Here is a 57,671-nt window from a genome sequence, read left to right on the forward strand (position 1 = left end):
ACCGACCGGTTAAGCTTCACTCGCTGCAGCAAGTGATGAGTCATGGCTGCAATAGCTGGGGATAGAATAGCCATATTCAACAGATTCACGCCAAGCGCAGTTATGCCTCCATCCTGGAACAGGAGAGCCTGAATCATGACGACGGTCGTCATGATCAGCGTAGCCGGCCAGAATCCGAATAGAATAGCGGCGAGCGCGCCTCCCATGAGATGTCCCGAGGCTGCAGCTCCTAGTATAGGGAAGTTAATCATCTGCGCGGCAAAAATAAAAGCAGCCATAACGCCCATCACCGGTACAGCACGATGCTCAAGCTGTGCGGTCGTATGCTTGACGCTTCGAGCCAGCACAGCAGCGCTTAGCGCAGCGGCAGGGAGCCATACCTTGGCATCGAGAATGCCATCAGGAATATGCATGTTGTTCTCGTCCTCTTTTCTACATATAAGATATGTAAGCTTAATTCACATCTTATCATTGTGCTACGAATGTGTAAATAAGTAGCACGAACTAACAGGACTAAAAGAGGGGAGGATTCAGATGACGAATCTATTACAGCTTGAACAAGTGATGAAGCGGAAGAAGGACAGTGATGAGCAGCTGTTCGCTGGGGTGACAGCAGTCCTTCAGCAGAAGGAGAGAGTAGCGCTCCTAGGCGCATCGGGGCAAGGGAAGAGTACGCTTCTTCGCCTCATAGCACGGCTCATTCCGCTGGACAGCGGAACCATCTCGCTTCATGGCAAGCCCATGAATGAATGGAGGCCGAATGACTGGCGCCGCAAGGTGGCTTATGTGGCTCAGCAGCCTGTTATGCTGCAAGGTACGGTGGAGGCTAATCTAAGAATGGCCAGTGTGCTGCATGGCATCCCCTACAATGAAGAACGGGCACAATCGCTTATCGCTGCAGCAGGCTTAGGCAAGCTTGACCTCAGCAAGCCAGCCAGCGAGCTGTCGGGAGGAGAGAAGCAGCGGGTGGCGCTTATCCGCACCTTAATGCTGGAGCCTGAGGTGCTGCTGCTCGATGAGGTGACCTCTTCACTGGATCCCGGCTCCAAGACAGCCGTGGAGAGCTGCTTGAACGATTGGCTCAAGGAGCATCAAGCTTCCGCGATCTGGATTACGCATGATCTTGAGCAGGCACGCACGGTGAGCGAACAGGTCTGGTTCCTTGGCGAAGGGGCGCTGCTGGAGCAGACAGCTTCGAGCGATTTTTTCCAAGGGCCGAGGTCCGAAGCAGGAAGAGCATTCCTACACAATCTGCACAGGGAAGGGGGAGGGGCAGCATCTCCAATCTCGCCTTAGCGTGTACTCTTATATTCGTAGCCGTCACTGCCGTGCTGTCGCTTAAGCAGAAGCTTGGGCTGGAGAAGGAGATTGCCATTGGAACCGTCCGCTCCGCCGTGCAGCTGCTATTCATCGGCTACGTCTTGCATGCCGTATTCTCAGCGCAGAAGCCGATCATTATTGTACTAATCGTGGCATGCATGATTGCTGTAGCTGCTTGGAATGCAGGCGGTAAGGCTAGACAGCTGAGGGGCATTCGAGTTCGGATCGCTGCTGCGCTGTTATGCACCGAAGCGATTACGATGGCTCTGCTTCTGGGACTTCGAATGATTGAGCCGGAAGCCCAGCATATTATCCCGATCAGCGGAATCATTATTGGCAGCTCGATGATTGTATGCGGACTGTATCTGAATCAGATGAGGCGGGAGATGGATACCGCACGCGGGGAGATTGAGGCGCTGCTAGCTCTGGGAGCTACTGCGAAGCAGGCGATGAAGAGATCGATTAGAAGAGGCGTTCGAGGAAGTATGATCCCGACCTTGGATGCGATGAAGACTGTCGGACTCGTCCAGCTTCCAGGGATGATGACGGGGATGATCGTAGCAGGTGCAGACCCGATCGAAGCGGTCAGGTACCAGATGCTCATCATGTTCCTGCTCGCTTCGTCAGCTGCCCTTACAGCGATGCTGCTTAGCTCCATCAGCTATAAGCTGTGGTTCAATGAGGAGCTTCAGCTCATCGAGCTGCCCGATAAGGATTGATGTTATTTCCTTCCTTTTGTCATACAACGACACATGTTATTCTGTACTTAGATTGTAGTAACGCCCGGAGGAGCCCAAGCCATTGATACGTACATTAGCGATAACGACTGACTTGATACTTAAGCAGGACCTGCCTCTGGAGCAGCTGACTGGACCGGATATCGATTGGTACTGGGTAGACTTCAATGCTCCTACTGAGGAGGAGGCTAAGCTGCTCAGCAGCCACTTCCACTTCCATCCGCTTGCGATTGAGGACTGTCTCCATGTGCTGCAGCGTCCCAAGGTCGATCATTATGAAGATATGCACTTCTTCGTGCTGCATGCAATCTCAGAGTCGACGCTGAAGGCCGCAGAGGTTGATATGTTCGTTGGTCCGAGCTATGTCGTCACATTCCACTATAATGAGCTGCAGGAGATGGATGAAGCATGGTCGCGCATCTGTGACAATGAGATTCTTCGCATTAACGGGCCCATCTACTGTGCTTACTTGGTCATGGACAAGCTGGTGGACCAATACTTCCCGAGCGTGCATTACCTGGAGGACCAGCTGAGCGAGATTGACAGCAATGAAGCGAATCTGCCGATCGAGGAGCTCATGAACCAAGTGTTCGAGATTAGGTCGAAGCTGCTCAAGCTGCGCCGAACGATTGTGCCGATGAGAGATCTGCTCTACCGAGTCGTCAACTCTCAGAGAATCGAAGGCTTGAAGGAGCATCATCTCTACTACACCGATATCTATGACCACCTGCTGAAGCTATCCGAGATGATTGAGCAGAACCGGGACATGACATCAGACATGCGCGACAGCTACCTGTCCATTAACTCCAATCGAATGAATCGCATTATGAAAACCTTAACCGTCATCACAACCATCTTCATGCCGCTAACCTTCATAGCCGGAATATACGGCATGAACTTCGTCTACATGCCTGAACTGACTTGGAAGGGGGGTTACTTCATCGTCATTGGAATTATGGCCATGATTGGTCTCATCATGTTCCTACTGTTCCGCAAGAAGGGCTGGTTCAAGTAGAACTAGAAGAATGAGGCATAGAATAGGGAAGACTCGAATAACCCCTTCTCATCATAGTCCGTTGTCCACGGAGGTTGATGTGCAGGGGTTACGATATGAGATAAAGCTTGGTCATAGAGCTGCCATTGCAGCTCGTGCCTGCATTCACAGTTCAGAGAATGCTCAGGCACACAGCCATACACACCTATCCCCTTCATTAAGCATCCACACCACATCATCCAGTCTCCTGGTCTGTCTTGATGAAGAACAGGAAGCTCACTCCAGCAGGTTCCTTCAGTGGTGGTCACCTTCAGAACAGCTCGGAAGCCTTGGTTGTTTAAGCAATGAGAAGGAACGACATAGCATTCAATGTGCGTAATGCGCAGTGGTTCATAACGAGAGTCAGGGACAGGCAGGGGTTCTGGTGAGGGCATAGCTAATCTGAACGTCATAACATCATCTCTCCTTTAGGGGTTCATCGCTTACGAGGTTAGCTGTCGGATTCGGGCCAGAGAGTCGCCCTACTGGAGACTAGCTCCAGATTCACCCCATGAACGATTACATCTCTATCGTTCGAGTTGGTTCCCCCGCTTCATTTGGTAAGAATTCAGCGATTTCAATTTCGTATGGACTTCGCCGTATATCATACTGCTGACCGCTAGGTTTGTCTAACCTCCCAATAACGGCCTTACCCGCTGTGAAGCCATATTTTTGGAATGATGCCTTTGGCAAGAAGCTAACGCAGCTAATTCTCAAAATAACTCGTTTATGCTCCGATTTTCTATGAATTCGAGAAGTCTGATTTCTCACTATTTTTTTGAACCTGCCTATTTTTATATTACTTATGAAATCGAGAGAAAAACCTATGAATTAGTAAGCATTCTAGAGTTTAAGAGTAGTGTAAGCGCTAGTTATGGACGGATTCAGCTGAAAATATGGCTAATATCCCCTCTATTCCTCCTAGACAGGTGAATCGCTTCAGGAGTAAGATTCGATTCATGGTTGACTCGGCTGGAACGATGTGAGAGTCGAACTAGTCTAGGCTGGAGTGTTCGTTCCGATTGGACACCATGGAGTCCGGTTGGAAGCAGGGTGTCTCTCACCACCCGAATTCGCAGGCTAACCTATTTTACGAATTTGCTAACAAAGTCTTTATCGCTTAATCCTGCAGGTTCAGTGCAGGAGCGGGGGAACCAACGAGCAGCAATCTTGTCATGAGATGCTGTTCATGGGGTGAATCGCTTGGCTTGCCGCCAAGCGTAGGGCGACTCTCACGCCCGAATCCGTCAGCTAACCTCGTAAGCGTACTCGGGAGAGGCAACATACATCGCGATTCTTCGCCGCAGCAGCTTTGCTGTGCCTTGAAGAAGCCGCGGGAGATGTTCCTCTATTCTCCTGCGGCTTCTTTTGTGTTGCCTTCTAACCATAGGAGGAATATCCGTTGGAGAGAGAATCCATCGTTGTAGCCGGATTCAATGAAGCCTGCAAGTATATCTTCGAGAGCAGCCTCGCCTTGAGCTGCAGATATATTCAATGCTGCAGGTCATGGACGTCGAAGCCCATTTATGTCATTACAGAGAGCTTTAATCCTAGAGCCATCTATCGGGGGCTTGGAGCAGATCATATTATTTTCACACGAACGGGCGAGGTTGGATTCTTGCTGAATGAATCTGAATCGGAATAACCCATAGAATAGGGAGGTCATTCTTATGATGGATGTGTACATGATAGGAACCTTGATCGTTAGCTTCATCCTAGTAGCAGGATTCCTGCATTGGTGCGGCAAGGTGGTAGAGGATGGAGGGGACACGCGATGATCTTCGTACTTGTAGTGACGGGATTGCTGTTCATCTACCTCGTCTACGCCTTAATTCATCCAGAGAAGTTCTAGAGCATAGGAACACTTGCGAAGCGGCCTTCAAGGCTTGTCATTACGATTAGGAGGAATATAGAATGGATGTCCTGCAGATTGCGATTGTTATCGCGATAATTATACTGCTGGTGAAGCCGGTGGGAACCTACGTGTATCACGTGTTCTCCAATGAGCAGAGCAAGCAAGATCGAGTATTCGGAGGAACGGAGAGAGTCATCTATCGCCTGCTTGGACTGAAGAGCAGAGCGGGGATGGGATGGAAGAAGTACGCGCTCAGCTTCGTCATAACCAACATTGTGCTGACCGCTGTCAGTTACTTGATTCTAAGGCTGCAGAACGCATTGCCTTACAACCCGAATGATATCGGTAATATGGAATCAACGTTGACCTTCAATACAGTCATCTCCTTCATGACGAACACGAACCTGCAGCATTACAGCGGTGAATCTGCGCTGACTTACTTCTCGCAGATGGCGGTCATCATGATGATGATGTTCACCTCCGCAGCAACCGGGTTCTCGGTAGCTATAGCCTTCGTAAGGGGAATTACGAGCAAGGGCAAGACAATCGGCAACTTCTTCGAGGACTTCGTGAAGGCACATACACGAATCTTCCTGCCGATCTCCTTCATCCTTACACTTGTCCTCGTGGCGCTGCAAGTTCCACAGACGCTAGATCCGACGCTTACGGTCAAGACGCTTGAGGGAGCGGTGCAGCAGATCGCAATAGGTCCCGTCGCCTCGCTTGAATCCATTAAGCATCTAGGGACGAATGGCGGCGGCTTCTTCGGAGTGAACTCCGCGCATCCATTCGAGAACCCAAGTCCGCTGACGAACGTGCTGGAGATTCTAGCGATGTGGACGCTGCCGGCAGCTCTCCCCTATACGTTCGGCTTGTTCGCTAAGAATAAGAAGCAGGGCTGGGTTATTTTCTCCGCGATGATGATCTTGTTCCTGGTGTTCCTGACTACGGTCTACACGGCTGAGAAGGCGGGCAGCCCGGTCATGAACGCTCTTGGCGTGGACGCTTCCCAGGGCAGTATGGAAGGCAAGGAAGTCCGATTCGGCATTGCACAGTCATCATTGTTCACAGCGGTCACGACCGCAGCGACGACGGGAACGGTTAACAATATGCATGATACCTTGACCCCTCTAGGCGGGATGGTTCCGATGGCGGAGATGATGCTGAACGTCGTGTTCGGCGGCAAGGGTGTCGGATTAATCAATATGCTCATGTATGCCATCCTCGGCGTGTTCATCTGCGGATTGATGGTGGGGCGAACCCCTGAATTCTTAGGACGCAAGATTGAGCCCCGAGAGATGAAGCTGATCGCCATCGCGATACTGGCTCATCCGTTCATTATCCTGGCGCCGACCGCGCTTGCCTTAATGACGGATGTGGGCACGGCGGCCATTACGAATCCAGGCTATCATGGCATCTCGCAGGTACTGTACGAGTATACGTCCTCCGCAGCCAATAATGGATCCGGCTTCGAGGGACTTGGAGACAATACGCCGTTCTGGAATATTACGACGGGACTAGTAATGCTCTTCGGCCGTTATATCTCCATGATTGCCATGCTCGGTGTAGCGGGCTCGCTCGCTTCGAAGCAATGGGTGCCTGAGACGATCGGTACGTTCCGCACGGACAATAAGCTGTTCACTGGTCTCCTGATCGGTACAGTACTCTTAATTGGCGCATTAACATTCTTGCCGGCGATTGTGCTTGGCCCAATTGCTGAACATTTGACACTCCGATAACGGACGGATGAGGTGAAGGATCAATGAGTTCTCCTAGACATAAGAAAAGCATGCTCTCCTCTGATCTGGTGGGCAGTGCGTTAAAAGATAGCTTCATAAAATTAAATCCAATCACGATGATGAAAAACCCGGTTATGTTCGTCGTTGAAGTAGGCACGGTAATCGTGCTGTTCATGACGATCTTCCCTGGATACTTCGATTCGGAGGACCGAATCGGCTTCAACCTGACGGTCTTCCTCATCCTGCTCTTCACCGTCCTCTTCGCTAACTTCGCTGAAGCATTGGCCGAGGGGCGCGGGAAGGCGCAGGCGGATTCCCTGAAGCAATCGAAGAAGGACATGAGCGCGAATAAAGTAACAAGCGCAGGAATTAAGGTCGTCTCCTCCACTGAGCTGCGCAAGGGTGACGTCGTTGTTGTGGCTGCTGGTGAGATGATTCCTGGGGACGGCGAAGTCATCGAAGGACTCGCTTCCGTAGACGAATCCGCTATTACCGGAGAATCCGCACCGGTCATTAAGGAAGCTGGAGGAGACTTCAGCTCAGTAACCGGTGGGACGAAGGTTGTCAGCGACCTCATCAAGGTGAAGATTACGAGTGAGCCGGGCGAGTCGTTCATTGATCGGATGATCTCGCTGGTCGAAGGGGCTAAGCGTCAGAAGACACCGAATGAGCTGGCCTTGAATACGCTGCTCACTTCCTTAACGCTAATCTTCGTTATCGTCGTCGTGACGCTCGGGCCGATTGCCGGCTTCGTGAACGTAGAGCTCGAGATTCCAGTGCTCATCGCTCTGCTCGTCTGTCTAATTCCTACAACGATTGGCGGATTGCTGTCCGCGATTGGAATTGCCGGGATGGACCGTGTCACCCAGTTCAACGTGCTGGCGATGTCCGGTAAGGCTGTTGAAGCCGCTGGTGATATTAACACGATGATATTGGATAAGACAGGTACGATTACATTCGGTAACCGGATGGCCAGCTATATGATTCCTGTCGGAGCAAGCGGACGCGAGACATTAGCCGCTTGGGCTGCGGTCAGCTCTCAGAAGGATGAGACGCCGGAAGGCCGCTCCGTGCTGGAATGGCTGAAGAAGAACAGTCTGAGCTATGATACGGCCCTCGGCGAGGGAGGGGAATTCATTCCCTTCCAAGCAGAGACTAGAATGAGCGGTATTGATCTAGCCGATGGTCGCAAGGTGCGCAAGGGCGCCGTCGATGCGGTACGCAAGTGGGTACAGGAGCAGGGCGGCAGCGTTCCGGGGGATCTGGAGCAGAAGTCGAACACGATTGCGACAGAGGGAGGTACTCCTCTAGCTGTTGCTGTAGATAAGGAGATCTTCGGGCTTATCTACCTGAAGGACACCGTTAAGCCAGGTATGCCGGAGCGATTCGAGCAGCTTCGCCGGATGGGTATCAAGACCATCATGTGTACTGGCGATAATCCGCTGACGGCAGCGACAATCGCCAAGGAAGCAGGAGTCGATGAATTCGTAGCGGAGAGCAAGCCGGAAGACAAGATTGCTCTTATACGCAGAGAGCAAGCGGAAGGCAAGCTGGTCGCTATGACCGGTGACGGCACGAATGATGCGCCGGCACTCGCACAAGCGGACGTAGGGCTCGCGATGAACAGCGGGACGATTGCAGCGAAGGAAGCGGCCAATATGGTCGATCTGGATTCGGATCCGTCGAAGATTATCGAGGTGGTCGCGATCGGGAAGCAGCTGCTCATGACGCGTGGAGCACTGACGACCTTCTCCATCGCCAATGACATTGCGAAGTACTTCGCGATTATCCCGGCCATGTTCATGATTGCCATTCCTGAGATGGATGCCTTGAACATTATGAATCTGGGATCGCCATTGTCGGCGGTGCTGTCGGCTCTGATCTTCAACGCCATCATTATCCCGCTGCTCATTCCGCTGGCGATGAAGGGCGTAGCCTACAAGCCGATGAGCGCGAATCGGCTCCTGAGCCGGAACTTGCTCCTATATGGCCTTGGGGGTGTCATCGCTCCATTCATCGGGATTAAGGTAATTGATCTCGCCGTCCACTTATGGATCTGATGCCATTCCATACGGATTCGATGATAGGAAGCGAATAGGAATCTAATGAACCGTAACTAACGAAGGGAAGAGATACGATGAATTCTACGTATGAGGATAAGGAGCCGTCAGGCTTATCAATATTATGGGTAGCAGTCCGGGCAAGTCTCGTCTTCATCATTGTGTGCGGCCTTATCTATCCCCTGGTCTCTACCGGAGCAGCTCAGCTGCTCTTCCCGAGCCAGGCGAACGGAAGCTTGCTGGAGAATGCAGCTGGTGAAGTGACAGGATCTGAGCTGATTGGGCAGCCGTTCACTTCACAGGAGTACTTCCAAGGGCGGGTATCCAGTATCGAGTACAACGGTGCGGGCTCGGGATCGAATAACTTCGCTCCCTCTAATCCGGCGCTGCTAGAGAGAACGAAGGCTTCTATTGACGAGTGGAAGAAGAACAATCCGGATGTTGTTATTGACAAGCTGCCGCTGGCACTCATTACGAACTCGGGATCAGGTCTAGATCCGCATATTACACCGGAATCGGCCGCCGTTCAGATTCCCCGTATCAGCAAGCTGACGGGAGTTGCGCAGGAGCAGCTTGAAGCGCTGGTTACTAAGCATACGGAAGGCCGGGATCTTGGTCTGTTCGGGGATAAGCGAGTGAACGTATTGAAGCTGAACCTTGCTCTTACCGAGCTGAGAGCGAAGTAAGACGGTTACCCTGCGTGTCTCGTGCACGCAGGGTATTATGCTGTTCAGGTTGCCTTGAGGGGGAGGAGGAGCTAGGATGGACATCCCTTATCGGCGTAAGTCGCCGGAAGAGATTCTACTGACGATATCTAAGCTGCACCTGGGCAAGCTTAAGGTGCTCATTGGCGCGGTCAGCGGCTCAGGTAAGACCTATCATATGCTGCAGGAAGGGCAGCAGCTGAAGCAGCAAGGCATAGATGTTGTCCTATGCGCAGTAACTACACTGCAGCGGCCCGAGACGGTGCGACAGGCTTCGGAGCTGGAGCGGGTTCCGATCATTCACTGGATGAAGGACGGAGCGGAGCAGAAGGATCTCAATCTGGAGGCTCTGCTGCTTCGCGATCCTGAAGTGGTGCTTGTTGACGGTCTTGCCCACCGCAACCGTCCAGGAGCGCAGCATGCGACGAGGCTGGAAGATATCCGCTTCCTCATGGCGCGGGGAATCTCCATCATCACGACCATTAACGTCTATGAGCTGGAAGGCGCTGATGAGATGGCTCAGCGATTGACAGGCATTCATGCTGACCAGACGGTTCCAGCTGACACGCTTGAACTTGCGGATGAAGTCAGATTAATTGACGTATCTCCAGAGACGATGCTGAAGAGACTGGAGGAGGGGGTGCTTGGCAGCGAGATGAATCCGGCTCTATCGAGGCGAGGTAATCTGGGAGTGCTGAGGGAGATCGCCTTAAGGCTCGTCGCCGAGGGAGTGAACGACTCCTTGGAGAAGCTGAGGGAAGAGCAAGGCCTCTCGGGGCCAGCAGGGGTTGCAGAGAGAATCCTCGTCTCTGCACAATACCACTGGAACGGCTCCCTGTATGTACGCAGAGGCCAGCAGATTGCCAGGAGATTGAATGGTGATATTGTTGTGCTTACCTTCGTGCATCCGAAGAAGCCGCTAAGCCGCGAACAGTTAACCTTCAAGCGCTCCATCGTGAAGCTCACTCAGAAGGTCGGGGCTGAGTTCGCAGAGGTTCCGCTTGCGAGGCGCAGAGCGATTCCATCACTGCTGGCGAAGTACGCCGCAGAGGAGCAGATTACCCGTGTGGTCATGGGGCACTCCAAGCAGAGCTGGCTGCAGCAGCTGCGCCAAGGCTCTATTGTGGATAGCTTGCTGCACAAGCTTCATGGGGTGGACCTATTCCTAATGGCTGACCGGGCGGAGCATGAGGGCGAGCGAATCCTGCCGGTGATGCAGAGGGAGCTTAACGAGCCTGGACAGTTCCGCCGGCTAAGCTCCGAGGAGCTGGCGGAGAAGGTGGACACGCTTCGCAGAGGCACCTTCAAGGTATACATAGGTGCTTCGCCTGGCGTAGGCAAGACTTACACGATGCTGCGTGAAGGTAATGTGCTGCTTCGCAAGGGCGTCGATGTAGTCATTGGATTATTGGAGACGCATGGACGCAAGGAGACGGCAGAGCAGGTAGGGAGCCTGCCCCTGATTGCGAGGAAGCAGATTGATTATATGGGGACGAAGCTCGAGGAGATGGATACGGATGCGATACTGGCACGTAATCCCGATGTTGTCCTTGTAGATGAGCTGGCCCATACCAATGTGCCCACGAGTGATCGAAGGAAGAGGTACGAGGATGTTATTCGTATATTAGAGAGCGGAATCTCTGTCATCTCTACTATTAATGTGCAGCATCTTGAGAGCTTGAATGATGCGGTCGAGCAGCTGACGGGAGTGCGCGTGAGAGAGACGGTGCCGGATGCCATCCTCAAGCTGGCAGATGAAGTCGAGCTCATAGACGTGACCCCGCAGATGCTGCAAGAGCGTATGCGTGACGGGAAGATCTACGCGATGGATAAGGTGGAGCAAGCACTCGGTGCCTTCTTCACCACAGGTAATCTCATCGCTCTTCGTGAGCTGGCGCTGCGCGAGATCGCTGACGATGTTGACGAGCGGCTGGAGGCGTGGGATCGCAACCACTCTCTGCGAGGTCCGCTTCGCAGGCGGGAGGTCATCTATGTTGCGGTTGCTCTGCAGTCCGACGGAGACCGGCTCATCCGGCGCGGGTTCCGCATTGCTCATCGGCTCAAGGCCGATTGGCATGTCTGTTATGTTCATTATGGAGGGCAGCTGACCGATCAGGAGAAGGTGAGCTTGGCTGCCTTAACCTCGCTAACTGAGCGGCTGGGGGGCATCTTCGAGTGCCGGGATGCGAACAATCGCAAGGGGATGCACAGAGCGCTGCTGGCCGGGGCTAATGCGGTGAAGGCGACACAGCTCATTATCGGCCACTCGCGCCGCTCCCTCTGGTATACGCTGCTCAAGGGAGACTTGACGCGCAAGCTGCTTCGTTCAGGCAGACACATGGATGTACTCGTCGTTGCAGACCGAGTGTTGAACAAGCAATGACGAACCATATCGTGAATGGCCAATGGTGAAGAGCACCCTCGCGGGTGCTCTGATCGTCATGCAGGCGCCTCTCTTTTTCATATGGGGTTCGGATTTAAGTGATGAACCCATACTTTTCATTTTTCGCTTGCATAAGCTATGGTGTGCATGAATCCTCTTTATGAAGACCCCTGTCTAGGACTGTCCAGGAGGTCTTTTTTTTTTCATGGGGGAATCTTATTAGAATAACCACGCGACCCAGTAGGATAGGACAACCAGGGTGAAGATAACCGTAACCGGGATGACGAAGAAGGTCACTCTCACATACTGGCCAAGCGTAATCTTGACGCCGCCCTTCCTCACAATGTGAATCCACATGAGGGTTGCCAGCGTTCCTATAGGAAGTAAGAGCGAGCCGATGTCACTGCCTATGACACTGGCTAGGTAAGAGATCTTCAGCGTTAGAGGATCTAGTCCCATATTCATTAAGGCAAGTGTTCCTACCATCAGAGCGGGATGGTTGTTGAATAGATTAGATAAGACACTGAGCAGCACGCCCATCATGACGCTGGCACTCAGCAAGCTTCCTGAGACGATCGGCTGGAGCAGCTGAATAAGCCATTCCGTCAGTCCAATGTTGTTCAGTCCGTAGATAATGACATACATACTGAAGGCGAAGATGAGGATATACCATGGGGTCTTCTTCAGCATGTCGGCGGGCGATATGCGCAGATAGTACCATCGCCACCCAAGCAACAGCGCCGAGCCTATAACCGCTGTTAAGGATACAGGGAAGTGGATGTAGGATGCGACGAACAAGCTGATTCTTACGGCAAATACGAAGATGAGAATATTGCGCATGAAGGTGTGACGATGCTCCTCCGTCGCAATCTCCCGAAGAGGATGGCTTCCAGGCTTCAGGCTCCACTGCTTCACTTCGGGCAGCTTACGGGGAATCTGTCGGTAGAAAGCAAGGAATAAGAGGAAGGCCAGCAGGATAAGTCCTAGTGAAGCGGGAACGAACATCATAGCGGAATGCATATACAGGTCCATGTGGACGATTTTAAGTGCGATGAGATTAACGATGTTGCTAACGCCAATGGGTGCGCTGGATGCTGTAGCAATCAAGGCTCCGGACATGAGGTAGGGTATTTTTTGATGGTTTTTGAGTCCCATATTTTTGAGCAGAAGCAGCAGGATAGGCGTTGTAATGAGGATGCTGCCATCATTGTTCACGAACAGGGTCATGAGGAAGCAGAACAGGTTCGTCAGCCAGAACAGCCTTATGCCTGAGCCTCTTGCCTTCCTGGTAAGAAGCTCTGCGGACCATATGAAGAATCCGAAGCTCTCGAGTACAATTGCCATGACGATGGTGGCGATGATCGTGACCGCTGCGCCGCTGATCGTCTGCGTAATATCCCCAAGATCGGCTAAGGTGACACTGCCGCTGAGGAGCACTAGCACGGCGCCGATTGTTGCTGGGATAGCTTCATTAATCTGCGGTCGCCAGAAGATGAAGCCGATTGTCATGAGGAAGGAACAGATGGTGATGATTATCATAAGATCATGCATGCTTTAACCTCTTTTCAAGGAACGAAGTTTTTCTCTCTGTGATGTTGCTCTCCTTGCCCTGGTTCATGGATCTGTCTAGCTGTTAGTCTTTTATTTTCAGCCTCCTTCTCTATTATTTTTCAGTAGTTATGTAATGTATGTATACGTACAGGGCATATGGTTTGCACTGGTCTATATCCCTATTTCTATTAAAATCTGCTAGTATCAATTGATGGTGTGTGTCATGTAGTGATACCTATCGACGATGGACAATAGACTAGACTGACCGGACAAAAAAAAGCGGCTCTGCCCCTCTATGAGGAGCAAAGCCGCTTATTAATCATGATTACTCTATAGGATCCAACCACTCCGATGACCAAGTCTGAATCGCCTCAATGACCGGCCCGAGGGCATGACCCTTCTCCGTTAAGGAATACTCAATCCGGACGGGTGTCTCCGGGTAGACATGGCGGATCACAATTCCGTCAAGCTCAAGCTCCTTGAATCGCTCGGATAGCAGTCTGCCGCTGATCGGCAGTGCCGATTGCACATGGCAGAATCGCTGAGGCCCACTGAGGAGCTGGGATATAATTAAGCCGGTCCACCGCTTGCTGAGTATGTCCATCCCCCTCTGGAAGCGGGGACATAATCCGATTGGCTCCATGTTGATCACCTCTCTTACATAAGCCGATTATAGACTTAATAATCATTTAATACAAGCACACTTATTGAATGTGATGAACTTGACGTGCATATATAACAAATATATAATTAGTTACTATTAGTAAGTGTTAATTCAAAAAATGCGATTGAGGAGTGAGAGGCATGTCTCCATTATTTCTAGCTCACGGCTCACCTATGCTGGCTATCGAGCAGAATGAATATAGCTCATTTCTACAACAGACCGGGGCAGCGCTGCGACCAGATGCGATCGTTATTGTCACCGCACACTGGGAGACCGAGGAGGTTGCTATTACTTCTACGGATGGGGTGTACGAGACCATCTACGACTTCCGTGGCTTCCCAGACGAGCTCTACCAAGTGAAGTACGAGGCCAGAGGCTCGGTCCAGCTTGCCGGACAGGTAGCAGAGCTGCTGCAGGAAGCAGGAATTCCATCTACCTTAGATGGCAACCGCGGCCTTGATCATGGCTCGTGGACGCTGCTGAAGCATCTGTTCCCTATGGCTGACATTCCTGTCGTACAGATGTCTGTTAATCCGGAGCGTTCAGCTGAAGCTCATTACCTTATTGGAGCAGCGCTGCGCAGCTTAAGTGCAAGTAATATTCTCCTAATCGGCAGCGGTGTGACCGTGCACAATCTCCGTATGGTGAACTGGGGGCAGGTGGAGCCAGAGCCGTGGGCTGTTCAGTTCGATGATTGGCTGATCGATAAGCTTGCGAAGCGCAATCTATACGACTTGCTTAGCTACGAATCGCTTGCACCGCATGCCAAGGCCGCCGTTCCGCGCTCCGAGCACTTCTTGCCGTTATATGTAGCCTTAGGCGCGGGTAATCCTGAGCAGATTCCTGAGGTTATCTATCGCGGGTACGCCTTCGGTACTCTCAGCCACTTATCCCTTAAGTTCTAAGCCTTCCCTGAGGAAGCTGCATCATTACATCACCGTACTAGAGGAGGCCGCCAATATGAACAATAACCGAATAGCATCTATTATAGAGAAGAAGCTTCAAGTTGTAGCTGGACAGGAGCAGGATCTATACGTGATTGGCCCAGTTGTCTTGCCTGTCGAGCTTGATGGGGAGACGGTCGTATTCCAGTGGTACAGCTGGATGAGCAAGGATAAGAACGAAGAGCAGCTATCATCAGCGGAGGATCTGGTGAAGCAGCTGAGCCGATTCCGATACGCTGATCTTCAGCAGTCCAGCGTGCTCGTCTATGGGGACTTCCAGGGCGATGCCGAGGCGTTAATTCGCATGCACAGCATCTGCCATACTGGAGATATATTCGGGAGCGAGCGCTGCGACTGTGGATTCCAGCTGAAGCAGTCCATGCGAATGATTGCCGAGCATGGTGCGGGCGCGTTATTCTATCTTGCCAATCACGAGGGAAGAGGTATTGGGCTGTTCAGCAAGGCTATGGCTTATCTGCTGCAGGAGGAGGGGCTCGATACCGTTGATGCGAATCTGGAGCTGGGCTTCCCGGATGATTCCAGAGATTACAGCGAGGCCATTGCGGTGCTGCGGATGCTTCGTTCAGCTCCTGTTGCGCTCATTACGAACAATCCCCGCAAGGTAGAGGCCCTTAAGCATGCCGGGATGACGATCTCCAGGAGAGTTCCGCTCTGGGGCAAGGCTTCTATCTATAATGAAAAATATCTGAACACCAAAGTCGGCCGTTCCGGTCATTATGAGGCGGAGCAGAATACGGTTCTTCAGTCCTAATTGTTCCTAATATGGGAACAATCCTATTCTTAATTACGTCTAGAGGGTACAAATCATCGATAGACTAGACGAATGAGAAGGGAATGATGGGAATGAGATCTGCTAGGCGTGAAGGCAGAGGATGGACATTATTACTCCTTGTACTGACTTGCGTAACGCTGCTTGCGGCAGCGGGCTGCGGAGGAGGAAGCGGGGAGGCGGAGTCAATTGGGTCTGCGACGGAGCCTGTTGGAGCTTCAGCTTCGCCTGCTGCCTCCAAGTCTCCGGACCAGGAGACCGACTTCCTGGAGAAGTTCCGATCTGTGGCTGCTGGCGCTAAGCAGGCTTCGGAGCTCATGTCCTTCCTGGAAGATCATATTGGTGATACGAATGAGGATACAGCGGACACGATGATTCGAGAGCTGAATGCCTACTACAAGGCAGATCTGAAGAAGCTCGAAGAGGCTTATACAGATCAAGGAATACAAGATAAGCTAGTGAAGCTGAAGTGGCCAATTACCGAGGACGCAGTGGACAGCATCTCGGATGAAGCAGCGAAGAAGCTGGTGAAGGCAACGTTTGAGGGTGGGTATAAGCTGGAGATGGCGGAAGGCTATATTTTCCCAATCGTCGATTATTCACGCTTGAAGGCGTTCAGCAGTCATCTATCGGGTGCAATGAATGAATATATTGCTGTGAAGGCTGTTGAGTCCGATAAGCCTGCTGCGAAGGATGCTGCGCTTGTCATTGCTTGGGATGAGCTGGCCAGTCGCGCTCAGATTGCTGAGGCATTCGTCAAGAAGCATCCTGATTCGCCGGAGAGAGAAGAGATAGAGCTCCTCTACGTAGAACGATACCTCTCTATGTATATCTATGGTCTGAATAATACGCCAATCTTCGATTATGAGACGTTCGTACTCCTTCCAGAGGTGAAGATGAGCTATGAGAAGACGGTGCAGGCGAGTCCGGGCAGCGTGACGGGAACTATAGTGAAGGATTACCTAAGCGTGCTTGCCGGTACGAAGGAGCAGGTATACGAGAATAAGAATGGACGGCAGATCGATATTCCTGCTGTGAAGGACTTCCATGAACGGTTCCAAGCGGAAGCGAAGGAACGGCTGCAGTCCAGGTGAGGGTGCCCCAAAAAACGACAAATTTATTTTGCGTTCTGTTCCTGGATCAAGTATGATGAGTTAAAAACTGAACTCATGTTCATCTAAAGGAGCAATAACGCATGAATTCGAAGACGAGCCACTGCAAAATTGTTGACTGTACGATCCGCGACGGCGGACTAGTGAATAACTGGGACTTCAGTGTTGAATTCGTTCAGCACCTCTATAATAGCCTGAATGAAGCCGGCGTCGATTACATGGAGATTGGCTATAAGAACTCTCCTAAGCTGCTTAAGGGCGCAGATTCCGCTGGTCCTTGGCGCTTCCTGAATGACGACTTCCTGCGCAAGGTCATTCCGAACAAAGGCAATACGAAGCTGTCTGCTCTGGTGGATGTAGGCCGTGTCGACGAGAACGACATTCTGCCTCGCAGTGAGAGCATGCTCGATCTGATCCGAGTAGCTTGCTATATTCAAGATGTAGACAAGGCGCTGGAGCTCGTTCAAGTGTTCCATGACCGTGGTTACGAGACGACTATTAACATCATGGCACTGTCCAATGTCATGGAGAACCAATTGCTCGAAGCATTCGAGCTCATCAACAACAGCGTCGTTGATGTCGTGTACGTCGTGGACTCCTACGGCAGCATGAAGCCGAATGATATGGAATATCTCGTGAACAAGTTCAAGAAGCATCTGCCTAACAAGCGTCTAGGCGCTCATACACACAACAATATGCAGCTTGCCTTCGCGAACACCATTATCGCAGCTGAGCATGGCGTGGAGCTGCTTGATTCCTCCGTATACGGAATGGGCCGCGCAGCGGGCAACTGCACGACTGAACTGCTCGTCGCTCATCTTCAGAACACGAAGTACAATGTACGCCCTGTCATTGATATGATTGAGAAGTACATGATTCCTCTTCGCGAGAAGGAAGAGTGGGGCTACATTATCCCTTACATGATTACAGGTATGCTCGATGAGCATCCTCGCTCAGCGATGGCGCTGCGCGACTCCGCTGACAAGGACAACTGCGTCGAATTCTACGACAAGCTGACAACCCCTGAGGTTGCTCATAGCAAGTAATCTATCCTTACCACAAGAACGGCTCCGCTTCCCGATAATGGGATGCAGAGCCGTTTTTTTTAATCTACTCTTCGTTATAGCTCTCTAACAGATCAATCATTGGTTTATTCCCTATAAGAAGAGCTTGCTCGTACGGTGATCTGTCGTGCACGTATTCAACTTCGTGCATGTCTGCCCCAGCTTCAAGCAACAGCTTGGTTATATCAAGAGAGAGCGAGGATACCGCAGTGAACAGAATGTCGACATCTACCTCCGCTCCATATTGAAGCAATGCCTCTATCATATCAACTTGGGGAACACTTACATCTTCTTCCCCATCCTGATTAAAGTCACCGTATATCATCGTATTCGCTAATTCTAGTGCTGTGACATATCTTCCATTGTAACAAGTACATTCATTAGGATCGGCACCATACTGCAACAACAATTCGACCATTGCAGAATTTCTGAGACTATCTGAGCTTATGGTTGTAATAGCTGCGATAATCGGAGGAATGCCATCATACCGACCTGTAGAATCTGCTGAAGCACCTGCTTCCAGCAGCAGCTTAACTATTCCGAGCCTGCCCTGTTGAATAGGCTTCAGCACTAACGGTTCTATGGCTTTTTCTTCAATTTTTTGCAAGTCTGGTTTATATGTTAGTAAGGTGCTAAGTACATTGGTATCCGTCTCTTCATTTGACTTGGAATAGCCCTTGCGATTAACGAGATGGGAGTGAGTGATGAGCTCAATAATTGACCCTCTCGAACCCGTCGTATTGATATCGGCTCCATGTTGAAGGAAGAGAGAGATGATTTTAATATTTTTTGTCAACACACTGGTATAGAAGGTGGCTCCTTTGTTGAATCGTGGGTTGGCCCCTTTTTCTAACAATGATTTGACCAGAGTATCATTCTCATCAAGCACGGCTTCATGAAGTTCTCCGGCTAATTTCTTTTGACCAGACTCATAGACCGGATCTAAGATATAGACGTTACGAGCTGCTCCGTCCCAGCTTACTTTCGCTTGAAGTGCTTCACCTACGAATCGAAGCGGGACAAGTGTACGGTTATTTTTGGTCAACGATTTTTGGGCTAGTTTTACTTGCTTGCCATTGATCGTCGCTGTATCCGTGCCAATCGTATGATGAATCATTATTTTGTCTTTTGTTGCTGTAATTTGTTTGCCTTCAACCTTAAGTACGGCACCGAGACTCTCAAATATCGCTCGCAGAGGAACCATAATAGAGCCATTCAGATTGATAGGTGGTTGGTCGTATTTCTGTTGAACGTCATTGATGATAACGCCGATTACACTGGAGTCCTGTGTTGAGCTAACCGGCTCCGCAGCGGCGCTTGTTAAGCCTGGGATTGTGAAGAACATGCTGACGATGATGAGTAACACGATGTTGATTCTCAAAGGTTGATCCTCCTTATAGTGAGTCTCTAAGACTCTGATCCTAAGGAGGTTATCGGAATGGCTCAGGAAAATAATGAGAGATGTAGATTGAAAACCAAATTATAAGCCAAGCAGGACGCCGTCGCCTCGAAGGGCTGCTGCACGGTGAGCCGGATTCGGGTGGAGATAAGCTACTCCGCTCAGAATCTGACCTTGGTCGGTCTCCGAAGTGATCTCTACTCGAATATCCTCGCTATGAGCGAACTGCTCCAGCAGCTCCTTCTGTTCCACGCCATTCACATCGATGTACCATAGACGGTCGCCATACTCGGTGACGACGACGAGCTCAGCAGAAGTGAAGAGCAGAGTGGTCTGCTCATTGCGATAGGTAATAACTATAGATTGAAGCCTGAATGTATGCATGCATAAGCCTCCTGGGATTGTTAAGGAATTTGGGATATATCCATCGATTGTAAAGTTCTCCATCCGCCATTGCAACCTATCTCCGCCTATTTACGTCTTATGGTAAAAATAGACAAAGGGGTTGGTCCTGTTGATCCTGTTGAACAAGAGGAAGGCTTGTGTAGGCATAAGTATCGTGCTGGCTATCGCTCTGCTTGCCGGAGGATGTTCGTCTGGGAATGATCACGCGCAATCTAATGAAGGCACTAATTCCGCAGATAGGGCGGAGCAAGAGAGCACGGGCAGCCCGTCTTCCACAGAGAACGATCGATCATCTGAACCTATGCCTCACAACACGAACAAGAGACTTGTCATCAAGGAGCAGATTGAAGCGGGCCAATTAACGGCAGGTGAATGGAATGACCTCGCGCAGTGGGATGACTGGGAGACGATGCTGAACAACCAGCAAGCGGGGGAGTATCAGCAGGCTTGGTCTTATTATGATTTTCGCAAGATGACGGTGTCTGTAACGGGTGGAGGGCGGCCGATAGCAGATGCTGCTGTACAGGCAGTTGATGAACAAGGCAAGGTGCTGTGGAGGAGCAGGACGAATGCAGGAGGTCTGGCCTATCTGTACCCGAATCTGTTCCATACGGAGTCTGGCCAAGAGTTGCAAGGCGAAGATTATCTCATAGAAGTAACAGCAGGGCAGCAGCAGAAGCGATTCGAGAATGTGGAGTTGAATAGCGAACGAGTGCTTGCAGTGGAATTCCAGGACGCCGTGCCGATGCCGGATCAAGTGGATCTGATGTTCGTTGTCGACACGACCGGATCGATGAAGGATGAGCTGGATTACTTAGAGGCGGAGTTGAAGGATGTCGTGACGCAGATCGGCAGTCGTGCGGGAGGCCAGCTCGACATACGAGTCAGCCCTAACTTCTACCGGGATCGGCATGATGACTATATCGTGAAGCCGTATCCGTTCACGAAGGATATTGACAAGGCCGTCCGCCAGATTGCCCAGCAGGAAGCGCAGGGCGGCGGTGACTTCCCGGAAGCGGTGGATGAAGCGCTCCATAACGCCATTCATGACCATGAGTGGAGCAAGGAAGCGAGAGCCCGCCTCCTCTTCCTCGTGCTGGATGCGCCGCCTCACAAGGAAGATCAAGTACGCGAGCGGATGCAGAAGCTAACATCCGATGCAGCGGCCGAAGGCATCCGCATCATTCCCGTTGTATCCAGCGGCATCGATGAGGAGACGGAGTATCTGATGCGATTCGAAGCAATTGCGACAGGTGGAAGCTACCTCTTCCTGACCGACCACAGCGGCATCGGCAATGACCATCTGGAGCCGGATGTAGGGGAATACGAAGTGAAGCCGCTTAACGATCTGCTCGTTGATGTCATTGAGAGATATATCCAGCCTTAAGGTGCGGAGCGTACATCAGCATCAGCACCCGCAAGCCGCTCGCATCATGAGTGGAATGCGGGTGCCTGTTAATCGTCTAGGATATTAGGGTAATAAGCAGGGATAATAAGGCAAGGGTTGTCCATAAGCCATTGTCAAGCGTTATGCAATCAATGAGCATTAGGAGGTAATACAATGACTACACCATTCTTCGAAGCGGTCCAGCACAGACGATCCATCTATGGCATCAGCAAGGAAGAAGTTACCTCGCAGCAGCGTATTGTTGAATTGGTAGAGGCCGCAGTGAAGCACACACCCTCCGCCTTCAATTCCCAGAGCGCCCGCATGGTCATCCTGTTCGGAGAGCATCACGACAAGCTGTGGGATCTGACCAAGGAAGAGCTTCGCAAGCGGGTCAATGACAGCGAGAAGTTCAAGTCGACCGAGGAGAAGATGAGCTCCTTCCGAGCAGGTACAGGTACGGTGTTATTCTATGAGGATACGGCTGTTATCCAATCGCTGCAGGAGAAGTTCGCTTCCTACGCTGACAAGTTCCCGGACTGGTCCCACCATTCCTCAGGCATGCATCAGTATGTCATATGGACGGGGCTCGAGGAGGAGGGACTTGGTGCTTCGCTGCAGCATTATAATCCAATTATTGACGATGCGGTTCGCGAGGAATGGAAGCTTCCAGCAACCTGGAAGCTGATTGCACAGATGCCATTCGGCAAGCCAACCGCACCTCCAGGGGAGAAGCAATTCCAGCCGCTTGAGGCACGGATTAAGGTGTTCAAGTAATCTGCATGTGCTGTAATTATACAGGCCCACTTCTGCACCATCTGCGAAGTGGGCCTTAGTTCTGTCTATAGCATGGCAAGGGTATAATTTCCATACGGTTATGACATGATAAGATCGGATATTACGGAACAGCTGGAAGCGGGAGGGATACGAATGTCCATTATTGATTCGTTGTATCGCTTCGTGCTGAAGCAAGAGAAGAAGAGCGATCTGGCAAGTCAACTGCCTAAGACGGATTGGAACCGAGGTTCTACCTTGGAGGAGACACTCAGAGAGTTCAGCGACTGTGACGATCTCGTCCATCGGACTCTGCCAGAGCTCCAGATGGACATCGTCTATCTCATCCATCTTGTCGGCTCTGACAATCTCTATCACGAGATTACTGTTCCATTCACGGACCTGGAGCAGGATGAAGCGATTACTCGGCTTCAGTATGCCCCCTTCAAGGAAGCTTCCAGCTTGGGGAGCATTATCATGGGCATGCTGGAAGGTGATGCTGCTCTATTCGTCCGAGGCAGGGCTTACTTAATTAGTTTATCCAAGCCTCCTAATCGTTCCATCCAGCAATCGGAGACGGAGACGGTCATTACCGGTCCCCATGATGCGTTCGTAGAGACAGCTACGGTCAATCTATCTCTCATACGCAGACGGGTGAGAAGCTCCCATCTGAAGATTGTTAAGCTTCAAGTCGGAGAGGTAACGAAGACAGACGTATACATTCTGTATATTCAGGATCTGGTTAACCCTGAATACGTTAACGAGATGCGGAGTCGAATTAGCAATATAGAGATTGATGCTGTTCATGATGGCAATATGCTCGCTCAATATATCGATGACCATCCCAATGCGATCTTCCCTCTGTATCAGACAACCGAGCGTATTGATTCAACCGTGTCTAAGCTAGTTGGAGGAAGAGTGTTGGTCATCATGGACGGAAGTCCTTCGGCGATAACGGCACCATCGTCTTTTTTTGAATTCTTCACCTCACCGGATGATTATTACCAGAGATGGATGCTGGGATCGGCTATTAGATTGCTTCGGTTCCTGGCCTTCATCATTACGATATCGTTCACTGCACTCTATGTATCGCTGACGACCTTCCATTATGAGATGATACCGGAGTCTCTGCTGCTGACATTAACTCAATCAAGGAGCGAAGTGCCCTTCCCGCCGTTGTACGAAGCATTGTTCCTGGAGATTACGATTGAATTGCTTAGAGAGGCCGGCGCAAGACTACCATCCAAGATTGGTCAGACCATCGGTATCGTCGGAGGGATTGTCATTGGGCAAGCAGCTGTTCAGGCGAGCTTGACGAGCAATGTGCTCATTATCGCAGTAGCCTCCTCTGCTATAGCCTCCTTCGTCATTCCAAGCTATGTGATGAGTGCCTCCATTAGGCTGATGCGATTCGGCCTTATTCTATTAGCGGGATTACTGGGGAACTTCGGCTTAATGGCAGGTGTTGCGTTCCTTATCATTCACCTCGCTGGCCTGACCAGTCTGGGAAGTTCGTATATGACTCCCATCGCACCTCAGAACTTCCAGGATTGGAAGGATGTATTCATTCGCGCTCCCTTCTCTATGCTGAAGACGAGGGCTTCCATCACCATGACACCTAATCGTGTACGTAACAAAATGAGGAAGTAGAGGGATGTCATGAAGGAGAAGCTGTATCACACCCATGTCACTATTCTCATCTTCATGGTTCAGGTCGGCGTTGGCCTGTTCACATTGCCGAGAACGCTCGCAGATACCTTCGGCTATAACGGCTGGCTTGCTGTCCTGATTGTAAGTGCGGCAGTCTTCGTCAATATCGCGTTGATTGGCATCGTTTATAAGCTCGGACAAGGGAAGTCTGTTTTCGATATTATGGAGAGCAGCTTTCCTAAGTTTGTCACCTATCCTGTGTATATTGGTTTGATTGGGGTATGGGCATTGCTTGGCTGTATGGTCGCTAAGCTGTATACACTTATTTTTCAGACGATGGCTTACCCAACCACCCATCCCATGCTGCTTAAGCTGGTGATGGATATTCTAATCTTCCTCCTTGTCATTCAAGGCATTTATAACCTATCGAAGGCTGCGACTCTATTTTTTTGGTGTGTCATCTTCCTTGTAATGCTTTTGTTTTTTTTCACCGATGAGTTCCAAGTGTCGAATCTAACCCCGTTCATCATGCAGGACAGCAGGTCGCTCGGAGTCGGCTTTCTTAAGGCTTACAGCGCCTTCCTCGGGTATGAGATTGCGTTGTTCCTCATGCCTTATATGGATAAGGACAAGAAGCTTGGTCGTGCAATGGTCCTGTCTAATCTATGGATAACGGGATGTTACCTTGCGGTATGCATCACGGCCTTCGGAATATACAGCCTGGAGCAGCTAAGAAGAATTAATTACCCTCTGTTGGACCTCTTAGGGCTCATACAGTTCCCGTTCATTGAACGAGTAGAGAATATGCTGTTCGGTCTCTTCCTGTTCTCAATAATAGTGACAGTAGCCGGATACACATGGATGGCGCTGGATACGCTTGAGCGGATGGTTCCTCGAATGTCCCGCAAGTGGCTTGCCGCTCTGATGATCTCCTTCATGTACATCGTCGCCTATATACCGGATACATTAATCAAGGTGAATTATTGGGGGGAACTGCTGTCTGTGATAGAGACTGCTATCGCCTTCGGGTTGCCTATCTTGTTAATTACTCTTCTACTTATCCAGAGGAGGAGGGGGCGTACACATGCATAAGGCGTGGATCGGAACAATCGTGACGGCTGCTCTGCTGGCTCTGCTGCTGACTGGCTGCGGGGATCAGCGAGTGCTGGAGAAGCTGGGATTCATCCATACGGTAAGCTATGATCTAATAGAGAAGGAGGAGGGCCCAGAGGACGATGATCTCCAGGTTACCATTAGACTCAGGAAGTCAGATCCGTATACCGATCAGGTGAAAAACGAGACAATCTCCGTCTCTGCGCATACCGTCAAGCAGGCTAAGATTAAGCAGAACCAGCAGTCTGAGGGCAAGCTCGTCAGCGGTCAGATTAGGAATGTCCTGTTCGGTATAAGCATGGCGAGGAAGGGAATCTGGCCTATTATTAATACTGTATTGAGAGACCCCTATCTGTCCCCGAGAGTGAAGGTAACCGTGGTTGATGGAGATGCTCATTCGCTGACTAACAAGGAATATCCACAGCATCTGCCTACAGGGCAGTACATTGTAAGGCTGCTCGAAAAGGAAGCGAAGAGCCACACGGTTCCAAGAACGACGCTGCATGAGTTCGTGCGCGACTATCATGACGATGGTGTCGATCCGATTGCTCCAATCATTAAGGAGTCCGACAATCATATCGCGGTTACTGGAATTGCTCTGTTCCAGGATGACGTATACAAGGGTCGATTGAATGCAACGGAAGCGATGGTCTTCGCATTCCTCAAGAGCAGCTTCAGCCGGGGCGGACTGAACCTGGTTGTCTCTAGTGGAGACATGCAATCTATTACGTCTGACTATTCCAAGAGTAGGAGGACGGTACAGGTTACGCGAGGAATAGACGGACATTCGTATCATGTCTCAATATTCGTGAAGGCGGTAACTTCCATTACGGAATATACCGGAGAGAAGAGTACGGTGATTGAGAATGACAGGATTGAGAGGGAGCTGGCTGCCAGGTTAACGAAGCAGGGGGCAGAGGTCATACATAAGCTGCAGCAGTCTCAAGTAGACAGTCTTGGCATCGGCAAGTATGTACGGAATAGCATGACCTACTCGGAATGGTCAGCGCTCGATTGGAGATCCGTCTACCCGACGGTGCAGATCGATTGCAAGTTCAAGGTGACGATCAAGGATTACGGCAGGTTGCAGTAGGCGAAGTGCAAGGATAGAAGATGAGCATATCCGCACAAAAAAAACGAGCCATGCAAGATCTGGACAAAAAACGGTGAATCCTTCACACTAGATTCATGAAGATTATGGAAGCTGAAGGTGTGGATAGGTCATGGTGAATGATGGGGAAGGTGCAGGGGAACAGACTCGGCTCAGTTGGTGCAGCTATCCGTTAGGCGACTCTGCAATCGTCCTGCTGGTCGAGGGCGCTGCTAAGGAAGAGAGGTCAAGGAGGACGGCGAATCTCGCCGCTTATCTCGCTTCGGTCCGCAGAGGCTGGATGCTGGACATTGTACCCGCCTACGATACGGTTACCGTTGTCTATTCAGTAGATGAAGTTGATAGGATGATGAGTGCGTCGATTCACTTAGAAGGTGAACGAGGGACTGTTGCAGAAGAGGGTGATGGCGGAGCATCTGAAGTTGGAAGCAGATTATATGACTATGTTGAGCAGCAGCTGAATCAGCTGATTCAGGCTCATGTTGTAGAGGTAGAGCCAGCAGCTCGAACGGTCGTCATTCCGGTCCAATATGGTGGAGATAGAGGGCCTGATCTGGCTGAAGCAGCTGTGAATAGCTGCCTTACTGAGGAGCAGTTCATTGCCTTGCATACCGGAGCAGCGTATCGTGTTGCCATGATTGGATTCATGCCAGGATTCCCTTACCTGGAAGGGCTGCCGCACGAGCTGGAGCAGCCGCGCCTCTCCGAACCTAGATTGCGGGTTGCTGCAGGCTCGGTGGGCATTGCAGGAGGTCAGACCGGTGTCTATCCGCTGGACTCTCCAGGCGGCTGGCAGATTATCGGACATACTACGCTGCAGCTGTTCGACCCTGCTAGAGCAGAACCTTGCTTGCTGCGAGCAGGCGATTGTGTGAGATTCGAGCAAGTGAGCTTAGTGAGCAGCAGCGGAGCAGGGGGTGGGAACGGAGCTGGAAGTAAGCTTGTAGCAGGAGTACGGGGAGAGCTTGAGGGCGGAGGGCCGGATTGTGGAGCAGGACGAGATCGCGGAGTAGAGCCTGAGGGTGGAGCAGGGCCGGGTCGTGGAGTAGAGCTTGATAGCGTAGCAGAGCCTGATGTGGGTGGAGCAGAACGTATTAGCGGAGCAGAATGTAGTGCGGGCCTTCTCGTCACGAGGCCTGGTATGCTGACCACGGTACAGGATCGAGGCAGGAATCGAAGAGCGGATGGCGTCTCAGGCGGGGGAGCAATGGACGGTTGGGCTGCCAGTGTCGCCAACATCCTTGTGGGCAATTCCGAACATATGGCGCTGCTTGAAGTGACGCTTGCCGGCCCCGCACTCCTAGCTGAGAAGGATATGCTGATCGCCGTATCCGGCGCATATATGGCGCCTTCGCTTAATGGAGAGGAGCTGCCAATGTGGCGGCCAGTCTTAGTTAAGCGAGGAGATGTCATCGACTTCGGTCGATCACTTAGCGGATGCAGGGCTTACTTAGCCGTTGCAGGCGGCATTGATGTGCCGGCCGTGCTAGGCAGCCGGAGCACTGACCTGCGCGCCGGCCTGGGCGGCTATGAAGGCCGGCGCTTGCTTGCAGGCGACCCGTTGCCTTGCCCCGGGGCCGCCCCAGGCAGCTGGGCCGCGCGCTGGATCGCAGCGCTGGGCGAGAATGCAGGCCGCCGCCATCCGGCAACGGCGGCCTGGTATGCACCGCCGCCGAGCCATATATACGGCGGCGGCAGCGAGCAGGACGGCATCATCTCGCTCCGCGTGATGCCGGGGAGGGAGCACGGGCAATTCAGCGAAGCTGCCCGTGAGAGGCTCTGCCGGGAGCGATACAAGGTCGCTCCCGCCTCAGACCGGATGGGGTGCCGGCTGGACGGCCCCCCGCTGGCGAGATTGACCCGTGCGGAGCTGCTGTCGCACGGGGTCGTTCCAGGCGCCGTGCAGGTTCCACCCGGCGGCGCCCCGATTATACTTGCCGCCGACTGTCAGACGACCGGCGGCTACCCCATCATCGCGCATGTCGCGTCCGTCGACATGCCGCGGCTTGCACAGGCAAGACCGGGCGATACGATCCGGTTCTCCCCCGTGTCTCTGGGCACGGCGCAGCGCCTCCTCGCGGAGCGGGAGCGCGAGCTGCGGCTTCTGGCCGCAGGGGTCCGCTGCCGCCAGCCCGCCCATCATTAGAGCGGCAGGACATGTCGGATGCCGCTCCAACGCTGCGGCGGCCAGCGGCCGCCAAGCCGCTGCAGGCTGATATGCAGCCCTGCACAGCCCTTAACGCGGAGCAACGGTCGGGTCAACACACATTAGCACCTTAGTCGCATGAAGCAGAGGAGTGAGAGACTATGACGACTAGAACGATAGATTTGAACTGTGATTATGGCGAGGGGTACGGGTCGTATCGGTTCGGGCAGGAGGAGCAGCTGCTGCGGTACGTGACTAGTGTCAATATCGCCTGCGGCTTCCATGCCGGTGACCCTCATACGATGAGAGAAGCAGTAGGCATGGCGGTGGATGCAGGAGCTGCCATTGGAGCGCATCCCGGACTTCCGGATCGGATTGGCTTCGGACGAAGAGAGCTCGCTGTGACTCCTGATGAAGTGTATGATTACATGCTGTATCAGATCGGCTCGCTGGCTGCCTTTGTTCATGCGGCAGGAGCCGAGCTGCGTCATGTGAAGCCGCATGGAGCGCTCTATCATATGGCGAACAAGGACGTCAGCATTGCGGAAGCTATCGTTAGAGCGGTGCAGTCCTCGGGCAGCAACCTCCGCGTGTATGCCCAATCTGGCAGCTTGCTCCTTCGCACTGCACAAGACTTCGGTCTGCCATGCTTATCCGAGGTGTTCGCTGATCGGGCGTATGAGCGAAGCGGCAGTCTTGCTCCGCGATCTCAGCCTAACGCCGTCATTCATGAGCCTGCGCAAGCCGCTGCTCGTGCCTTGTCCCTGGCAGCAGACGGCCTCGCGCATACCGCTTCGAATGAGCCTGTTCCGGTTAAGGCGGACACCATATGCCTGCACGGTGATCAACCCCATGCTGCCGAGATCGCCGCAGCGATTAGAGAGAAGCTGACCAGTGCCGGTATGACGATTACCGCTCCGAACTAATCTATCTATATGAGGTGAGACTGATGCACACCCAGCCTGCCATTCGAGTATTCATCTACGGATCTCTGCTGCCCGGACACCACAACCATCATGTCGTATCCCCATATATTCAACACTATGAGCAAGGCCGGATTCGAGGGAGATTAGTAGACTTCGGTCCATACCCAGCAGCTGTCAGAGACGAGGCCGCGAGGAGACAAGCCTATACGATAAGAGGGTTGTGGATTACCGTTAGCCGACAAGGTCTGGCTGCTATGGATGTCCTGGAGGGCTTCCAAGGGATCGAGGAGCCTAGCGACTACGACCGAATCTGGACGGTAGATCATGACAACGCTAGTCTTAGCGGCTGGACGTATGTGTGGTCTGGCGATCGCAGCTATCCAGCCATACCTGGTGACTATTGGCCGGATTACCTCATCCAGGTGCGCCAATCCCCATAATGGGCTAGGATATGGGCTGCGTTCGCTTCTCGATATTCTTGCGGCGTAAGGCCGTAATATTTTTTTGAACAACTTATGCTTATAAGTCTGATGCTGATAACCAAGCTGTATCGAGATATTAATAATCATCAATTAAGAAGTGAATGAGTCGTACATATCGGTTGGCGGTAAATAAATGAAAAGAGAGCCCGGCATGGACAATCTGTCCGTGCCGGGCTCCTTCGTTCTAGGGTTAATGGCTGAACTTGTCATCCTTAGCCGAATCATGGGCATACGCGATTAACGTAATGGGGGTGCCAATCTGCTCCGACAGCTCCTGCTCGAGCCTGGATATTGCGCCCAAGGCTTCCTCCCTGCCATTCAGCTGAGCGATCGTGTAGCTCTCATTGTCCGTCGTCATCGTCATCGTCCTCCTTCCCTGAACCGAATTGTGCGTGCTACCTATCATGATGCTCGTTCAGCTAGGTGACTATACTAAGGGCAGCTCGGTCAGCAACTGCTCCTCTGTCAAGGGAGACACTACTCTGGAGCATCCCCGTCAGTTGTTCTTCCCCTCGGAGTCTAGTACACTTGAAGCTGAATCCTAAGTAAGGGAAGTGGAACGGTCTTGCAAGCGCATCGTATGCATAGGTCTGTCAGCTGGATGATCCTGCTGTCAGCCTTAATCCTTATGCTAGGTCTCTTAATTGTTCATCCTGCAGAGGCTTCCGCAGTACCCTTCGACCGACATGAGCAAGTAGGCCACACCGGCCATCATGCTGGCGATGAAGGAGGGTTAACGGTTCAAGCCTTCCTGATATATGCGTCAAGAGTAGTCTATTATATGGCCTTATTAATTGCATCCGGCTTCCTGTTATGGTCCGCGCTGCTTAAGACGGAACGTGCTGTCATACATGCTCTGCTTAACCGCTTCAGCCTACAAGCAGCTCGAGCCTTGCTGCTCTCATCGCTGCTCTACGTCTTCCTGCATGCTCAGGAGCTGATGCAAGGCAGACCGCTTAGTGAATGGCTGCCCATCTTCACGCAGACGAATATCGGCCTCTCCTGGTCAGCCTTGCTTGTACTGTCGCTCTCTCTCTTCCTCATCCTAAGAGGAGACAGCCTCTTCAAGGCGCTGTGGGCGATGCTGCTGCTTGCCGCCGAGAGCTGGAACGGCCACGCTATCGCTGCGAAGAATAGTGTGCCAGCCATCGTGCTGGACTATGTGCATCTGCTCGCCTCGTCCATCTGGGTAGGCGGACTCTTGCTGCTGCTCGTGCTCTGGTACCAGGATCGCAAGGAAGCAGGGCGCTTCGCGGAGACCTTCACAGGAACAGCGCTGCTGTCGATGGCTGTCCTCATCCTGTCAGGCATCGGACTGGTCCTCCTATTCCTGCCCAGCTTGTCTTACCTGACTTATACGTTATGGGGGACCTTGCTGCTTGTGAAAATATCGCTCCTCCTCCTCGTTCTCCTCACCGGCTTCCTGCTTCGGCGCCGTGTGAAGAGGAGCGACCTGCCAAACGGGAAGCTATTGAGGCTGGACGTCACCTTAATGGCTGTAATCCTGGTAATCGTCGGGGTCTTCACCTTCCTGACCCCTATACCGGCGAATGAGCCGCTCTATCATCACAAGATGGGGGATACGATGCACCTCACCTTAGAGATCTCGCCTAATCAAGCCGGACGCAACGAGGCAGACATTAGGGTATGGCTCCCGGAACAGCAGGTGCCGGTCCGTGTTGAGCTGATGCTCTATTCGGAGGATAGCGAAGGACTTGCTCCGATTGTTGTGCAGCCGAAGCTCGTTCAGGATGACAAGAGCGACCCTTACGAATCATTCCCCGGCTTCACGATGACCAGCTACGAGGCGGAAGTTCGGATACCTAGTCCTGGAAAATGGAGGGCGGAGCTCATTATCGTGGATGAAGCAGGCGTGAAGACGACGGAGACGGTTCTATTCCGCAATTATTAAGGACGTAGAGGAGGCCTGACAGTCATGCCCTATAAGTGGTTGAAGTGGCTCATCCTCTGGATTCCGACCGTCACCATCGGCCTGTGGGAGTACGTGCGGCATACGTTCCTGCTCTCCTATATCTCGATGGATCTTGGCAATGTGCTCGCGCCGCTGCTTGTCTTCCTCGTGACGATTACGCTGCTGCGGGCGCTCTTCGCCAGACTGGAGGAATCGCAGGCCGCGCTGCAGCGAGAGCGGCTGCTCAAGGCAGCGCTGGAGGAGCGGGAACAGCTCGCTCGCCAGCTGCATGACGGCATCTCGCAGTCGCTGTTCCTGCTGTCGGTTAAGCTGGACAAGCTGGACAGAGCCGAATCGAGTGAGGATGTACGCAAGACGACGGAGCATATCCGGGGAACCGTGAGACATGTGTACGAGGATGTCCGGCAATCCATTGCCAATCTGCAGCTAGCTCCGGTATCGGCAGACGTATCGTGGGTGAAGGCTCTTCATTCATTAAGGGATGAGCTTGTTCAGTCAAGCGGACTCGAAGTGAAGCTGGATTGGCAGCTGCCCGATGGCGAGCTTACCAGCAAGGAGAAGATTGAGCTGCTTGCGATTCTGAGGGAAGCGCTCATGAATGTTCAGAAGCACGCCCGCGCCACTTGGGCAAGCGTTAGCTGCGAGCCTGGAGGACAAGCAGCAGGAGGGTTCATCTGCCGCATTGAGGACGATGGAATCGGGCTGCCTGCAGATGGGCCTCCTGCTAAGGGGAGGTATGGCATTCGAATGATGCATGACCGGGCGAAGCAGATGGGCTGGACGTTCGACATATCCTGTACACCAATGGGGACAGCTGTCGTCGTCGCAAGGAAGGGGAATTAAGATTCTGATGGATAGAACGTTAGAACAACGGATTAGAGTCATGCTCGTTGATGATCATCCTCACGGCAGGGAAGGGATGCGCGAGATTGTTGAATCCGACGCTTCCTTCGAGATTACGGCTGAAGCCGCAAGCGGGGAGGAGGCTCTGGAGCGAGCAGGTGAGCTCATGCCAGATCTCATCCTCATGGATATTAATATGCCTGGAATAGGCGGGCTCGAAGCGACCCAGCAGCTCAAGCTGCTCTACCCTGCTCTCAAGATCGTGATGGTGACGGTGTCTGACGACATCACTCATCTATTCGAGGCGATTAAGCGCGGAGCGCAGGGCTATCTCCTTAAGAACCTGGCTCCATCTGCCTGGATGGAGTATCTGCGAGCGGTTGCGGTCGACGAAGCACCGTTCACCAAGGAGCTGGCTTATCGGCTGCTGCAAGAGTTCACGGGAGGACCGGATCAGACTCGGGCAGCGGGCTGGGCTCAGCCCATTCGCCAGCCTGCCGGTACGGCAACTGCTCTCACCGAGCGGGAGAAGGAAGTGCTGGAGCGTGTAGCTTATGGAGAATCGAACAAGGCGATTGCCGCTGCATTCGGATTGTCCGAGCATACGATCAAGAATCATCTGAAGAACATCCTTCAGAAGCTTCATCTGGATAATCGGGTTCAGCTGACGCGATATGCGCTCGAGCAAGGGCTCGTGGATCGTTAGCAATTCTGCGCGACTGGACAGGAATGGGCGGCGCTTCTTGCAACTATAGATGCCTTTGCATATAATAGAGGCAAGTATATGATGAATAGCTCGAATAATGCATAGATGGAGAAGAGTAAGCAGTACCGCCAGCACAGGGAGAAGGCGCCGCAGATTGAGAGCGTCTTTGCATGGGGCAGGCTGCCGAAGTTCACTCCGGAGCAGACTCTTGAACCGCAGGGAGCATGATGTGCCTTGTGCAAGTAGGGAAGTCCGGTTCCCGCCGTTATGGGACTGAAGGGATTGCTTATGCTTCCATGCATAGACAGTCCGAATTAGGGTGGTACCACGGTTCTTTCGTCCCTTACGGGGAGAGAGGGCCTTTTTTTTATTTGTGTGCAGATATGATGGAGGCGATGGATATGAAGGAGAGATTACAGGGATTGCAGGTTGAAGCTCTTCAGGAGCTTGGTCAGGTTGCAAGTCCCGGCGAGTTGAATGATCTGCGCGTCAAGTACTTGGGCAAGAAGGGGGCCTTAACCGAGATTCTGCGCGGGATGGGTTCGTTAAGTGCAGAAGAGCGTCCCGTGATTGGGCAAGTCGGCAATGAGGTGAGAGGCGCAATCGAAGCGGTTATTGCAGAGAAGCAGGAGGCATTCGACCGCTTGGAGACGGAGAATCGGCTGCGTTCCGAGACAATCGACGTGTCGCTGCCCGGCAAGGCGCTGCCGACGGGGGCCATCCATCCTCTGAACAAGGTGGCACAGGAGATTGAGGATGTGTTCATCGGGCTTGGTTATACGATTGCGGAAGGGCCTGAGGTGGAGACCGATTACTTCAACTTCGAGGCGCTGAATCTTCCTCAGAATCACCCTGCGCGAGATATGCAGGATTCGTTCTATATTACGGATGATATTCTGATGCGCACGCATACGTCGCCGGTACAGGTTCGCACGATGAAGCAGATGAACGGCAAGACCCCGGTGAAGGTCATCTGCCCGGGCAAGGTATATCGCCGCGACGATGATGATGCTACGCACTCCTTCCAGTTCAATCAGATTGAAGGTCTGGTCATTGCGCCTAACATTCGCATGAGCGATCTGAAGGGAACCTTGCTGCAGTTCGTGCAGCAGATGTTCGGTTCCCAAGCGCAGATTCGTCTGCGTCCAAGCTTCTTCCCCTTCACAGAGCCAAGCGCAGAGGTGGATGTCACCTGTGTGCAGTGCGGCGGCCACGGCTGCCGGATGTGCAAGCATACCGGCTGGCTGGAGATTCTCGGCTGCGGCATGGTTCACCCGCGCGTCCTCGAGATGGGCGGCTACGACCCGAATGAAGTGAGCGGCTTCGCCTTCGGTATGGGCGTAGAGAGGATTGCTCTCTTGAAGTATGGCATTGATGATATCCGCCACTTCTACACGAATGACCTGAGGTTCTTAAGCCAGTTCGAGCGAATGTAACGAGGATGAGGAAGAGGAAGGAAGGGAATTAACCATGAAGGTATCTTATAAGTGGCTTAATGAATATATCGATGTCGCAGGCTTCTCTGCCGAGGAGCTGGCTGAGCGAATGACACGCGGCGGAATCGAGATTGACGTCGTCGAGTCAAGGAACAAGGGAGTAACCGGTGTAGTGGTCGGTTATGTGAAGTCTAAGGAGAAGCACCCCGATGCAGATAAGCTGAACGTCTGCAAGGTCGACGTAGGGACTGGGGAAGAGCTGCAGATCGTCTGCGGCGCGAAGAATGTCGATGCTGGACAGCGTGTGCCTGTAGCTGTAATCGGTTCGATCCTGCCTGGCGACTTCAAGATTAAGCGTGCGAAGCTGCGCGGCGTGGAATCGCAAGGAATGATCTGCTCGGCGAAGGAGCTGGGCCTGAATGAGAAGCTGCTGCCGAAGGAGCAGCAGGAAGGCATACTGGTGCTGCCTGAGTCAACACCGATTGGCCGGCCGATCGGTGAAGTGCTTGGCATTGACGATGAAGTGCTGGAGCTGGATCTTACGCCTAACCGGTCTGACTGCCTTAGCATGATTGGCGTGGCTTATGAGATTGGCGCGCTAACGGGCCAGCCGGTTCGTCTGCCCGAGGTGAGCGTTAATGATGCGGTAGACAAGACTTCGGAGCTCATCTCGGTAACGATTCACGCGCAAGAGCATTGCTCCCATTATTCGGCAAGATATATTAAGGGAGTCAAGATTACCGAATCTCCTCTATGGCTGCAGAACCGATTGATGGCTGCCGGCATTCGTCCAATCAACAATGTGGTAGATGTGACCAACTTCGTCATGCTGGAGTATGGCCAGCCGCTTCATGCCTTCGATGCAGACCGTATTGCCGGCGGCCGAATTGAGGTTCGTCTGGCGAAGCCTGGTGAGACGATGGTCACCTTGGATGATCAAGAGCGCCGCTTGGAGCCGCATATGCTGCTCATTACCGATGGCGAGAAGCCGCTTGCTCTGGCTGGTGTGATGGGCGGAGCAACATCCGAGGTAACGGCTGAGACCGTCAACATCCTGCTTGAATCCGCGAAGTTCGACGGCGGAACGGTCCGCAAGACCTCTCGTCAGCTCGGTCTGCGTTCCGAATCCAGTATTCGCTTCGAGAAGGAAGTGGATCCGGCTCGTGTCATTCCTGCACTGAACCGAGCTGCGGCATTGATTGCTGAACTGGGCAGCGGACTAGTGACTGACGGAATCGTCGAAGCCGTCGTGAGCGAAGCGAAGCCGCAGCAGGTGAAGGTATCCCTGGAGCGAATCAATCGTTACCTTGGGACGGAGCTGTCCCGTCTGGAGGTTCAGACGATCTTCGGCCGTCTCGGCTTCGGCTATGCGATGGAGAACGGTGATGTGTTCAATGTAGAAGTACCGACTCGCCGCGGGGATATTACGCGCGATGTAGACTTAATTGAAGAGGTAGCCCGACTGTTCGGATACGATAATATTCCGACTACGGCTATCGAGGGAGAGATTATTCCCGGCTCGCTGTCAGGGCCGCAGGCGATACGTCGCGAACTTAGGAAGCGTCTATCGGATGCCGGGCTTCATGAGGTGATCTCTTACTCCTTCACAGGTCCGAAGCAGACCGAATTGTTCAAGGACTTGGCCGAAGGGGCGAAGCCTATTCGACTGGCGATGCCGATGAGCGAGGACCGCAGCGTGCTGCGGACGACCCTCATCGCTCAGCTACTTGATGTAGCCGCCTATAACCGTAATCGCAAGAATGAGGATGCAGCTCTATTCGAGCTCGGAAGTGTATACCACACGGATGAGGAGACATTGACCCGATTGCCGCAAGAGAAGCATCGTCTGGCTGTATTGCTGACGGGGAACCGGAGATCCGCGATGTGGAATCGCAAGGCGGAAGCGGTCGACTTCTATGATGCGAAGGGTGTGCTTGAGACGGTGTTCAGCATTCTTGGTGTCAGCGGCGAAGTGACCTATGAAGCCGCTCAGCCGGAGCACTTCCACCCAGGCCGTACGGCAGCGGTGAAGCTGGAGTCTGGCAGAGGACCGCAGGTCATCGGATATGTAGGCCAGCTGCATCCCGAGCTGCAGAATCAGTATGACCTCGCGGATACGTATGTCCTTGAGATTAGTCTGGATGAACTGTATGATACGGCTACTTCAGACATCGTGTACAAGACGCTTCCGCGTTACCCAGCGATGCAGCGGGATATTGCAGTCGTACTTGACCGCGGAGTAGAAGCGGGCAAGCTGACAGCTGCTGCATGGATGGCGGCAGGCGAACTGCTTGAGTCTGTTAACGTGTTCGATGTGTATACCGGTGAGAGGCTTGGTGCCGATAAGAAGAGCGTCGCCTTATCCCTTGTATACCGCCATGGGGAGCGGACTCTGACCGATGAGGAAGTGACGGAGCTTCATAGTAAGGTTGTTGCACAATTGGAACAATCTTTTGACGCAGAATTGCGCAAGTAGGCAGGAAACCTCCAAGATCGCATCGAAATAGTTCCTTGTGAACTTTCGATGCGATTTTTTTACTGGAAAAAATAGATACTGCACTGGATTGATCCCTCTCACATAACCATCACCTTAGAGAATTGACTTAGACAATAGGAGGAACCCCCTTATGGATGCTGAACGCACAGTGGTTACCGTTGACATATATGGACATCAGTACAAATTAACTGGACATACGAATGTGGATTACATAAGGCGTGTAGCAGCGCTGGTGGATGAGAATATGGGCAAGCTGGCGAAGGGCTATCCGAGACTTGATATGCCTAAGCTGGCTGTGCTGGCTGCTGTACAGATTACGGAGGAAGTATTCCGCTTGCGGCGTGATGCAGCAAGACTGCCGGAAGAAGAAGCGAAGAATGCGGCAATGACCAAGGAGCTTGAGGATGCGGTGAAGCTGGTAGCTGAGCTGCGTGAGCGAATGGTTGAGCAGCAAGAGCTTGCAGATGCGAAGCTGGCGGAGGAGCAAGCAGCTGCCGCAGAGCAGCTGAGAGCCGTGCAGCAAGCAGGAACCGAGCAGATACAGAAGCTGAAGCATTCGGCATCCGAGCAGTTGGAAGCGGTTAGAATAGCAGCGGAGCAGAAGCTGAAGGACTTGCAGCAGCAGAAGCAGCAGGCGCTCCAGCAGGCGAAGGCCGATCAGGAAGCTGTACGGAGTGAGGTCGAGGCGAGCAAGGCCGCTGCGCTGAAGCAAGCAGAGGAGGAAGCTGAGCTGCTGCTCGCTACGGCCGAGGAAGATTGGGAGAGCAAGTGGGCGGCGAGGGAGCAAGAGTGGCGAGCAGACGCCGAGGCTGCAGCTGCAGAGTCGGTGCGATTGCTGGAGGAGCGGGAGCAGAATTGGAAGGCTGACAGCGCTCAGCTTGAGCAGTCGTTCCGCTCTGAGCTGGAGCGCCGCAGAAGCGGATGGATCGGCGAGCGAGAGCGGCTGCAAGGGGAACTGGCGGAGCTGCAGGCACAGCTGGAGCAGGAGAAGGCAGCAAGTGAATTGCGCCAGCAGCAGGCGGATGAGCAGCTGATGGCGGCGATGGAGCAGGAGGAAGTGCTTCGCGCTTCCTATGCCCAATTGGAACAGGACGGCATCCAGCGCGATTCCCAGCTGGAGGAAGTACAGGTTCAGCTCCGTGAGCTGCAGGAGCAATATGGCGAAGCTCAAGGCAAGGTGCAGCAGTTGGAGGAGAAGCTTGCATCGGCACGTCAGCAGGCGACTGCGGCGGAGAGGCAAGCCGTACAGGTGCAGAGTGAGCAGCAAGAGCTTCAGCAGCTGTATGAGGAGCAAGAGCAGCAGCTGCGTGAGCAGTTGAACGGATTGAACGCGCGTCTGGCACTAGCTGATGAGCATGATCAAGAGCAGCTGACTCAGTTGGAAGCTGCTGCTGGGGAAGCTCGCCAGCTGCAAGAGCAGCTCGAAGTAGCGGCTCTGCGGGAGCAAGAGTTGGTGGACCAGCTGGAGGAAGCAGCTGGACATGGGCAGGAGCTCAGGGAGCAACTGGAGCTCGTGTCAGCGGAGCGGACGGAGCTGTTAGAGGGGCTGCGCCGCAGTTCTGAGCAAGGGCAACAGCTTCGAGAGCAGCTTCATGCTGCTGAGCAGCGGGAACGCGAGCTTGGTGATCAGCATGAAGGCATCAGGGCGCGTGAACGTCAGCTGGAAGAGCAGCACGAAGGGCTCAGGGCTAGGGTACGAGAATTGGAAGAGCAGCTCTCTGTAATGGAGGCCCGGGGACATGAGCTGGATGAGCAGCTGGAGGCGGCTACCATCAAGGAGTGGGAGCTTGCCGAGCGGCTGGAGGGTGCCGAAGCATACAGCCGCGAGCTGCGTGAGCAGCTGCAAGCCGCCGGTGCTCGTGAGCGCGAGCTGAGTGAACAGCTGGAAGGTGCTGGAGCTCGTGAACGTGAGCTGAGAGAGCAGCTGGAAGGAGCTGGCACATACGGGCGTGAGCTTGGTGAGCAGCTGGAAGCAGCGCGGAATCGCGAGCGCGAGCTAAGCGAGCAGCTGGAAGGTGCCGATGCACACGGACGCCAGCTGGAAGAGCAGCTGGAAGCAGTGCGGAATCGAGAGCGTGAGCTAAGCCAGCAGCTGGAAGCAGCACGGAATCGAGAGCGCGAGCTGAGTGAACAGCTGGAAGGTGCCGATGCACACGGACGCCAGCTGGAAGAGCAGCTGGAAGCAGTGCGGAATCGAGAGCGTGAGCTTAGCGAGCAGCTGGAAGGTGCCGGTACAAACGGACACCAGCTGGAAGAGCAGCTGGAAGCAGCGCGGAATCGAGAGCGAGAGCTTAGCGAGCAGCTGGAAGCAGCACGGAATCGAGAGCGAGAGCTTCGTGAACAGCTGGAAGGTGCCGATGCACACGGACGCCAGCTGGAAGAGCAGTTGGAGGCAGCGCGGAATCGAGAGCGAGAGCTTAGCGAGCAGCTGGAAGGTGCTGGCGCATACGGGCGCGAGCTTGGCGAGCAGCTGGAGGAAGCGCGGAATCGAGAGCGTGAGCTTAGCGAGCAGCTGGAAGGTGCCGGCACACGCGGACGCCAGCTGGAAGAGCAGTTGGAGTCAGCGCGGAATCGAGAGCGTGAGATAAGCGAGCAACTCGACGCAGCAACCATGAAGGAATGGGAGCTTGCTGAGCAGCTTGAAGCTTCCAAGGTCGACGAGCATAAGCAAGCAGAATCGCTGCAAGAGGCTAGAGTATGGATTCAGCAGCTAGAGAATCAGCTATCTGCAGCCCGTTCAGAGAAGGATGAGCAATCTATGCAGCTTGAAGAAGCACTTGCTCGCGCTTCTGAGCTTCAAGTTCAACTTGATGCGTCGAGAAGCTCCGAGCTTGAGCTAAGCAATAGATTCGAAGAAGCTCGGTCTACAGAATTGAAGCTGCAGGATCAGTTGGCCTTGACTAAGGAAGAAGAGAGCAGGCTGCATAACCAGCTTCATGATGCGGAGATTAAGGCAAGACAGCTGGAGGAGCAATTGAACAACTCCTCAGCCAAGGAACGTGAACTAGCCCAGCAGCTTAGCCTTATGGCAGCTAAGGAGAGAGACCTTACAGGCCAACTGAAGGGGATTGTCTCCAAGGACCGCGGACAAGTCGAGCAGATTAAGATGATGTCTGCTAAGGAGCGTGAGTACCAAGAGCAGCTTCATGCTCTTGCCGCGCAGAAGCAAGAGCTGAAGGAGCAATTGAAGGAAGCGGGAGAGCGCGAGCGTTCGGCAGCGGAGAGACTGCGCGATGCGGCTCATCGTGAGCAGGACCTAGCTGCCCAGCTTGCCACGATAACGACGGAGGAACGCGACCGTTCGGAGCAGTTGGAAGTGACAGCTGCCAGAGAGAGATTAGTTGCTCAGCAGCTGCAATCTCTGTCCGAACGCGAGCAGCAGCAAGCGCAAGTGTTGCAAGCCGAGCGGCAGCGAGCTGAAGAGGCCGAACAGGCTATTAGACAACTCGAAGCAGAGCAAGCTGAGCGGGAGCTTCACCAGCGAGCGCTGCAGGAGCAGTTAGGCCAGGCACTGGAAGAAGCAGCGGCGGCTGGAGAACGCACCGTCGTGCTTGATGATCGGACGGAGCAGCTGGAGCTGGAGCGCAACGAGACAGCACATGCTCTGCACCAGCTGAGGGAAGAGCTTAGGCAGCTGCAAGACATCCATGATAAGCTAAGAATTGAATACTCTAAGCTTCAGACAGAATATAACGAGTGGATCGAGCTGATAGAGCAGAGTTAATCGGTCCCTTATAACAGACATATCCCCTGCACAGCACCTATTTTCTAGGGGCTGTTGCAGGGGATCTTTTTAATACTATTAAGGATGAGTTAGAAGGACTGGTCTTAGTTGTAGGTGACAATTGTTCCAGTTGGACCGCTCTGGGGAAGGCTTGCAAGCCTCACTAGATCAGGGGTAACCACCGCAGGATCCTTGCCCGTCGCATGCATCTCCGTACGAATCGTGCCTGGATTGTACAGGTTCACCAGGATGCCATGCTCATGCTCCTCATCCGCTAGCGTCCGAGTGAGTGACTCAAGACCGGCCTTGGCTGCGCTGTATGCGGCATATCCGCCTGCGCCATTCCATGACAAGCCCGATGTAATATTAATAATTCGTCCATATCTAGCACGACGCATATGGGGAAGGACTGCCTTACATAGGATGAAAGGCCCCGTCAGATTAACAGCAATCTGTTGCTGCCAATCCACCAAGCTTAATTCCGCAACCGTTCCGGGCTCGAACACGGCTGCATTGTTCACGACGATATCCAGATGGCCGAAGGTGTCGACCACTGTCGATACCGCTTGCAGGAGCTGCGCTTCGTCAGACACATCCGCTGACAAGACTAGGGCATCCAGCCCCGTCTCTTGTAACATTAGTTCTCTAGTCTCCTCGAGCTTGCTTCTACGCCGACCGATGAGTGCAACTTGAGCGCCTTCCCTAGCATATGACAGTGCGGCTGCACGCCCGAGTCCAGTGCCTGCCCCAGTAATAATGGCCACTTTTCCAGCTAATATGCCCATTCATTCAGCCCCTTCATTCCAATCATGTTGTTATTCATCTTATCAAGGGGAGGAACGTATGGGAATAGATGCGGCCATCAGATTTTTTTGGATAGAGGTTAAGATATCTTTATATTTGTGTGATGTATGTGACAATCCACCGAGCCGAACTGGTATGACGTTTGTTCTCCCTTAGCCGAACTCTATCTATCAGCCAGATTGTGTGGGTAGCTGCCATGGGCGTCATGTTGAATTCCGCCACTATTGTATTGCGGAAGTAGCAAGTTGAGGTCAAACGCATCGGAATGTGATGCTGCAGCGTGCGGAAGTAGCAAGTTGGATGCTGTAGCATCACAATGTGATGCTGCAGCGTGCGGAAGTAGCAGATTGGATGCTGTAGCATCAGAATGTGATGCTGCGGCGTGCGGAAGCAGCAAGTTGGATGCTGTAGCATCGGAATGTGATGCTGCATGTTGCGGAAGTATCTAGTTGAAGGCAATAGCATCACAATGTGATGCTGCAGCGTGCGGAAGTACCAAGTGAGAGGCTGTAGCATCGGAATGTGATGCTGCAGCGTGCGGAAGTAGCAAGTTGGGGCTGTAGCATCACAATGTGATGCTGCAGGGTGCGGAAGTACCAAGTTAGAGGTGTAGCATCGGAATGTGATGCTGCAGCGTGCGGAAGTAGCAAGTTGGATGCTGTAGCATCACAATGTGATGCTGCAGGGTGCGGAAGTACCAAGTTAGAGGTGTAGCATCGGAATGTGATGCTGCAGCGTGCGGAAGTAGCAAGTTGGATGCTGTAGCATCACAATGTGATGCTGCAGGGCGCTGGGGCAGCAAGTTGGTGGCAGTAGCATCGGAATGTGATGCTGCAGCGTAAGGAGCACCCGCATCGGTTAGAGCAGCGGCAGCTTCTTAACATAGAGAAGACCGGCACCTCTACGCGGCCGGTCTTATAAGCCTTCTATTCAACAATCAGCTTAGCCTTCATCTTGGAGTGGCCAGTGCCGCAAGGTACGGTGCAATACAGCTCGTACTCGCCAGCATCGTTAATCGTTACGGTCTCTGTCTTGCCGTTAGCTACCTCAATATCTGTGCCGCGAACCGCGATGCCATGAATGCCTTCGGTGGATTCCAACGACAGGTTAACGGCCTCGCCCTTCTTGATTCGATATTCCGCCTCATCGAACTTCCAATTGGCAGCCTTGACGACGAGTTCACCGGCTGTAGTGCCTGCCGTGGTGCCCCCGTTATTGTCTTCAGGTACAGTCGTCTGGTTGTCATTCTCCTTCGTGCCTCCGCATGCTGCGATGACGAGCACTAAGGTGAGCACTGCCGCGAATATCATCCACTTGCGCATGAACTTATCCCCTTCCAGCTATAATTACTCTTGTTCAAGAGCTTGGTTCCATTATATCCCACGGGTGCCGAGCATGCAGTGACCGCAGAGTGACAAACTCGTGAACTTCATGTGAAGAGTATGTCCATCATTACCCTATCTATACCCGCATGAAAACCCTTGAACCGGCCCTTCGCCGCAGGTAGCGAAGCCCGCCGAAGCAAGGGTCATACCAGTCTATCCTGACAGCTTCAGCGCCATGCTACTGCAGAATGCGATATCCCTGCATGGCCACGAACATTGCGCTCTTACTCAACTGCTATTCCCAGTCCATCACAAGTCCCTTGTCAAGCTCGCTCTCTGCGACCAGCTTCATAAGGTGTGCTGACCGGCATGAACAGATCGATGATGCCGATGACTAGTGCAGCTAATATGGCACCGAGCAGTGTAGCAGATACTCCGCCCACGATGAATTGGGCGATCCAGATGACAGCAGCGCTTGCAAGGAAGCCTACTATGCCCCTGCCGAAGGGGGTTACCGTACGGCCGAATATGCCTTCAATAATCCAGCCCAGAACAGCAATGACGAGTGCCAGGAATAGCGCACTCCAGAAGCCGCCTACACTGAATCCGGGTACGAGGAAGCCAACGAGCATTAAGACGAGAGCGGCAACAATAAATCGGACGACATGTCCTAGAAATTTCATTCAGCATAACCCTCCTTAGGTAATGACAACCTGCCTCATCCATTAGTATTCGCGACCCTGCGTTGGAACATGTATGGAAGCATAAGTCATCTCGTGCAACAGGCCATGCGTTCAGCTATAATAAGGGAAGCGAGAGGAGTGTTATTCGTTGTGGATAGCAAAATCATATCAACCTTAGAGTTCACGAAGATTGTACATAAATTAACGCAGCATGCAGCGACATCGCTCGGCAAGGTCAGGGCTGAGAAGCTCAGCCCGAACTCTGAGCTGGAGGATGTGAAGCTGCTCCTGCAAGCAACGGATGAGGCCTATAAGGCTGACCGGCTGAAGGGCAGCCCCCCATTCGGAGGCGTAGCCGATATTACGTCATCCCTGCATCGAGCGAGAATCGGGGGAACCTTGAATCCTGCCGAGCTGCTCGAGGTCGCTTCGACCGTTCGGGGAGGCCGCAGGGTCAAGCGTCATATTACTCAGCTGCATGAGGATGATGCGATGCCGCTGCTATATAGCCTGGCCGAACAATTATCAGAGCATAAGCCGCTCGAGGACCTTATCTTCTCCTGTATTGACGAGCAAGCAGAGGTAATGGACAGTGCAAGCTCGGAGCTTGCTTCCATTCGAAGAGAGCTGCGGGGCGGCGAGTCGCGCATTCGAGAGAAGCTCGAGCAGATGATCAGATCCTCTTCCGTACAGAAGATGCTCCAAGAGACGATTATTACACTCCGTAATGACCGGTATGTCATTCCCGTCAAGCAAGAGTATCGTTCGCACTTCGGCGGTATTATTCATGATCAATCCGGCTCAGGAGCTACCTTGTTCATCGAACCGGAGACGATTGTCGTCATGAACAATAAGCTTCGCGAGCTGCGCGCGGCAGAGATGAGAGAGATTGAGAAGATTCTTCAGAAGCTTACGGCAGCTGCAGCGGAACATACCGAGAATCTGCTCTATGATCTTGACTTGCTCGGGGAGCTTGACTTCGACTTCGCGAAGGCGAGGCTTGCCCATACGATGCGCGCCACGATGCCACGTATGAATGACAGAGGCTTCCTTAAGCTGAAGCGCGGCCGTCATCCGCTCATTCCCGCTGAACATGTAGTCCCGCTTGACGTCGAGCTGGGCAATGATTACTCAGCGATTATCGTTACCGGTCCGAATACTGGAGGCAAGACCGTATCGCTGAAGACGATTGGCTTGCTAAGCCTGATGGCCATGTCCGGACTGTTCGTACCGGCGGAAGAAGGCAGCCAGCTATGTGTGTTCGATGCGATCTATGCGGATATCGGGGACGAGCAGAGCATTGAGCAGAGCCTGAGCACCTTCTCCTCCCATCTGAAGAACATTATCCGAATTCTTGGATCGATGACGGCGAAGAGCTTGGTGCTGCTCGATGAGCTCGGTGCAGGAACAGATCCAGCCGAAGGCTCGGCGCTTGCCATTGCCATACTTGAGCACATTCACCGGCTGGACAGCCGAATTGTAGCTACTACCCATTACAGTGAACTGAAGGCTTACGCCTATAATCGCAAGGGAGTCATCAATGCCAGCATGGAGTTCGACGTTGCTACGCTTAGCCCGACGTATCGCTTGCTTGTTGGTGTGCCGGGACGAAGCAACGCCTTCGCTATTGCAGAGCGGCTGGGGCTGAATGCTTCCATCATTGAGCATGCCCGCGGAGAGGTTAGTGAAGAAGATCAGCGCGTAGAGAATATGATTGCTTCACTCGAAGAGAACCGTCTGACAGCTGAGAACGAACGCAACACAGCAGAGTCGCTCCGCAAGGAAGTGGAAGCTCTCCGTGCACAGCATGAAGCAGAGCGTCTGCGGTTCGATGAGCAGCGTGACAAGCTGCTGGAGAAGGCGCGTGAAGAAGCCCGGGAGGCCGTTGCGAAGGCGAAGCGGGATGCGGAAGACATTATATCCGATCTTCGCAAGCTGGCTATGGAAGAAGGGGCATCTGTCAAGGAGCATCGCTTAATTGAGGCTCGCCGCAAGCTCGATGAAGCTGCACCGGCTGCGGAGAAGAAGAAGAGGCCCGCAGCAGGCAAGGGTGGAGCTAGACCGGCCAGCATTGAGGCTGGCGATGAAGTGATGGTGTACAGCTTGAACCAGCGGGGGACGGTCGTCGAACGATCAGGATCAGACGCAACCGTACAGCTAGGCATCATGAAGATGAAGGTGGCCATCGATGACCTTGAGCTGCTGAAGTCGAACGACTCGAAGCCTCAGCAGCCTAAGCTGGCTGCGAGCTTGAAGCGTACGAAGGAAGAGAATGTGCGGATGGAGCTTGATCTAAGAGGTGCGAACCTCGAAGAAGCCATTATGGAGGTCGATCAATTCCTTGACGAGTCCTTCCTCTCCGGTCTAGGCCAAGTATTCATTATCCATGGCAAGGGGACCGGCATACTCCGAACGGGTATCCAGCAGTATCTAAGGAAGCATAGCTTGGTCAAGGCCTTCCGGTTAGGCAATTACGGTGAGGGCGGCAATGGAGTGACCGTTGCTGAACTGAAGTAATACCATTCTGTAGAACTAGAGGTGGGCGATCCCATGGACAATGAAGTGGATTCCTTGCTAAGCAACGCCTATTCGGCTTCCCTGATCTATGTGTCAGTAACCGTGCTGGCCTTGATCGTCTTTTTGTCCTGCTTCGAGCTGGTTGCGAAGTACAAGACATGGGATGAGATTAAGAAGGGGAATGTCGCAGCTGCCATGGCAACAGGCGGCAAGATATTCGGAATATGCAATCTGTTTCGATTCTCCATTGAAGCCAATGACTCTGTTTATCAGAGCTTGATTTGGGGGGGATTTGGCTTTGTTATTTTGCTAGCTGCCTACTTCCTGTTCGAATTCCTAACACCAGTCTTCCGAATCGATGACGAGATTGCAAGGGATAACCGCGCGGTCGGCTTCATCGCTATGATCATATCTATCGCCTTGTCCTACGTCATTGGAGCGACGGTAACCTTATAATGAATGAACTTATCAGCAGCAGGAGGCTTGATCGGCTATGAAGTACTTGTGGGGAATCTTGCTGGCCCTAGCTTGTCTATTCATCATACTTGGAGTCATCTATCTAACTTAACTATCTGTGGAAGCGAGGAATATTGGAATGGAAGAACAGAACGAAGTCATCTGCCCGTGGTGCCTGACGGAGATTATATGGGATGAGGAGATCGGACCGGAGAAGCATTGCCCGCATTGTGAGAATGAGCTGAGCGGCTATCGGACGGTACAGATCGGAATTGGCCAGGATAGCGCTGAAGCTGAGGAAGAGGATTGGGAAGATACCCGGGATGAGGATGTAGAGGAAGAGGAAGAGGACTTGGACTGGGAGGATCGTCATTCCGACAATGGCTTCCGTCAGACCGATCGATCCTGGCTCGCCGTAGAGGAGAAGATGGAACGAATATTGGATGGGCAAGAGGAAGTGCCGGAATGCCCTGCATGCCGAGAGTATATGCTGGAGGCTGGCAAGCAATCCATGGGGCCGGAGCAATTCAAGGCCGCTGTCCCTCCATCGATGGGTGTGCCTGTCGTAGCCGTTCCATTCGAAGTGACTTGGTATGTGTGCCCTGCCTGCTTCCAGACGAGCTCTATGCTAAGCGCGGACGGCAGAGACCATATGATTAAGCTGCTTAGTCCTAAGGAATAACCGTTGCTCTGCTGGATCCAAGTTCAGGAATAAGCATGTTTGTACAGCCAACAGGGTACCTTACAGGGAAGTACAGACTGGGGGGACATGGGCTGTGGAACAGGGCAAGCATTCGGTTCAGTCTCGTTGGCTCGAGACGATGGGAAGCAAGCAGCAAGGGATGCGGAGAGAGGGAGAGAGTGGCAGGGGTGCTGGTGCTCTAGGGTCGCAGGCGATTCTGCTGCTAGCCGTGCAGGCGTTATTCGGTACGGCGCATGCGCTCTCTGGCACCTTCCTTGCGGTCTACTTGTGGAAGGCAAGCGGGTCCTACATGCTGATAGGCTGGTTCACCTTCGGACAATACATAACGAGCGGACTAACGTTCTGGCTTGCCGGCAAGTGGGTGAAGGAGCACAATAAGATGAACAGCCTTCGGCTTGGCATTGTATTGTCAGGTGTTTTCTACTGCTTGGTGCTGCTTCTCGGCACGACGGCGAAGCAATATGGCGTTCCGCTTGGCATACTGAACGGTATGGCTGGAGGCTTTTTTTGGATTGCCTTCAATGTGATCTACTTCGAGATTACGGAGCCGGATAACCGGGATCGATTCAACGGCTGGGCGGGACTGTTAAGCTCCTTCGCCGGTATTGCTGCGCCATGGATATCTGGCTTGCTGATTACGTCGATGAAGGGCGAGCGGGGATATCAGTTGATTTTCACCATATCGCTTGTTATCTTCGGGTTGACCGTCATTCTCAGCTTCTGGCTCAGGAAGCGGAAGAGCGAGGGGCAGTACCAGTGGCTCCATGGTCTTCACCAATTGCGGGAGAAGGGGAACAGCTGGCGAAGGGTATTGCCGGCCATCGTCGCCCAAGGGGTGCGGGAAGGCGTCTTCATGTTCCTCGTAGGCTTGATTGTATACATTGCAACGGAGGATGAACGGAAGCTTGGAGCCTTCTCTCTCATTACCTCATCGGTTGCGCTTGTCAGCTTCTGGCTGGCAGGCAAGCGGCTGAGGCCAAGCAATCGGAACCCTTCGATGCTGATTGGGACGATCATGATTACGCTATTCATCCTGCCGCTATTCTATGAGATGAACTACATGACTCTGCTTGTATTCGGTATCGGTACTGCCTTGTTCATGCCGCTCTATATTATCCCGATGACCACACGAATCTTCGACCTGATTGGGCAGTCTGAACAGAGCGTCAGGGAGCGTGAGGAGTTCATCGTCTTACGGGAGGCGGGACTGACGACTGGCCGAGTGATTGGCTTGTGTGCTTACCTGATCGTACTCCCGATCAATGATTCGAAGACAGCCATCACCTGGCTTATGCTCGGAGTCGGACTCGTTCCGATTGCCGCATGGTGGTTGATGAGCCCATACTTGAAGTCTACCAAGGTATAGAAGGAGAGAGCGATGACCAGAATCGTGCGAGCCGTGACCGAGCTCATAGGAGATACACCTGCCGTCAGGCTGAACCGGCTTGCAGAGCCGGGAAGCGCTGAAGTGCTCGTGAAGCTGGAGCGGTTCAATCCAAGCGGAAGTGTGAAGGATCGAGCCGCATCCTCGCTGCTCGCTAGTGCGGAGCAGCACGGATGGATTCGTGAAGGGGATACGATTATCGAGCCGACTAGCGGGAATACCGGTATCGGGCTTGCGATGAATGCGGCAGCTAAGGGGTATAAGCTAATTCTAGTCATGCCCGACAATATGACGGTAGAGCGAATCTCTCTGCTTCGCGCATATGGCGCGGAGGTTGTCCTTACGCCAGCTGCTGAACGGATGCCGGGTGCCATTCGCATGGCGAAGGAGATCCAACAATCCATTCCCGGCAGCTATATTCCGAATCAATTCGAGAATGAGGCGAACCCGCACATCCACCGTATCACTACGGCTAAGGAGATTATTGAACAGACCGAAGGACGGCTGGATGCCTTCGTGGCAACCGCTGGAACCGGAGGGACGATTACCGGCACCGGAGAGGCTCTGAAGGAGGCTCTGCCCGGGCTGTATGTAGCAGTCGTAGAACCATTAGGTTCTCCAGTATTATCAGGCGGACAACCGGGTCCTCACAAGCTGGTTGGCACGAGTCCCGGCTTCATTCCTGCCATACTCAATACATCGGTGTACGATGAGATCATTGCGGTATCCGATGAAGACGCACTGGCCACGATGAGACAGCTCGCTAGACTGGAAGGGCTGCTGCTCGGACCTTCCTCCGGCGCATCGGTCTGGGCTGCCATGCAGATCGCGAGGCGGCTCGGAGAGGGAAGACGAGTGCTCTGTATCGCCCCAGACAGCGGTGAGCGGTATCTTAGCATGGGGCTATTCTAGCCCTTATTCGGCTTCCACTCTTGAAGGGCCGTCTTCAGAATATCTCTGCGCTCACTAATATATTGACGCATGAAGGCTGGCTCCGAAGCGAAGGTCGCATAGGAGCTTCCCCGCGTGTGATCATGTCTAATGGCTGAATCAATATGGCTATGCATCTGCTGAATGACCGGTACCAGCTCATCCGTGGTGAATGCGTCACGGAGCAGGCTGGTCATCACCTTCTTATATTGCTGGCGATAGGCCGAATAGGACAGCACAGCTTGAGTCAGATGATTGTACCCTTCTAACCGAACAAGATTACTTCCACAAGGCTTGCCGTAACAATTACGCCCCCATGTACCTTCGTAATCCCAAGGCAGAATACGATACTTCCCTGTCCCTCCATGCTCATAGAGCGCATAATTCTGATCGAACCCATCATAATTACCGGTAAGTACAGCTCCTGCAAGCCACAGCAGATATTGATCAATGTCCAGCCGTCGAGCCAGGTAGGGCTGCAGCTTCTGCCTGGGCAGCTTATGAATGGATGCAAGGAAGGTGCGAAGTCTCGTCTTCGTGCCAGCACCCCCGCTTACCACTTCATAGCCGTCGAATAGGTCGGTCTTCGCACTCTTAGTTATGGGATCAATAAGGGAGAAGTTCGCGCTGTCATTCACGGCATATATAATGGACTTCCAGCTTCGTCCCCTCTCTCTGAAGAACAGCTCGTCAACCGACTCAATCTCCAGATATACCCCTTGCGGCTCCCCATTAATAATTAGCCAGAAGTGCTTCGTCTTCGGAGCCAGTACCCCAATCTTGTTGAAAAAATAAAACGAAAGCGCATTGCGCATCATGGATGGGTCATCATATTCAGCATTCCAATGCAGGATTCGGCCGCCGTTAATCCTCACTTCATAAGACTTCTTCCGATAACCTCGCGTATGGCCGCCCCGATAGCCGAACTGGGCCTTATAGGAGCTGCCTTCCAGCTCAAGCTGCACTGGCTTCATCTGCTTGCTCCATGCATCCTGCTGCAGCTCACGAAGATCTGCTGCCGCGATTCGAATGCTGCGAATAGGCAATGCTTCCCCGGACATATAACCATCCCCTTGGGCAAAAAGGTAAGCCTATCGCATGCGATAGGCTTCTATACACCTTATTCCGCCCGTGACGGATTGGTCACTGTGGCTGCTGCTTCCCAAGCCAGAATTCCCATTGCCAGCCCTTGTCGGGATGGCCTTCATTGCCGCCATTGTGATCGGCGTGCGAATGGTTGCCGCCAGTGCGGTCGCCGCCAGTACGTCCGCCGCGAGTGCGGTCACCGCCAGTGCGTCCGCCGCCAGTGCGGTCACCGCCAGTACGTCCGCCGCGAGTGCGGTCACCGCCAGTGCGTCCGCCGCGAGTGCGGTCACCGCCAGTGCGGCCACCATGAGTGCGGTCACCGCCAGTGCGACCACCGTGAGTGCGGTCACCGCCAGTGCGACCACCGTGAGTGCGGTCACCGCCAGTGCGACCACCGTGAGTGCGGTCACCGCCAGTGCGACCACCGTGAGTGCGGTCACCGCCAGTGCGACCACCATGTGTGCGGTCACCGCCAGTCCGGTCACCGCCAGTACGTCCGCCGCGTGTACGGTCGCCTTTTGATCCTTTGCTTTTGCCAGGCATATATATCTCCTCCTATGAATTGAGATATAACAACCTATGTATCTACTCTATTAATCGCAACAGGTGAATAGCTGAATCTTCAATAAATAGATATTAATCTAGTACCCCTTCTCTCTAGGATACATATAAATATATTACATATCGCCTCCCATGATAGATCGACCTGATGCTTGAAGAGATTAGTAGAATCCGAGTGGGGAGCTAGTATAACGAATATATCGGAGGGATTAACGAATGAATTATTGGTGCAATTCTTATGTTGGCGGACAGGGTCAGTCTCATCACAAGAAGGATGACAAGCACGGGTACTTGAACCGCTTAGTAGGCAAGAATGTCAAGATCAACCGCGGCGGACCAGAGTCGCTGCAAGGCAAGCTGCTTGCTGTAGAGAGTGACTATCTTGTACTAAGCACTAAGGAAGGTATCGTCTATATTACGACTAGCCATGTGAAGAGCATTACAGAGCTGGACAATAATAAGAGCGGCGGATTCACTCCCGATTATATCGTAGCTTCCAACTTCAAGGGCGTGCTTCGCGCACTTAATCAGAAGTTCGTGCAGATTAACTGGGGCGGACCTGAGAAGGTAGAAGGGTTCTTAGCTGAAGTAGGGAATGATGCTGTGCTTCTAGTTGTAGGCGGCAAGGAAGTTGCACAGATTCAGATTATGCATATCAAGACGATTAAGGTAGCAGGCAAGGGCGACAACAAATCCGGCGGCAACAAAGACAACAACAGCGGCAACAAATCCGGCGGCAACAAGTCCGGCGGCAACAAATCAGGCGGTAACAACCGTACTGGCGGAAGCAACACTGGCGGCAATCGTACCGGAGGCAACCGCACAGGCGGCAATCGTACGGGCGGTGCACGCACTGGCGGTAACCGTACCGGGGGCAGCCGTACTGGCGGCCGCACCGGCGGCAGAAATCGCTAATCTCCTCTCAATCTCAGCCCGCAAAGGTTAGCAGCCCTCTCTCCGGTTAGATGGCTAGTGATCGGGCTCGGCTCTGCTGCCGAGCCCGATCCTATGTCTATTCGCAGCTAGAGGTTGTTGAATAAGACGCTTAACGTCGGTGCCCTAAGGAGGTTGATCGCATGAAAACCCGTCATCCGCTGCTGAACCGGCAAGTTGAACTGGAGATTTCGGGCAAGTTCACGCCGCTGCGTGGCAAGCTGATTGAATTTGGCCAGGATATACTCGTTCTTCATAACGGTTCCCAGTTTCTATATATTCCGCTTATCCATCTGCAGCAGCTGCGTCTATCTATGAACGAAGAGGAAGATTATATCGTACCGGAGCTGCCTTTTGAGCCCTATAATGAACCAATCTCCTATCGTAAAATATTAATGAACGCCAAAGGCATGTTCTCTGAAATCTATATTACGGGCAATCAATCCATTCATGGTTATTTAACAACGGTAATGAATGATTTCTTCGTCTTCTACTCTCCTGTCTATCATTCCGTTATTATTTCCCTTCAGCACTTGAAGTATTTGATTCCTTATAGCCCGAACGTTACTCCCTATGCCTTAACGCCCGAACAGTTCCCGCTTAAGCCTTCTCCGCTTACTCTTGCCCGCACCTTCGATGCACAGCTCCGCAAGTTAGTTGGAGAGTTCGTCGTTCTTGACCTAGGCGAGAATTCCAACAAGATCGGTGTATTGAAGAGTGTCGATCAGAGCATGATTGAATTAGCGAATGCAAGCAGCTCATCTGTGTTCCTTCATTTTGACCATGTGAAGACTGTTCATCTCCCATAATGCTGCAAGCTGGAGCATTCCATTCCAATCCTTTCCTTAGAAGTAAGGAGAGGTTTTTTTTTCTATGTATGGATTGGTATTCATGCACATAATCGGCTTGCTGTCCGGTCATAATACGTAGGCAAATAGAATGGAAAGCTTAGGCTTCAGAGGTTAATCATGCTTAAGCTCGCTGAGGAGGACATAGTAAAATATGCTGCAACCGATAACGGCCAAGGAACTGGAATACATCGTGGATTCCATGTCTAATGAAGATCTGCTCTCTAAGCAATGCGCGGTAGTCGCTTCCGCTGCAAGCAATCCCACCTTGCGCAGCGTGTGCTCGCAGATGGTGCAGGTGCACCAACAGCACTATCAGACCTTAATGAATTCCTTACACCAGCACCAGCAGCTGGCTCCTAGCCAGCCGCAGAGTTAGAGGAGGATAACCCATGTATCAGCAGCAAGGACAATCCATCATGCCGGAGAAGGATATGGCTTATACGGTACTCGCAGACTTGAAGCGTGTCGTAAGAGAGTATGCGACAGCAGCAACCGAATCGAGTTGTCCGGACATTCGTCAGATGTTCAACAGCTTGACCCATAGCACGCTTCAGCTTCAAGGGCAGCTGTATCAAGCGATGCAATCCCAGCAGATGTACGATACGGCATCTCCAGCTCTCAAGCAGGAGATTACGAAGCAGATGAATCAATACCAGAAGACACAGCAAGAGACACAGCAGTTCTTAAGCCAGCGCTTAGGCCAACAAGGCGGACAAGCCCATCCTATGCATCAAGGGCAAGTCATGCCTCCAGCCTATCAGCAGCAACAGCAGCCGCTTCACCAGACTCCAACCCCTAACTACTATATGTAGCCATGTAGCCAATTTGAGCCTGTAGGGCGGTTAGCGCCTTGCAGGCTCTTTTTGTGTGGAACGCCAGCAATTCCTTTGCAGGAAGGAGGAATTCGTTGTAATATTAACTTTATAATAATGGAGCATGAGGCATATGGAAGGGGTAAGATCATGACGGAACTGCAATTGAGAGTGCTGGAGCTGCTGAAGGAAGATGCCAGACGGGACGCGGAGCTTATTGCCACGCTGCTGGACGCATCGGTCGAAGAGGTGCAGCAAGCGATCAAGGATATGGAGAACGATCATATCATTGTGAAGTATGCAACGGTTGTGAACTGGAGCAAGGTCGCGGATGAGAAGGTTACGGCGCTGATCGAGGTTCAGATTACACCGGAGCGCGGCCGCGGCTTCGAAGGGATTGCAGAGAGAATCTATCTCTATCCGGAAGTGAAGTCCGTCTACCTGATGTCTGGCGCTTATGATCTGCTCGTAGAGGTCGAAGGCAAGAATCTTAAGGAAGTGGCCTCATTCGTATCGAATAAGCTGTCTCCGATTGATGCGGTGCTGTCGACGAAGACCTTCTTCATATTGAAAAAATACAAGCAAGACGGCATCATCTTCGAGGAACATGAAGGCGATCAGCGTCTGATGATCTCGCCGTAAAGGGGAATGGCTATGATTAAGGAAGAGGAGAGACAGAAGTCTGAACAGCAGCAGTTAAGATCGATGAAGGACTACTTGTCACCGCTTGCCAGAGGGCTTAAGCCGTCAGGCATTAGACGATTCTTCGATCTCGTAAGCTCACGCAAGGATGTCATTACGCTTGGTGTCGGCGAGCCGGACTTCATCACACCTTGGCATGTAAGGGAAGCAGCCGTCTATGCTCTCGAGATTGGGAAGACGCAATACACCTCTAATGCGGGCATGCCTGAGCTTAGGGAAGCGATAGCAGAGTATCTGGACGGCAGCTTCGCGGTCAACTACAATCCTGCCGATGAAGTGCTGGTTACGGTCGGCGGCTCGGAAGCGATTGACCTCGCGCTTCGTGCACTGATTACGCCAGGGGATGAGATTCTCATACCGGAGCCTTGTTACATCTCTTATTCTCCCATTACGGCACTGAGCGGCGGAGTTGCAGTCGGTATAGAGACATTCGCCAAGGATCAATTCAAGCTGAAGGCAGAATCTCTGCGCGCGGCTATTACACCGAAGTCTAAGGTCCTTATTCTCTGTTATCCAAGCAATCCTACCGGCGGCATTATGAGCTATGAGGACTGGCTTCCCATTACCAAGCTCGTAGAGGAGCATAATCTCATCGTCATCTCAGATGAGATCTACGCGGAGCTAACCTATGGATCGAATCATGTCTCCTTCGCAGCCATGCCGGGCATGAAGGACCGAACGATTCTTGTGAGCGGGTTCTCCAAGGCGTTCGCGATGACCGGATGGCGAATGGGCTATGCTTGCGGTCACTCCGATATCCTGTCTGCGATGCTGAAGATACATCAATATACGGTCATGTGTGCACCAATCATGGGACAATATGCCGCGCTTGAAGCGCTCCGCAACGGAATGGAAGAGAAGGACCGGATGGTGGAAGCGTACAATCAGCGGCGCAGGCTGGTCGTGAAGGGCTTCCGTGATATCGGACTCGATTGTCATGAGCCGGAAGGCGCCTTCTATGCCTTCCCGTCCATTGCTTCAACGGGCCTTACTTCGGAGCAGTTCGCTGAGCGCTTGCTGGAAGAAGCGAACGTGGCTGCCGTTCCGGGCAATGTGTTCGGACTAGGCGGCGAAGGACATCTTCGCTGCTCGTATGCGACCTCCGTGTCTCAGCTCAGTGAAGCGATGGACCGGATCGGCAAGTTCGTCCACAAGGTGAAGCAAGGCTAACGAAGGATAGGGAAGGGTATGATAACCTCGCTCAGGCGGGGTTATTGTTTTTTATCATAACAGTTACAAGGGAACGATACATTATCTGCTGCATACTGCAGATCGAGGAGTGGATCAGGCATGAGATTATATACGAAGACGGGTGACCAAGGCCAGACATCCTTAATTGGCGGCCGCGTGAGCAAGGACGATGCTAGAGTGGAGGCTTACGGCACGATTGATGAGCTGAACTGCTTCGTAGGAGTTGCAGCTTCGGAGGCCGCTCGGCATGAGGAGTTGACCGAGCTTACGGAGCTGCTGCTGGACATTCAGCAGGAGCTGTTCGATTGCGGTTCAGATCTAGCGTATGCCAGACCGGATGCGCCGCTTAAGGTGACGGCAGAGCCGGCAGAGAGGCTGGAGGCAATCATTGACCGCTATATAGCGGAGGCTCCAGAGCTTACCCGGTTCATTCTGCCAGGAGGCAGCTTAGTGTCTTCACATCTCCATGTGTGCCGTACGGTCTGCCGACGTGCAGAGCGCCGTGTAGTGACTATGATGAATGAGCATGCCGTTAGTCCGGATGTTCTTACCTACTTGAACCGACTGTCGGACTTCTTCTTCGCTGCCGCTAGAGTGACCAATGCGAGGCAACAGGTCGCAGACACCGAATACGTTCGCAGTGCTGAAGTATTCCGTAAGAAGAAGACTGGCAAGGAAGGCTAGATTACGCCATGGAGCAATATTATAAGCCAATTACAATCGTCATTGATGAAGGAAGCAGCGGGATGACGGTGAGGACTGTGCTGGAGCGGAAGCTTGGGGTATCAAGGAAGCTGCTATCCCGCGTGAAGCAGACGGAGCAGGGCATTACACTGGGCGGCGAGCGGGTGTACACCTCTCATAAGGTGTCCGCCGGAGATGAGCTGACGATTCGCATGGAGCAGGAGATCTCGGATGATATCAAGCCGGAGAAGATGGACCTAGCAATCGTCTTCGAGGATGACGACCTGCTCATCGTGAATAAGCCTGCCGGGCTGATCGTCCATCCTACTCACGGTCACTATACCGGTACGTTAGCGAACGGGATCGTGCACTACTGGCAGGAGAAGGGCGAACGGGTTCGATTCCGGCCAGTTCACCGGCTTGATGAGGATACTTCAGGGCTTGTATGCATTGCCAAGAACCCCTACATCCATCAGCAGCTATCGGAGCAGCTGCAAGCTGGGCAGATTGACAAGTGGTATTGCGCCTACGTCTATCGCTCACCTTCACCGCTCTCCGGAACAGTGGATGCACCTATCGATAGGAACCCGGACGCTCCTCATGTACGTATGGTCAGGGAGGATGGTTACCCGTCCATCACACACTATACGACTACGGCTGTGTACGGCAAGGAAGGCGATGCTGCCGCATCTAAGGTTAGACTCAAGCTTGCGACCGGACGCACGCATCAGATCCGAGTACATATGCAGCATCTTGGCTGCCCGCTCATTGGAGACAAGATGTATGGGCCCGAGGCTCAGAGCGTTCATAGGCTGCATGGGCTTCAGGCTGTTCCTGCATGGGAGGAGACGGTATCCCGGCAAGCCCTTCATGCGGAGACGCTGGGTCTGACGCATCCGATGACGAAGGAGCGAATGGAATGGACAGCCAGCCTTCCTGAGGAGCTGATTAGACTGGAGCAGATATTAGAGACAACTTAGGAGGATTACGACCATGAATAAGACGAACAAGCCGCTGATTGTATATCAATATCCGAAGTGCAGCACCTGCAGAGCCGCAGTCAAGACACTAGGAGCCATGGGGCGGGAGCTGGATGTCAGACACATTGTCGAAGCTGCTCCTTCTGCTGAAGAGATGACTGAGATCGTGAAGAGCAGCGGGTTGCCGCTTAAGAAGTTTTTCAACACATCTGGGGATGTATACCGGTCACTTGGACTCAAGGACAAGCTGTCCTCCATGTCAGACGAAGAGCAGATCAAGCTGCTAGTGAGTGATGGGATGCTGATGAAGCGGCCGCTCGTTACAGATGGGGAGCAGGTTACTGTCGGCTACAAGGAAGAGGAATATGAGAGGGCGTGGCGCAAGTGACGAAGACGCCTGGGCATAAGGAATGGCGGTCCAGCCGGCTTGCTGAGCTGGGATCGCCCATCTTCGCTGAGGTTGCCGAGTGGAAGCAAGAAGCGATTGCATCGGGGCTGGACGTCATTGATCTGGGCATCGGAAGCCCGGATCAACCGCCCTCGCCAGAGGTTCGCCAAGCATTAAGCGAAGCGGCTCTTCG

Annotated in this window: 55 protein-coding genes and 2 riboswitches (2 of these 57 cut by a window edge); of the genes, 43 read left to right on the forward strand and 12 right to left on the reverse strand. The window is 52.9% G+C overall.

The window, feature by feature from the left end; all coding sequences use genetic code 11:
• Positions 1-413, reverse strand: partial view of an energy-coupling factor ABC transporter permease gene (locus ACFO9Q_RS09175; protein ID WP_379181031.1) — the 5' portion only. The gene continues 229 nt to the left of window position 1, outside the view; only the first 413 of its 642 coding nucleotides appear in the window; the start codon lies at positions 411-413; the stop codon falls past the left edge of the window.
• A 121-nt stretch (positions 414-534) separates the two neighbouring features.
• Here ACFO9Q_RS09175 and ACFO9Q_RS09180 point away from each other — a divergent pair, with 121 nt between their 5' ends.
• The 3 genes from ACFO9Q_RS09180 (at position 535) to corA (ending at position 3,072) form a co-directional block, all read left to right on the forward strand.
• Positions 535-1,296, forward strand: coding sequence for an ABC transporter ATP-binding protein (locus tag ACFO9Q_RS09180; RefSeq protein WP_379181033.1), 762 nt, complete (start codon positions 535-537; stop codon positions 1,294-1,296).
• A complete protein-coding gene (locus tag ACFO9Q_RS09185; protein ID WP_379181293.1) occupies positions 1,278-2,039 on the forward strand; it encodes an ABC transporter permease in 762 nt (253 codons plus the stop codon). The genes ACFO9Q_RS09180 and ACFO9Q_RS09185 overlap by 19 nt, the downstream gene beginning before the upstream one ends.
• An 82-nt stretch (positions 2,040-2,121) precedes the next feature.
• The gene (corA, locus tag ACFO9Q_RS09190; RefSeq protein WP_379181035.1) at positions 2,122-3,072 is read left to right on the forward strand and encodes a magnesium/cobalt transporter CorA; all 951 of its coding nucleotides are present in this window, start codon (positions 2,122-2,124) and stop codon (positions 3,070-3,072) included.
• 2 nt (positions 3,073-3,074) lie between these two features.
• Here the strand turns inward: corA and ACFO9Q_RS09195 are convergent, their stop codons facing one another.
• A complete protein-coding gene (locus tag ACFO9Q_RS09195; RefSeq protein ID WP_379181037.1) occupies positions 3,075-3,503 on the reverse strand; it encodes a hypothetical protein in 429 nt (142 codons plus the stop codon).
• Between the two features lie 12 nt (positions 3,504-3,515).
• A riboswitch (cyclic di-AMP (ydaO/yuaA leader) is annotated at positions 3,516-3,674 on the reverse strand.
• Between the two features lie 523 nt (positions 3,675-4,197).
• A riboswitch (cyclic di-AMP (ydaO/yuaA leader) is annotated at positions 4,198-4,371 on the forward strand.
• Between the two features lie 121 nt (positions 4,372-4,492).
• Here ACFO9Q_RS09195 and ACFO9Q_RS09200 point away from each other — a divergent pair.
• The 6 genes from ACFO9Q_RS09200 (at position 4,493) to ACFO9Q_RS09225 (ending at position 11,831) form a co-directional block, all read left to right on the forward strand.
• Positions 4,493-4,735 carry a hypothetical protein gene (locus ACFO9Q_RS09200; RefSeq protein ID WP_379181039.1) on the forward strand — a complete coding sequence of 81 codons (243 nt, stop codon included), beginning with the start codon at positions 4,493-4,495 and terminating at the stop codon, positions 4,733-4,735.
• A gap of 129 nt (positions 4,736-4,864) precedes the next feature.
• Complete coding sequence (kdpF, locus tag ACFO9Q_RS09205) at positions 4,865-4,942, forward strand: K(+)-transporting ATPase subunit F (protein ID WP_379181295.1); 78 nt, start codon at positions 4,865-4,867, stop codon at positions 4,940-4,942.
• Positions 4,943-5,004: 62 nt separating this feature from the next.
• Positions 5,005-6,684 (forward strand): potassium-transporting ATPase subunit KdpA, encoded by a 1,680-nt coding sequence (gene kdpA, locus ACFO9Q_RS09210; RefSeq protein WP_379181041.1) that lies wholly within the window; start codon positions 5,005-5,007, stop codon positions 6,682-6,684.
• Positions 6,685-6,707: 23 nt separating this feature from the next.
• Complete coding sequence (gene kdpB, locus ACFO9Q_RS09215) at positions 6,708-8,744, forward strand: potassium-transporting ATPase subunit KdpB (RefSeq protein WP_379181043.1); 2,037 nt, start codon at positions 6,708-6,710, stop codon at positions 8,742-8,744.
• Between the two features lie 77 nt (positions 8,745-8,821).
• A complete protein-coding gene (kdpC, locus tag ACFO9Q_RS09220) occupies positions 8,822-9,430 on the forward strand; it encodes a potassium-transporting ATPase subunit KdpC (RefSeq protein ID WP_379181045.1) in 609 nt (202 codons plus the stop codon).
• 76 nt (positions 9,431-9,506) lie between these two features.
• Positions 9,507-11,831 carry a histidine kinase gene (locus ACFO9Q_RS09225; RefSeq protein ID WP_379181047.1) on the forward strand — a complete coding sequence of 775 codons (2,325 nt, stop codon included), beginning with the start codon at positions 9,507-9,509 and terminating at the stop codon, positions 11,829-11,831.
• A gap of 219 nt (positions 11,832-12,050) precedes the next feature.
• Here ACFO9Q_RS09225 and ACFO9Q_RS09230 read toward each other — a convergent pair whose 3' ends face one another.
• Both ACFO9Q_RS09230 and ACFO9Q_RS09235 read right to left on the reverse strand, forming a co-directional pair.
• The gene (locus tag ACFO9Q_RS09230) at positions 12,051-13,382 is read right to left on the reverse strand and encodes an ArsB/NhaD family transporter (RefSeq protein WP_379181049.1); all 1,332 of its coding nucleotides are present in this window, start codon (positions 13,380-13,382) and stop codon (positions 12,051-12,053) included.
• Positions 13,383-13,707: 325 nt separating this feature from the next.
• Positions 13,708-14,025, reverse strand: coding sequence for a winged helix-turn-helix transcriptional regulator (locus tag ACFO9Q_RS09235; RefSeq protein WP_379181051.1), 318 nt, complete (start codon positions 14,023-14,025; stop codon positions 13,708-13,710).
• A 161-nt stretch (positions 14,026-14,186) separates the two neighbouring features.
• Between ACFO9Q_RS09235 and ACFO9Q_RS09240 the strand changes: the two genes are divergently transcribed.
• The 4 genes from ACFO9Q_RS09240 to ACFO9Q_RS09255 all read left to right on the forward strand — a co-directional run bounded on the left by ACFO9Q_RS09240 (position 14,187) and on the right by ACFO9Q_RS09255 (position 17,938).
• The gene (locus ACFO9Q_RS09240; RefSeq protein WP_379181053.1) at positions 14,187-14,951 is read left to right on the forward strand and encodes a DODA-type extradiol aromatic ring-opening family dioxygenase; all 765 of its coding nucleotides are present in this window, start codon (positions 14,187-14,189) and stop codon (positions 14,949-14,951) included.
• Positions 14,952-15,006: 55 nt separating this feature from the next.
• A complete protein-coding gene (locus ACFO9Q_RS09245) occupies positions 15,007-15,762 on the forward strand; it encodes a GTP cyclohydrolase II (protein ID WP_379181055.1) in 756 nt (251 codons plus the stop codon).
• A 92-nt stretch (positions 15,763-15,854) separates the two neighbouring features.
• Complete coding sequence (locus ACFO9Q_RS09250; RefSeq protein WP_379181057.1) at positions 15,855-16,874, forward strand: hypothetical protein; 1,020 nt, start codon at positions 15,855-15,857, stop codon at positions 16,872-16,874.
• A gap of 101 nt (positions 16,875-16,975) precedes the next feature.
• Positions 16,976-17,938, forward strand: a complete 963-nt coding sequence (locus tag ACFO9Q_RS09255; RefSeq protein WP_379181059.1) for an aldolase catalytic domain-containing protein — start codon at positions 16,976-16,978, stop codon at positions 17,936-17,938.
• Between the two features lie 64 nt (positions 17,939-18,002).
• Here ACFO9Q_RS09255 and ACFO9Q_RS09260 read toward each other — a convergent pair whose 3' ends face one another.
• Both ACFO9Q_RS09260 and ACFO9Q_RS09265 read right to left on the reverse strand, forming a co-directional pair.
• The gene (locus ACFO9Q_RS09260; RefSeq protein WP_379181061.1) at positions 18,003-19,337 is read right to left on the reverse strand and encodes a stalk domain-containing protein; all 1,335 of its coding nucleotides are present in this window, start codon (positions 19,335-19,337) and stop codon (positions 18,003-18,005) included.
• A 99-nt stretch (positions 19,338-19,436) separates the two neighbouring features.
• Positions 19,437-19,739, reverse strand: coding sequence for a hypothetical protein (locus ACFO9Q_RS09265; RefSeq protein WP_379181063.1), 303 nt, complete (start codon positions 19,737-19,739; stop codon positions 19,437-19,439).
• 130 nt (positions 19,740-19,869) lie between these two features.
• Here ACFO9Q_RS09265 and ACFO9Q_RS09270 point away from each other — a divergent pair, with 130 nt between their 5' ends.
• From ACFO9Q_RS09270 to ACFO9Q_RS09305, 8 genes are all read left to right on the forward strand, one after another.
• Complete coding sequence (locus ACFO9Q_RS09270) at positions 19,870-21,147, forward strand: VWA domain-containing protein (protein WP_379181065.1); 1,278 nt, start codon at positions 19,870-19,872, stop codon at positions 21,145-21,147.
• Between the two features lie 174 nt (positions 21,148-21,321).
• Positions 21,322-21,924, forward strand: coding sequence for a nitroreductase family protein (locus tag ACFO9Q_RS09275; protein ID WP_379181067.1), 603 nt, complete (start codon positions 21,322-21,324; stop codon positions 21,922-21,924).
• Between the two features lie 153 nt (positions 21,925-22,077).
• Positions 22,078-23,571 (forward strand): spore germination protein, encoded by a 1,494-nt coding sequence (locus ACFO9Q_RS09280; RefSeq protein ID WP_379181069.1) that lies wholly within the window; start codon positions 22,078-22,080, stop codon positions 23,569-23,571.
• Between the two features lie 9 nt (positions 23,572-23,580).
• Positions 23,581-24,663, forward strand: a complete 1,083-nt coding sequence (locus ACFO9Q_RS09285) for a GerAB/ArcD/ProY family transporter (protein ID WP_379181071.1) — start codon at positions 23,581-23,583, stop codon at positions 24,661-24,663.
• Positions 24,656-25,777, forward strand: coding sequence for a Ger(x)C family spore germination protein (locus ACFO9Q_RS09290; protein ID WP_379181073.1), 1,122 nt, complete (start codon positions 24,656-24,658; stop codon positions 25,775-25,777). The genes ACFO9Q_RS09285 and ACFO9Q_RS09290 overlap by 8 nt, the downstream gene beginning before the upstream one ends.
• 130 nt (positions 25,778-25,907) lie before the next feature.
• Complete coding sequence (pxpB, locus tag ACFO9Q_RS09295; protein ID WP_379181075.1) at positions 25,908-27,941, forward strand: 5-oxoprolinase subunit PxpB; 2,034 nt, start codon at positions 25,908-25,910, stop codon at positions 27,939-27,941.
• 161 nt (positions 27,942-28,102) lie between these two features.
• Complete coding sequence (locus tag ACFO9Q_RS09300; protein ID WP_379181078.1) at positions 28,103-28,867, forward strand: 5-oxoprolinase subunit PxpA; 765 nt, start codon at positions 28,103-28,105, stop codon at positions 28,865-28,867.
• Between the two features lie 23 nt (positions 28,868-28,890).
• Complete coding sequence (locus tag ACFO9Q_RS09305; protein WP_379181080.1) at positions 28,891-29,307, forward strand: gamma-glutamylcyclotransferase family protein; 417 nt, start codon at positions 28,891-28,893, stop codon at positions 29,305-29,307.
• Positions 29,308-29,539: 232 nt separating this feature from the next.
• Here ACFO9Q_RS09305 and ACFO9Q_RS09310 read toward each other — a convergent pair whose 3' ends face one another.
• Positions 29,540-29,707 (reverse strand): hypothetical protein, encoded by a 168-nt coding sequence (locus tag ACFO9Q_RS09310; RefSeq protein WP_379181082.1) that lies wholly within the window; start codon positions 29,705-29,707, stop codon positions 29,540-29,542.
• A gap of 207 nt (positions 29,708-29,914) precedes the next feature.
• Between ACFO9Q_RS09310 and ACFO9Q_RS09315 the strand changes: the two genes are divergently transcribed.
• The 7 genes from ACFO9Q_RS09315 (at position 29,915) to zapA (ending at position 40,488) form a co-directional block, all read left to right on the forward strand.
• Entirely contained in the window at positions 29,915-31,261 is a 1,347-nt protein-coding gene (locus ACFO9Q_RS09315) for a copper resistance protein CopC (RefSeq protein ID WP_379181084.1), read from the forward strand.
• A gap of 24 nt (positions 31,262-31,285) precedes the next feature.
• Entirely contained in the window at positions 31,286-32,125 is an 840-nt protein-coding gene (locus tag ACFO9Q_RS09320; RefSeq protein ID WP_379181086.1) for a sensor histidine kinase, read from the forward strand.
• A gap of 7 nt (positions 32,126-32,132) precedes the next feature.
• Complete coding sequence (locus tag ACFO9Q_RS09325) at positions 32,133-32,831, forward strand: response regulator (protein ID WP_379181088.1); 699 nt, start codon at positions 32,133-32,135, stop codon at positions 32,829-32,831.
• A 105-nt stretch (positions 32,832-32,936) separates the two neighbouring features.
• A complete protein-coding gene (locus tag ACFO9Q_RS09330) occupies positions 32,937-33,059 on the forward strand; it encodes a hypothetical protein (protein WP_379181090.1) in 123 nt (40 codons plus the stop codon).
• A 173-nt stretch (positions 33,060-33,232) separates the two neighbouring features.
• Entirely contained in the window at positions 33,233-34,267 is a 1,035-nt protein-coding gene (gene pheS, locus ACFO9Q_RS09335) for a phenylalanine--tRNA ligase subunit alpha (RefSeq protein WP_379181092.1), read from the forward strand.
• A gap of 34 nt (positions 34,268-34,301) precedes the next feature.
• A complete protein-coding gene (gene pheT, locus ACFO9Q_RS09340) occupies positions 34,302-36,743 on the forward strand; it encodes a phenylalanine--tRNA ligase subunit beta (protein ID WP_379181094.1) in 2,442 nt (813 codons plus the stop codon).
• Positions 36,744-36,894: 151 nt separating this feature from the next.
• Positions 36,895-40,488 carry a cell division protein ZapA gene (zapA, locus tag ACFO9Q_RS09345; RefSeq protein WP_379181096.1) on the forward strand — a complete coding sequence of 1,198 codons (3,594 nt, stop codon included), beginning with the start codon at positions 36,895-36,897 and terminating at the stop codon, positions 40,486-40,488.
• A 104-nt stretch (positions 40,489-40,592) separates the two neighbouring features.
• Here zapA and ACFO9Q_RS09350 read toward each other — a convergent pair whose 3' ends face one another.
• From ACFO9Q_RS09350 to ACFO9Q_RS09360, 3 genes are all read right to left on the reverse strand, one after another.
• Positions 40,593-41,273, reverse strand: coding sequence for an SDR family NAD(P)-dependent oxidoreductase (locus tag ACFO9Q_RS09350; protein ID WP_379181098.1), 681 nt, complete (start codon positions 41,271-41,273; stop codon positions 40,593-40,595).
• 945 nt (positions 41,274-42,218) lie between these two features.
• Positions 42,219-42,614 (reverse strand): cytochrome C oxidase subunit II, encoded by a 396-nt coding sequence (locus ACFO9Q_RS09355; protein ID WP_379181100.1) that lies wholly within the window; start codon positions 42,612-42,614, stop codon positions 42,219-42,221.
• A 326-nt stretch (positions 42,615-42,940) separates the two neighbouring features.
• Entirely contained in the window at positions 42,941-43,300 is a 360-nt protein-coding gene (locus ACFO9Q_RS09360; RefSeq protein ID WP_379181102.1) for a phage holin family protein, read from the reverse strand.
• A gap of 150 nt (positions 43,301-43,450) precedes the next feature.
• Here ACFO9Q_RS09360 and ACFO9Q_RS09365 point away from each other — a divergent pair, with 150 nt between their 5' ends.
• The 5 genes from ACFO9Q_RS09365 to cysK all read left to right on the forward strand — a co-directional run bounded on the left by ACFO9Q_RS09365 (position 43,451) and on the right by cysK (position 49,272).
• On the forward strand, positions 43,451-45,817 hold the full coding sequence (locus ACFO9Q_RS09365; RefSeq protein WP_379181104.1) for an endonuclease MutS2: 2,367 nt from the start codon (positions 43,451-43,453) through the stop codon (positions 45,815-45,817).
• A 33-nt stretch (positions 45,818-45,850) separates the two neighbouring features.
• Positions 45,851-46,273, forward strand: a complete 423-nt coding sequence (locus ACFO9Q_RS09370) for a DUF350 domain-containing protein (RefSeq protein WP_379181106.1) — start codon at positions 45,851-45,853, stop codon at positions 46,271-46,273.
• 139 nt (positions 46,274-46,412) lie between these two features.
• Positions 46,413-46,955, forward strand: a complete 543-nt coding sequence (locus ACFO9Q_RS09375) for a hypothetical protein (protein WP_379181108.1) — start codon at positions 46,413-46,415, stop codon at positions 46,953-46,955.
• Between the two features lie 94 nt (positions 46,956-47,049).
• Positions 47,050-48,342: an MFS transporter gene (locus ACFO9Q_RS09380; protein WP_379181110.1), complete on the forward strand. Its 1,293-nt coding sequence runs from the start codon at positions 47,050-47,052 to the stop codon at positions 48,340-48,342.
• A 12-nt stretch (positions 48,343-48,354) separates the two neighbouring features.
• Positions 48,355-49,272, forward strand: a complete 918-nt coding sequence (gene cysK, locus ACFO9Q_RS09385; RefSeq protein WP_379181112.1) for a cysteine synthase A — start codon at positions 48,355-48,357, stop codon at positions 49,270-49,272.
• Here the strand turns inward: cysK and ACFO9Q_RS09390 are convergent.
• Together ACFO9Q_RS09390 and ACFO9Q_RS09395 are read right to left on the reverse strand one after the other, a co-directional pair.
• The gene (locus ACFO9Q_RS09390; RefSeq protein ID WP_379181114.1) at positions 49,269-50,351 is read right to left on the reverse strand and encodes a CotH kinase family protein; all 1,083 of its coding nucleotides are present in this window, start codon (positions 50,349-50,351) and stop codon (positions 49,269-49,271) included. The two genes, cysK and ACFO9Q_RS09390, sit on opposite strands and share 4 nt — an antisense overlap.
• A 30-nt stretch (positions 50,352-50,381) precedes the next feature.
• Positions 50,382-50,861 (reverse strand): hypothetical protein, encoded by a 480-nt coding sequence (locus ACFO9Q_RS09395; RefSeq protein WP_379181116.1) that lies wholly within the window; start codon positions 50,859-50,861, stop codon positions 50,382-50,384.
• A 292-nt stretch (positions 50,862-51,153) separates the two neighbouring features.
• On the opposite strand from ACFO9Q_RS09395, the gene ACFO9Q_RS09400 reads away from it, so the two are divergent.
• From ACFO9Q_RS09400 to ACFO9Q_RS09445, 10 genes are all read left to right on the forward strand, one after another.
• A complete protein-coding gene (locus ACFO9Q_RS09400; protein ID WP_379181118.1) occupies positions 51,154-51,852 on the forward strand; it encodes a hypothetical protein in 699 nt (232 codons plus the stop codon).
• A gap of 161 nt (positions 51,853-52,013) precedes the next feature.
• Positions 52,014-52,679 (forward strand): DUF2642 domain-containing protein, encoded by a 666-nt coding sequence (locus ACFO9Q_RS09405; protein ID WP_379181120.1) that lies wholly within the window; start codon positions 52,014-52,016, stop codon positions 52,677-52,679.
• A 193-nt stretch (positions 52,680-52,872) separates the two neighbouring features.
• A complete protein-coding gene (locus ACFO9Q_RS09410; RefSeq protein WP_379181122.1) occupies positions 52,873-53,097 on the forward strand; it encodes a hypothetical protein in 225 nt (74 codons plus the stop codon).
• Positions 53,098-53,110: 13 nt separating this feature from the next.
• Positions 53,111-53,533: a spore coat protein gene (locus ACFO9Q_RS09415; RefSeq protein ID WP_379181124.1), complete on the forward strand. Its 423-nt coding sequence runs from the start codon at positions 53,111-53,113 to the stop codon at positions 53,531-53,533.
• Between the two features lie 150 nt (positions 53,534-53,683).
• On the forward strand, positions 53,684-54,175 hold the full coding sequence (locus tag ACFO9Q_RS09420; protein ID WP_379181126.1) for an Lrp/AsnC family transcriptional regulator: 492 nt from the start codon (positions 53,684-53,686) through the stop codon (positions 54,173-54,175).
• 12 nt (positions 54,176-54,187) lie between these two features.
• Complete coding sequence (locus ACFO9Q_RS09425; RefSeq protein ID WP_379181128.1) at positions 54,188-55,405, forward strand: aminotransferase class I/II-fold pyridoxal phosphate-dependent enzyme; 1,218 nt, start codon at positions 54,188-54,190, stop codon at positions 55,403-55,405.
• 120 nt (positions 55,406-55,525) lie between these two features.
• Entirely contained in the window at positions 55,526-56,110 is a 585-nt protein-coding gene (locus ACFO9Q_RS09430; RefSeq protein ID WP_379181130.1) for a cob(I)yrinic acid a,c-diamide adenosyltransferase, read from the forward strand.
• An 8-nt stretch (positions 56,111-56,118) separates the two neighbouring features.
• The gene (locus ACFO9Q_RS09435) at positions 56,119-57,090 is read left to right on the forward strand and encodes an RluA family pseudouridine synthase (RefSeq protein ID WP_379181132.1); all 972 of its coding nucleotides are present in this window, start codon (positions 56,119-56,121) and stop codon (positions 57,088-57,090) included.
• Positions 57,091-57,103: 13 nt separating this feature from the next.
• A complete protein-coding gene (locus ACFO9Q_RS09440; protein ID WP_379181134.1) occupies positions 57,104-57,478 on the forward strand; it encodes an arsenate reductase family protein in 375 nt (124 codons plus the stop codon).
• Positions 57,466-57,671: the 5' portion of an aminotransferase class I/II-fold pyridoxal phosphate-dependent enzyme gene (locus tag ACFO9Q_RS09445; protein WP_379181136.1), read on the forward strand. The gene runs 1,024 nt beyond the window's last position; the window shows 206 of its 1,230 coding nt (coding positions 1-206); the start codon lies at positions 57,466-57,468; the stop codon falls past the right edge of the window. The genes ACFO9Q_RS09440 and ACFO9Q_RS09445 overlap by 13 nt, the downstream gene beginning before the upstream one ends.

Origin of the sequence: Paenibacillus sp. GCM10023252, from assembly GCF_042653305.1 — a bacterium.
Taxonomy (GTDB): domain Bacteria; phylum Bacillota; class Bacilli; order Paenibacillales; family Paenibacillaceae; genus Pristimantibacillus.

Bases quoted from the DNA above. Each gene is read 5' to 3' on its own strand.
- ACFO9Q_RS09390 (WP_379181114.1), bottom strand. From the start codon at position 50,351: ATGTCCGGGGAAGCATTGCCTATTCGCAGCATTCGAATCGCGGCAGCA.
- ACFO9Q_RS09305 (WP_379181080.1), top strand. From the start codon at position 28,891: ATGCACACCCAGCCTGCCATTCGAGTATTCATCTACGGATCTCTGCTG.
- ACFO9Q_RS09435 (WP_379181132.1), top strand. From the start codon at position 56,119: ATGGAGCAATATTATAAGCCAATTACAATCGTCATTGATGAAGGAAGC.
- ACFO9Q_RS09265 (WP_379181063.1), bottom strand. From the start codon at position 19,739: ATGCATACATTCAGGCTTCAATCTATAGTTATTACCTATCGCAATGAG.
- kdpA (WP_379181041.1), top strand. From the start codon at position 5,005: ATGGATGTCCTGCAGATTGCGATTGTTATCGCGATAATTATACTGCTG.
- ACFO9Q_RS09230 (WP_379181049.1), bottom strand. From the start codon at position 13,382: ATGCATGATCTTATGATAATCATCACCATCTGTTCCTTCCTCATGACA.
- ACFO9Q_RS09240 (WP_379181053.1), top strand. From the start codon at position 14,187: ATGTCTCCATTATTTCTAGCTCACGGCTCACCTATGCTGGCTATCGAG.
- ACFO9Q_RS09370 (WP_379181106.1), top strand. From the start codon at position 45,851: ATGGACAATGAAGTGGATTCCTTGCTAAGCAACGCCTATTCGGCTTCC.
- ACFO9Q_RS09310 (WP_379181082.1), bottom strand. From the start codon at position 29,707: ATGACGACGGACAATGAGAGCTACACGATCGCTCAGCTGAATGGCAGG.
- pheS (WP_379181092.1), top strand. From the start codon at position 33,233: ATGAAGGAGAGATTACAGGGATTGCAGGTTGAAGCTCTTCAGGAGCTT.
- ACFO9Q_RS09430 (WP_379181130.1), top strand. From the start codon at position 55,526: ATGAGATTATATACGAAGACGGGTGACCAAGGCCAGACATCCTTAATT.
- pxpB (WP_379181075.1), top strand. From the start codon at position 25,908: ATGGTGAATGATGGGGAAGGTGCAGGGGAACAGACTCGGCTCAGTTGG.
- ACFO9Q_RS09255 (WP_379181059.1), top strand. From the start codon at position 16,976: ATGAATTCGAAGACGAGCCACTGCAAAATTGTTGACTGTACGATCCGC.
- ACFO9Q_RS09330 (WP_379181090.1), top strand. From the start codon at position 32,937: ATGGAGAAGAGTAAGCAGTACCGCCAGCACAGGGAGAAGGCGCCGCAG.
- ACFO9Q_RS09360 (WP_379181102.1), bottom strand. From the start codon at position 43,300: ATGAAATTTCTAGGACATGTCGTCCGATTTATTGTTGCCGCTCTCGTC.
- ACFO9Q_RS09300 (WP_379181078.1), top strand. From the start codon at position 28,103: ATGACGACTAGAACGATAGATTTGAACTGTGATTATGGCGAGGGGTAC.
- ACFO9Q_RS09275 (WP_379181067.1), top strand. From the start codon at position 21,322: ATGACTACACCATTCTTCGAAGCGGTCCAGCACAGACGATCCATCTAT.
- ACFO9Q_RS09180 (WP_379181033.1), top strand. From the start codon at position 535: ATGACGAATCTATTACAGCTTGAACAAGTGATGAAGCGGAAGAAGGAC.
- ACFO9Q_RS09410 (WP_379181122.1), top strand. From the start codon at position 52,873: ATGCTGCAACCGATAACGGCCAAGGAACTGGAATACATCGTGGATTCC.
- kdpC (WP_379181045.1), top strand. From the start codon at position 8,822: ATGAATTCTACGTATGAGGATAAGGAGCCGTCAGGCTTATCAATATTA.
- ACFO9Q_RS09415 (WP_379181124.1), top strand. From the start codon at position 53,111: ATGTATCAGCAGCAAGGACAATCCATCATGCCGGAGAAGGATATGGCT.
- ACFO9Q_RS09245 (WP_379181055.1), top strand. From the start codon at position 15,007: ATGAACAATAACCGAATAGCATCTATTATAGAGAAGAAGCTTCAAGTT.
- kdpB (WP_379181043.1), top strand. From the start codon at position 6,708: ATGAGTTCTCCTAGACATAAGAAAAGCATGCTCTCCTCTGATCTGGTG.
- kdpF (WP_379181295.1), top strand. From the start codon at position 4,865: ATGATCTTCGTACTTGTAGTGACGGGATTGCTGTTCATCTACCTCGTC.
- ACFO9Q_RS09225 (WP_379181047.1), top strand. From the start codon at position 9,507: ATGGACATCCCTTATCGGCGTAAGTCGCCGGAAGAGATTCTACTGACG.
- ACFO9Q_RS09440 (WP_379181134.1), top strand. From the start codon at position 57,104: ATGAATAAGACGAACAAGCCGCTGATTGTATATCAATATCCGAAGTGC.
- ACFO9Q_RS09290 (WP_379181073.1), top strand. From the start codon at position 24,656: ATGCATAAGGCGTGGATCGGAACAATCGTGACGGCTGCTCTGCTGGCT.
- cysK (WP_379181112.1), top strand. From the start codon at position 48,355: ATGACCAGAATCGTGCGAGCCGTGACCGAGCTCATAGGAGATACACCT.
- ACFO9Q_RS09195 (WP_379181037.1), bottom strand. From the start codon at position 3,503: ATGACGTTCAGATTAGCTATGCCCTCACCAGAACCCCTGCCTGTCCCT.
- ACFO9Q_RS09285 (WP_379181071.1), top strand. From the start codon at position 23,581: ATGAAGGAGAAGCTGTATCACACCCATGTCACTATTCTCATCTTCATG.
- ACFO9Q_RS09405 (WP_379181120.1), top strand. From the start codon at position 52,014: ATGAAAACCCGTCATCCGCTGCTGAACCGGCAAGTTGAACTGGAGATT.
- ACFO9Q_RS09420 (WP_379181126.1), top strand. From the start codon at position 53,684: ATGACGGAACTGCAATTGAGAGTGCTGGAGCTGCTGAAGGAAGATGCC.
- pheT (WP_379181094.1), top strand. From the start codon at position 34,302: ATGAAGGTATCTTATAAGTGGCTTAATGAATATATCGATGTCGCAGGC.
- ACFO9Q_RS09355 (WP_379181100.1), bottom strand. From the start codon at position 42,614: ATGCGCAAGTGGATGATATTCGCGGCAGTGCTCACCTTAGTGCTCGTC.
- ACFO9Q_RS09350 (WP_379181098.1), bottom strand. From the start codon at position 41,273: ATGGGCATATTAGCTGGAAAAGTGGCCATTATTACTGGGGCAGGCACT.
- zapA (WP_379181096.1), top strand. From the start codon at position 36,895: ATGGATGCTGAACGCACAGTGGTTACCGTTGACATATATGGACATCAG.
- ACFO9Q_RS09425 (WP_379181128.1), top strand. From the start codon at position 54,188: ATGATTAAGGAAGAGGAGAGACAGAAGTCTGAACAGCAGCAGTTAAGA.
- ACFO9Q_RS09235 (WP_379181051.1), bottom strand. From the start codon at position 14,025: ATGGAGCCAATCGGATTATGTCCCCGCTTCCAGAGGGGGATGGACATA.
- ACFO9Q_RS09320 (WP_379181086.1), top strand. From the start codon at position 31,286: ATGCCCTATAAGTGGTTGAAGTGGCTCATCCTCTGGATTCCGACCGTC.
- ACFO9Q_RS09375 (WP_379181108.1), top strand. From the start codon at position 46,413: ATGGAAGAACAGAACGAAGTCATCTGCCCGTGGTGCCTGACGGAGATT.
- ACFO9Q_RS09325 (WP_379181088.1), top strand. From the start codon at position 32,133: ATGGATAGAACGTTAGAACAACGGATTAGAGTCATGCTCGTTGATGAT.
- ACFO9Q_RS09400 (WP_379181118.1), top strand. From the start codon at position 51,154: ATGAATTATTGGTGCAATTCTTATGTTGGCGGACAGGGTCAGTCTCAT.
- ACFO9Q_RS09250 (WP_379181057.1), top strand. From the start codon at position 15,855: ATGAGATCTGCTAGGCGTGAAGGCAGAGGATGGACATTATTACTCCTT.
- ACFO9Q_RS09280 (WP_379181069.1), top strand. From the start codon at position 22,078: ATGTCCATTATTGATTCGTTGTATCGCTTCGTGCTGAAGCAAGAGAAG.